The sequence below is a fragment of the Lentzea sp. CA-135723 genome, assembly GCF_050936595.1.
Taxonomy (GTDB): domain Bacteria; phylum Actinomycetota; class Actinomycetes; order Mycobacteriales; family Pseudonocardiaceae; genus Lentzea.
This window is the reverse complement of record NZ_JBNJMK010000001.1, coordinates 5,230,930-5,285,929: the sequence shown is the minus strand read 5'-3', so window position 1 is coordinate 5,285,929 and position 55,000 is coordinate 5,230,930. Positions and strand designations below refer to the sequence as shown.

General features: G+C 70.0%; 56 protein-coding genes and 1 pseudogene (2 of these 57 running past the window's edge). 34 read left to right on the top strand and 23 right to left on the bottom strand.

All coding sequences use genetic code 11. The annotated features are described in order from the left end of the window. The 5 genes in view from ACQEU1_RS24110 to ACQEU1_RS24090 are tightly spaced (at most 39 nt apart) and all read left to right on the top strand, a layout consistent with a single transcriptional unit that may run on beyond the window. Positions 1-1,545 carry the 3' portion of a xanthine dehydrogenase family protein molybdopterin-binding subunit gene (locus tag ACQEU1_RS24110; RefSeq protein ID WP_433205813.1) on the top strand. Its footprint begins 882 nt before the window's first position, so only the last 1,545 of its 2,427 coding nucleotides appear in the window; its start codon lies off the left edge, out of view; the stop codon is at positions 1,543-1,545. Further along, positions 1,542-2,357, top strand: coding sequence for an FAD binding domain-containing protein (locus ACQEU1_RS24105; RefSeq protein WP_433205810.1), 816 nt, complete (start codon positions 1,542-1,544; stop codon positions 2,355-2,357). Before ACQEU1_RS24110 ends, ACQEU1_RS24105 begins: the two co-directional genes overlap by 4 nt. Continuing rightward, positions 2,354-2,950: an SRPBCC family protein gene (locus tag ACQEU1_RS24100; protein WP_433205807.1), complete on the top strand. Its 597-nt coding sequence runs from the start codon at positions 2,354-2,356 to the stop codon at positions 2,948-2,950. The genes ACQEU1_RS24105 and ACQEU1_RS24100 overlap by 4 nt, the downstream gene beginning before the upstream one ends. Before the next feature lie 26 nt (positions 2,951-2,976). Then, positions 2,977-4,068 carry a CapA family protein gene (locus ACQEU1_RS24095; RefSeq protein ID WP_433205804.1) on the top strand — a complete coding sequence of 364 codons (1,092 nt, stop codon included), beginning with the start codon at positions 2,977-2,979 and terminating at the stop codon, positions 4,066-4,068. A gap of 39 nt (positions 4,069-4,107) precedes the next feature. Further along, complete coding sequence (locus ACQEU1_RS24090; protein ID WP_433205801.1) at positions 4,108-4,698, top strand: Uma2 family endonuclease; 591 nt, start codon at positions 4,108-4,110, stop codon at positions 4,696-4,698. Here the strand turns inward: ACQEU1_RS24090 and ACQEU1_RS24085 are convergent. The 4 genes from ACQEU1_RS24085 to ACQEU1_RS24070 form a co-directional block, all read right to left on the bottom strand. Next, a complete protein-coding gene (locus ACQEU1_RS24085; RefSeq protein WP_433205798.1) occupies positions 4,649-5,566 on the bottom strand; it encodes an o-succinylbenzoate synthase in 918 nt (305 codons plus the stop codon). The two genes, ACQEU1_RS24090 and ACQEU1_RS24085, sit on opposite strands and share 50 nt — an antisense overlap. A gap of 9 nt (positions 5,567-5,575) precedes the next feature. Continuing rightward, positions 5,576-6,010 carry a GerMN domain-containing protein gene (locus ACQEU1_RS24080; RefSeq protein ID WP_433205795.1) on the bottom strand — a complete coding sequence of 145 codons (435 nt, stop codon included), beginning with the start codon at positions 6,008-6,010 and terminating at the stop codon, positions 5,576-5,578. A gap of 307 nt (positions 6,011-6,317) precedes the next feature. Beyond that, positions 6,318-7,685 (bottom strand): ATP-binding protein, encoded by a 1,368-nt coding sequence (locus ACQEU1_RS24075; RefSeq protein ID WP_433211710.1) that lies wholly within the window; start codon positions 7,683-7,685, stop codon positions 6,318-6,320. A 26-nt stretch (positions 7,686-7,711) separates the two neighbouring features. Further along, complete coding sequence (locus tag ACQEU1_RS24070) at positions 7,712-8,395, bottom strand: response regulator (RefSeq protein ID WP_433205792.1); 684 nt, start codon at positions 8,393-8,395, stop codon at positions 7,712-7,714. Between the two features lie 129 nt (positions 8,396-8,524). Between ACQEU1_RS24070 and ACQEU1_RS24065 the strand changes: the two genes are divergently transcribed. After that, the gene (locus tag ACQEU1_RS24065; RefSeq protein WP_433205789.1) at positions 8,525-10,036 is read left to right on the top strand and encodes a trypsin-like serine protease; all 1,512 of its coding nucleotides are present in this window, start codon (positions 8,525-8,527) and stop codon (positions 10,034-10,036) included. Here ACQEU1_RS24065 and phnE read toward each other — a convergent pair. From phnE to ACQEU1_RS24045, 4 genes are read right to left on the bottom strand one after another with little or no spacing between them, the layout of a single operon-like run. Beyond that, entirely contained in the window at positions 9,954-10,778 is an 825-nt protein-coding gene (phnE, locus tag ACQEU1_RS24060) for a phosphonate ABC transporter, permease protein PhnE (RefSeq protein ID WP_433205786.1), read from the bottom strand. The two genes, ACQEU1_RS24065 and phnE, sit on opposite strands and share 83 nt — an antisense overlap. Continuing rightward, positions 10,775-11,392 (bottom strand): phosphonate ABC transporter ATP-binding protein, encoded by a 618-nt coding sequence (locus ACQEU1_RS24055; RefSeq protein ID WP_433205783.1) that lies wholly within the window; start codon positions 11,390-11,392, stop codon positions 10,775-10,777. The genes phnE and ACQEU1_RS24055 overlap by 4 nt, the downstream gene beginning before the upstream one ends. Then, a complete protein-coding gene (locus tag ACQEU1_RS24050) occupies positions 11,392-12,282 on the bottom strand; it encodes a phosphate/phosphite/phosphonate ABC transporter substrate-binding protein (protein WP_433205780.1) in 891 nt (296 codons plus the stop codon). The genes ACQEU1_RS24055 and ACQEU1_RS24050 overlap by 1 nt, the downstream gene beginning before the upstream one ends. Next, positions 12,282-14,174 (bottom strand): FAD-dependent oxidoreductase, encoded by a 1,893-nt coding sequence (locus tag ACQEU1_RS24045; protein WP_433205777.1) that lies wholly within the window; start codon positions 14,172-14,174, stop codon positions 12,282-12,284. Before ACQEU1_RS24045 ends, ACQEU1_RS24050 begins: the two co-directional genes overlap by 1 nt. A 116-nt stretch (positions 14,175-14,290) precedes the next feature. On the opposite strand from ACQEU1_RS24045, the gene ACQEU1_RS24040 reads away from it, so the two are divergent. Together ACQEU1_RS24040 and ACQEU1_RS24035 are read left to right on the top strand one after the other, a co-directional pair. Next, positions 14,291-15,037: a GntR family transcriptional regulator gene (locus tag ACQEU1_RS24040; protein ID WP_433205774.1), complete on the top strand. Its 747-nt coding sequence runs from the start codon at positions 14,291-14,293 to the stop codon at positions 15,035-15,037. Beyond that, a complete protein-coding gene (locus ACQEU1_RS24035; RefSeq protein WP_433205771.1) occupies positions 15,034-15,711 on the top strand; it encodes a phosphonatase-like hydrolase in 678 nt (225 codons plus the stop codon). Before ACQEU1_RS24040 ends, ACQEU1_RS24035 begins: the two co-directional genes overlap by 4 nt. On the opposite strand, the gene ACQEU1_RS24030 is transcribed toward ACQEU1_RS24035, so the two are convergent. Further along, positions 15,685-16,110: a hypothetical protein gene (locus ACQEU1_RS24030; RefSeq protein WP_433205768.1), complete on the bottom strand. Its 426-nt coding sequence runs from the start codon at positions 16,108-16,110 to the stop codon at positions 15,685-15,687. The two genes, ACQEU1_RS24035 and ACQEU1_RS24030, sit on opposite strands and share 27 nt — an antisense overlap. Continuing rightward, entirely contained in the window at positions 16,110-17,750 is a 1,641-nt protein-coding gene (locus tag ACQEU1_RS24025; protein WP_433205765.1) for a DNA repair helicase XPB, read from the bottom strand. The genes ACQEU1_RS24030 and ACQEU1_RS24025 overlap by 1 nt, the downstream gene beginning before the upstream one ends. 109 nt (positions 17,751-17,859) lie before the next feature. Between ACQEU1_RS24025 and ACQEU1_RS24020 the strand changes: the two genes are divergently transcribed. From ACQEU1_RS24020 to ACQEU1_RS24005, 4 genes are all read left to right on the top strand, one after another. Further along, entirely contained in the window at positions 17,860-18,441 is a 582-nt protein-coding gene (locus ACQEU1_RS24020; protein ID WP_433205762.1) for a hypothetical protein, read from the top strand. 50 nt (positions 18,442-18,491) lie between these two features. Then, complete coding sequence (locus ACQEU1_RS24015) at positions 18,492-18,974, top strand: LppU/SCO3897 family protein (RefSeq protein WP_433205759.1); 483 nt, start codon at positions 18,492-18,494, stop codon at positions 18,972-18,974. A gap of 52 nt (positions 18,975-19,026) precedes the next feature. After that, a complete protein-coding gene (locus tag ACQEU1_RS24010; RefSeq protein WP_433205756.1) occupies positions 19,027-19,242 on the top strand; it encodes a hypothetical protein in 216 nt (71 codons plus the stop codon). 246 nt (positions 19,243-19,488) lie between these two features. Next, positions 19,489-20,313, top strand: a complete 825-nt coding sequence (locus ACQEU1_RS24005; RefSeq protein ID WP_433205753.1) for an LppU/SCO3897 family protein — start codon at positions 19,489-19,491, stop codon at positions 20,311-20,313. 223 nt (positions 20,314-20,536) lie between these two features. On the opposite strand, the gene ACQEU1_RS24000 is transcribed toward ACQEU1_RS24005, so the two are convergent. After that, positions 20,537-21,514, bottom strand: a complete 978-nt coding sequence (locus tag ACQEU1_RS24000) for an ABC transporter substrate-binding protein (protein WP_433205750.1) — start codon at positions 21,512-21,514, stop codon at positions 20,537-20,539. 484 nt (positions 21,515-21,998) lie between these two features. Between ACQEU1_RS24000 and ACQEU1_RS23995 the strand changes: the two genes are divergently transcribed. The 4 genes from ACQEU1_RS23995 (at position 21,999) to ACQEU1_RS23980 (ending at position 27,164) form a co-directional block, all read left to right on the top strand. Further along, positions 21,999-25,337 carry a nitrate- and nitrite sensing domain-containing protein gene (locus ACQEU1_RS23995; RefSeq protein WP_433205747.1) on the top strand — a complete coding sequence of 1,113 codons (3,339 nt, stop codon included), beginning with the start codon at positions 21,999-22,001 and terminating at the stop codon, positions 25,335-25,337. Next, positions 25,334-25,753, top strand: a complete 420-nt coding sequence (locus tag ACQEU1_RS23990) for a roadblock/LC7 domain-containing protein (protein WP_030470879.1) — start codon at positions 25,334-25,336, stop codon at positions 25,751-25,753. The genes ACQEU1_RS23995 and ACQEU1_RS23990 overlap by 4 nt, the downstream gene beginning before the upstream one ends. A gap of 201 nt (positions 25,754-25,954) precedes the next feature. Further along, the gene (locus tag ACQEU1_RS23985; RefSeq protein ID WP_433205743.1) at positions 25,955-26,578 is read left to right on the top strand and encodes a DUF742 domain-containing protein; all 624 of its coding nucleotides are present in this window, start codon (positions 25,955-25,957) and stop codon (positions 26,576-26,578) included. Beyond that, positions 26,559-27,164 (top strand): GTP-binding protein, encoded by a 606-nt coding sequence (locus ACQEU1_RS23980; RefSeq protein WP_093605474.1) that lies wholly within the window; start codon positions 26,559-26,561, stop codon positions 27,162-27,164. The genes ACQEU1_RS23985 and ACQEU1_RS23980 overlap by 20 nt, the downstream gene beginning before the upstream one ends. A gap of 145 nt (positions 27,165-27,309) precedes the next feature. On the opposite strand, the gene ACQEU1_RS23975 is transcribed toward ACQEU1_RS23980, so the two are convergent. After that, positions 27,310-28,179 (bottom strand): hypothetical protein, encoded by an 870-nt coding sequence (locus tag ACQEU1_RS23975; RefSeq protein WP_433205740.1) that lies wholly within the window; start codon positions 28,177-28,179, stop codon positions 27,310-27,312. A 119-nt stretch (positions 28,180-28,298) separates the two neighbouring features. Further along, positions 28,299-30,545, bottom strand: a complete 2,247-nt coding sequence (locus ACQEU1_RS23970; RefSeq protein ID WP_433205737.1) for a helicase-associated domain-containing protein — start codon at positions 30,543-30,545, stop codon at positions 28,299-28,301. A gap of 85 nt (positions 30,546-30,630) precedes the next feature. Here ACQEU1_RS23970 and ACQEU1_RS23965 point away from each other — a divergent pair, with 85 nt between their 5' ends. The 4 genes and pseudogenes from ACQEU1_RS23965 to ACQEU1_RS23950 all read left to right on the top strand — a co-directional run bounded on the left by ACQEU1_RS23965 (position 30,631) and on the right by ACQEU1_RS23950 (position 33,714). Further along, a complete protein-coding gene (locus ACQEU1_RS23965) occupies positions 30,631-30,816 on the top strand; it encodes a hypothetical protein (protein WP_382442766.1) in 186 nt (61 codons plus the stop codon). A 107-nt stretch (positions 30,817-30,923) separates the two neighbouring features. Next, positions 30,924-32,306 (top strand): NAD-dependent malic enzyme, encoded by a 1,383-nt coding sequence (locus tag ACQEU1_RS23960; RefSeq protein ID WP_433205734.1) that lies wholly within the window; start codon positions 30,924-30,926, stop codon positions 32,304-32,306. A 48-nt stretch (positions 32,307-32,354) separates the two neighbouring features. Further along, complete coding sequence (gene moaC / locus ACQEU1_RS23955; protein WP_433205731.1) at positions 32,355-32,828, top strand: cyclic pyranopterin monophosphate synthase MoaC; 474 nt, start codon at positions 32,355-32,357, stop codon at positions 32,826-32,828. Next, positions 32,813-33,714, top strand: a pseudogene (locus tag ACQEU1_RS23950) (molybdenum cofactor biosynthesis protein MoaE). The gene moaC and the pseudogene ACQEU1_RS23950 overlap by 16 nt, the downstream one beginning before the upstream one ends. Before the next feature lie 184 nt (positions 33,715-33,898). Here the strand turns inward: ACQEU1_RS23950 and ACQEU1_RS23945 are convergent. Further along, the gene (locus tag ACQEU1_RS23945; RefSeq protein ID WP_433205728.1) at positions 33,899-34,540 is read right to left on the bottom strand and encodes a transglycosylase family protein; all 642 of its coding nucleotides are present in this window, start codon (positions 34,538-34,540) and stop codon (positions 33,899-33,901) included. Between the two features lie 461 nt (positions 34,541-35,001). On the opposite strand from ACQEU1_RS23945, the gene ACQEU1_RS23940 reads away from it, so the two are divergent. Genes ACQEU1_RS23940 through ACQEU1_RS23930 form a run of 3 tightly spaced genes read left to right on the top strand, consistent with a single transcriptional unit; the run spans position 35,002 to position 40,323 of the window. Continuing rightward, positions 35,002-35,412 (top strand): hypothetical protein, encoded by a 411-nt coding sequence (locus ACQEU1_RS23940; protein ID WP_433205725.1) that lies wholly within the window; start codon positions 35,002-35,004, stop codon positions 35,410-35,412. Positions 35,413-35,440: 28 nt separating this feature from the next. Beyond that, entirely contained in the window at positions 35,441-37,864 is a 2,424-nt protein-coding gene (locus ACQEU1_RS23935; protein ID WP_433205722.1) for an ATP-binding protein, read from the top strand. Positions 37,865-37,914: 50 nt separating this feature from the next. Next, positions 37,915-40,323, top strand: coding sequence for an ATP-binding protein (locus ACQEU1_RS23930; protein WP_433205719.1), 2,409 nt, complete (start codon positions 37,915-37,917; stop codon positions 40,321-40,323). Here the strand turns inward: ACQEU1_RS23930 and ACQEU1_RS23925 are convergent. Both ACQEU1_RS23925 and moaA read right to left on the bottom strand, forming a co-directional pair. Beyond that, positions 40,287-40,577 carry a MoaD/ThiS family protein gene (locus ACQEU1_RS23925; RefSeq protein ID WP_433205716.1) on the bottom strand — a complete coding sequence of 97 codons (291 nt, stop codon included), beginning with the start codon at positions 40,575-40,577 and terminating at the stop codon, positions 40,287-40,289. The genes ACQEU1_RS23930 and ACQEU1_RS23925 overlap by 37 nt on opposite strands. Next, positions 40,574-41,632: a GTP 3',8-cyclase MoaA gene (gene moaA / locus ACQEU1_RS23920; protein WP_433205713.1), complete on the bottom strand. Its 1,059-nt coding sequence runs from the start codon at positions 41,630-41,632 to the stop codon at positions 40,574-40,576. Before moaA ends, ACQEU1_RS23925 begins: the two co-directional genes overlap by 4 nt. Positions 41,633-41,747: 115 nt before the next feature. Here moaA and ACQEU1_RS23915 point away from each other — a divergent pair, with 115 nt between their 5' ends. Then, positions 41,748-42,194, top strand: coding sequence for a MarR family winged helix-turn-helix transcriptional regulator (locus ACQEU1_RS23915; RefSeq protein WP_433205710.1), 447 nt, complete (start codon positions 41,748-41,750; stop codon positions 42,192-42,194). Positions 42,195-42,197: 3 nt separating this feature from the next. After that, a complete protein-coding gene (locus ACQEU1_RS23910) occupies positions 42,198-42,986 on the top strand; it encodes an HAD-IIA family hydrolase (protein ID WP_433205707.1) in 789 nt (262 codons plus the stop codon). Here the strand turns inward: ACQEU1_RS23910 and ACQEU1_RS23905 are convergent. Beyond that, entirely contained in the window at positions 42,983-43,585 is a 603-nt protein-coding gene (locus tag ACQEU1_RS23905) for a hypothetical protein (protein ID WP_433205704.1), read from the bottom strand. The genes ACQEU1_RS23910 and ACQEU1_RS23905 overlap by 4 nt on opposite strands. 118 nt (positions 43,586-43,703) lie before the next feature. Between ACQEU1_RS23905 and ACQEU1_RS23900 the strand changes: the two genes are divergently transcribed. The 5 genes from ACQEU1_RS23900 (at position 43,704) to ACQEU1_RS23880 (ending at position 48,370) form a co-directional block, all read left to right on the top strand. Next, positions 43,704-44,822: a helix-turn-helix domain-containing protein gene (locus ACQEU1_RS23900; protein WP_433205701.1), complete on the top strand. Its 1,119-nt coding sequence runs from the start codon at positions 43,704-43,706 to the stop codon at positions 44,820-44,822. An 11-nt stretch (positions 44,823-44,833) separates the two neighbouring features. Then, entirely contained in the window at positions 44,834-45,397 is a 564-nt protein-coding gene (locus tag ACQEU1_RS23895; protein ID WP_433205698.1) for an HD domain-containing protein, read from the top strand. Between the two features lie 70 nt (positions 45,398-45,467). Continuing rightward, positions 45,468-46,253: a metallophosphoesterase gene (locus ACQEU1_RS23890; protein ID WP_433211707.1), complete on the top strand. Its 786-nt coding sequence runs from the start codon at positions 45,468-45,470 to the stop codon at positions 46,251-46,253. A gap of 14 nt (positions 46,254-46,267) precedes the next feature. After that, positions 46,268-47,863, top strand: coding sequence for an AMP-binding protein (locus ACQEU1_RS23885; protein WP_433205695.1), 1,596 nt, complete (start codon positions 46,268-46,270; stop codon positions 47,861-47,863). 99 nt (positions 47,864-47,962) lie between these two features. Next, complete coding sequence (locus ACQEU1_RS23880) at positions 47,963-48,370, top strand: VOC family protein (RefSeq protein WP_433205692.1); 408 nt, start codon at positions 47,963-47,965, stop codon at positions 48,368-48,370. Here ACQEU1_RS23880 and ACQEU1_RS23875 read toward each other — a convergent pair. After that, positions 48,354-48,728, bottom strand: coding sequence for a YccF domain-containing protein (locus ACQEU1_RS23875; RefSeq protein ID WP_433205689.1), 375 nt, complete (start codon positions 48,726-48,728; stop codon positions 48,354-48,356). The two genes, ACQEU1_RS23880 and ACQEU1_RS23875, sit on opposite strands and share 17 nt — an antisense overlap. A 22-nt stretch (positions 48,729-48,750) precedes the next feature. On the opposite strand from ACQEU1_RS23875, the gene ACQEU1_RS23870 reads away from it, so the two are divergent. Next, complete coding sequence (locus ACQEU1_RS23870) at positions 48,751-49,704, top strand: Gfo/Idh/MocA family protein (protein WP_433205686.1); 954 nt, start codon at positions 48,751-48,753, stop codon at positions 49,702-49,704. Here ACQEU1_RS23870 and ACQEU1_RS23865 read toward each other — a convergent pair. Both ACQEU1_RS23865 and ACQEU1_RS23860 read right to left on the bottom strand, forming a co-directional pair. Beyond that, the gene (locus ACQEU1_RS23865; RefSeq protein ID WP_433205683.1) at positions 49,683-50,888 is read right to left on the bottom strand and encodes an Nramp family divalent metal transporter; all 1,206 of its coding nucleotides are present in this window, start codon (positions 50,886-50,888) and stop codon (positions 49,683-49,685) included. The two genes, ACQEU1_RS23870 and ACQEU1_RS23865, sit on opposite strands and share 22 nt — an antisense overlap. A 50-nt stretch (positions 50,889-50,938) precedes the next feature. Further along, a complete protein-coding gene (locus tag ACQEU1_RS23860; protein WP_433205680.1) occupies positions 50,939-51,481 on the bottom strand; it encodes a TetR/AcrR family transcriptional regulator in 543 nt (180 codons plus the stop codon). Between the two features lie 52 nt (positions 51,482-51,533). Between ACQEU1_RS23860 and ACQEU1_RS23855 the strand changes: the two genes are divergently transcribed. Continuing rightward, positions 51,534-52,151, top strand: coding sequence for an HAD family hydrolase (locus ACQEU1_RS23855; RefSeq protein WP_433205677.1), 618 nt, complete (start codon positions 51,534-51,536; stop codon positions 52,149-52,151). Here the strand turns inward: ACQEU1_RS23855 and ACQEU1_RS23850 are convergent. Further along, positions 52,123-52,326, bottom strand: coding sequence for a hypothetical protein (locus ACQEU1_RS23850; protein WP_433205674.1), 204 nt, complete (start codon positions 52,324-52,326; stop codon positions 52,123-52,125). The two genes, ACQEU1_RS23855 and ACQEU1_RS23850, sit on opposite strands and share 29 nt — an antisense overlap. 125 nt (positions 52,327-52,451) lie before the next feature. Here ACQEU1_RS23850 and ACQEU1_RS23845 point away from each other — a divergent pair, with 125 nt between their 5' ends. Next, positions 52,452-52,841 carry a cold-shock protein gene (locus ACQEU1_RS23845; RefSeq protein ID WP_285642948.1) on the top strand — a complete coding sequence of 130 codons (390 nt, stop codon included), beginning with the start codon at positions 52,452-52,454 and terminating at the stop codon, positions 52,839-52,841. Positions 52,842-52,854: 13 nt separating this feature from the next. Beyond that, a complete protein-coding gene (locus tag ACQEU1_RS23840) occupies positions 52,855-53,439 on the top strand; it encodes an HD domain-containing protein (protein WP_433205671.1) in 585 nt (194 codons plus the stop codon). Here the strand turns inward: ACQEU1_RS23840 and ACQEU1_RS23835 are convergent, their stop codons facing one another. Continuing rightward, positions 53,440-53,874, bottom strand: a complete 435-nt coding sequence (locus ACQEU1_RS23835; RefSeq protein WP_433205668.1) for a DUF2771 family protein — start codon at positions 53,872-53,874, stop codon at positions 53,440-53,442. It abuts the gene before it with no gap. Between the two features lie 31 nt (positions 53,875-53,905). Next, positions 53,906-55,000: the 3' portion of an MFS transporter gene (locus ACQEU1_RS23830; RefSeq protein WP_433205665.1), read on the bottom strand. The gene runs 393 nt beyond the window's last position; the window shows 1,095 of its 1,488 coding nt (coding positions 394-1,488); its start codon lies off the right edge, out of view — the gene reads right to left on this strand; the stop codon is at positions 53,906-53,908.

The following is a 55,000-nucleotide window of genomic DNA, read 5'->3' as shown; positions in this document are numbered from 1 at the left end:
GGCCGCGACCAGATCCAGAAGATCACGCTGGGCGCCCGCCGCGACGGCACGGTAACCGGCCTGAAGGTCGAGCTGCTCGCCGACATGGGCGCCTACCTGCGGCTCGTCACGCCCGGCGTGCCGATCCTGGGCGCGTTCATGTTCAACTCGATCTACAAGTTCGCCGCCTACCGGTTCGTCTGCACGAACGTCTTCACGAACAAGGTGCCGACGGACGCCTACCGCGGCGCCGGACGGCCGGAGGCGACGTTCGCGATCGAACGCATGATGGACGAGCTCGCGGTCGAGCTCGGCATGGAGCCGATGAAGCTCCGCGAGCTGAACTGGATCAAGCACGAGGAGTTCCCGTTCACCACGGTCGCCGGACTGACCTACGACTCCGGCAACTACGAGGCCGCGACGGCTCGTGCGATGGAGCTCTTCGGCTACGACGAACTGCGCGAGGAACAGGAACGCCGGCGTGCGTCCGGTGACGTCGTGCAGCTCGGCATCGGAATCTCGACCTACACCGAGATGTGCGGGCTCGCGCCGTCCCGCGTGCTGGGCGCTTTGCGGTACGGCGCAGGCGGTTGGGAGACCGCGTCCATCCGCATGCTGCCCACCGGCAAGGTCGAGGTGATCACCGGGACCTCGCCGCACGGGCAGGGCCACGAGACGGTCTGGTCGCAGATCGTCGCCGACAAGCTCGGCGTGCCGTTCGAGGACGTCGAGGTGCTGCACGGCGACACGGCGACGTCGCACAAAGGCATGGACAGCTACGGCTCGCGGTCGCTGGCCGTCGGCGGCACGGCGCTGGTGCACGCGGCGGACAAGGTGCTGGCCAAGGCCCGCACGCTGGCCGCGCACATGATGGAGTGCGACGAGTCGGACGTGGAGTTCGCCTCCGGCTCGTTCTCCGTGCGCGGTACCTCCACCGTTCGGTCCCTGGGTGACGTGGTGCTGGCCGCGCACGTCGCGCACGACCTGCCCGAGGGCATGGAACCGGGCATGGACGCGGACGCCACGTTCGACCCGGACAACTTCTCCTACCCGCACGGAACCCATTTGTGCGCAACGGAAGTCGACACCGAGACGGGCATGGTGCGCATCTCCCGGTACGTGGCGGTGGACGACGTCGGCACGGTCATGAACCCGTTGATCGTCGACGGCCAGGTGCACGGTGGACTTGCGCAGGGCATCGCGCAGGCGTTGTACGAGGAGGCCACGCACGACGAGATGGGCACGCTGACGTCGGCGACGTTCGCCGACTACCTCGTGCCGTCGGCGGCCGACCTGCCGGCGTTCCTGACGGACCGCACCACGACGCCCGCGACCTCGAACCCGTTGGGCGCCAAGGGAGTCGGTGAGGCTGGGACGATCGCCTCGACGCCGGCCGTGGTGAACGCCGTGCTGGACGCGTTGCGGCACAAGGGTGTTCGGGACATCGAGATGCCGATGTCGCCGGAACGGGTGTGGACCGCGTTGCAGGGTCGTGCCGACTCCGGCGCGGGCGAGGTCGCCGCGGGCGGGCTCGGTTCCATCGACGCGCAGGGAGACCAGGCATGATCCCGGCGGACTTCAGGTACCTGTTCCCGTCCTCCGTGGACGAGGCCGTGCGGATGCTCGCCGAGGAGGGCGAGGACGCCAAGATCATCGCGGGCGGGCAGTCGCTCGTGCCGGTGCTGCGGATGCGGCTCGCCGCGCCCACGGCGTTGATCGACATCGGCGGCCTGACCGAGCTGACGGGCGTGCGCGACGACGGCGACTCGTTGCTCATCGGTGCGATGACCACGCACTACGAGGTGCAGCGCGATCATCTCGTGCAGGATCACGCGTTGTTGTTGAGGCTGGTCACGGACACCATCGCCGATCCGCAGATCCGGCACCGCGGCACGTTCGGCGGCTCGCTCTGCCACGCGGACCCGGCCGGTGACCTGCTGGCGCCAGTGCTGGCCCTGGACGCCGTGATGATCATCGCCGGTCCTCGTGGACGTCGTGAGGTGCCCGCGGCGGAGTTCTTCGTCGACTACTTCACGACGGCGCTGGCGCCCGACGAGATCCTGATCGACGTGCGCGTGCCGAAGCACACGGGCTGGCGCGCGCACTACGAGAAGCTCAACCGGGTCGCGCAGGCGTGGTCGATCGTCGCGGTGGCGGCGGCCGTCCAGGTGCGGGACGACGTCATCTCCGCAGCTCGGGTGGGCCTCACGAACGTCGGGTCCGGGCCGGTGCGCGCGGTCGAGGTCGAGGCGGCGCTCGTCGGGCAGCCCGCCTCGGCGATCGCCGAGGCGGCCGGGCTGGCGTCGTCCGGCGACGGCTACAAGGACAACCTGGCCCGCGTGCTGACCGGCCGTGCGTTGACGGCGGCGGTCGGATGAAGTTGACGCACTCGTTCACCGCACCGGGGCCCGCCGAGGAGGTGTGGGAGGCGCTGCTCGATCCGGAACGGGTGGCGCCCTGCCTGCCCGGCGCCACGCTGACCTCGGTGGACGGCAAGACGTTCAGCGGGGAGGTGAAGGTGAAGCTCGGCCCGGTGCAGCTGCTGTACCGGGGCAGCGGCGAGTTCGTCGAGGTCGATCCGGTGCTGCGCCGCGCGGTGATGCGGGCCTCCGGCAAGGACACCCGCGGCAACGGCACGGCGTCCGCGCTGGTGACCTTCGTGGTCGGCGACACCGTGGAGGTGGAGACCGACCTGGCGATCACCGGGCGGCCCGCGCAACTGGGCCGCGGCCTGATCGCCGAGGTCAGCGGCAAGCTCGTCGACCAGTTCGCGGAATGCCTGGCGGGCACGCTGAGTTCCGTGGATCCTGACGAGGTGGCGCAACAGCAGCATCTCCGAGTGGTCCCCGACGAGCCGATCGACCTGATCGACACGGCAGGCGTTCCGGTGTTGAAGCGCGTGCTGCCCATCGCGGCCGCTGCGTTGGCCGTCGTGCTGGTCGTGGTCCTGCGACGCCGGCGGCAGCGCTGAAGCGTGCAGTCCGGTGGCCGGCATTCGTGCTGGTCACCGGCTTTTTGCTGTCCGCGTGCACCGGCTCGCCGACCGTCGTCACGTCGGCTCCCGCCGTTCCCGCGCCGACGTCGCAGGGGCCGCCTCCGCCGCGTTCGTTCACGCTGACGGCGGGCGGGGACGTGCTGATCCACCCGGCTCTGACCGACCAGGCGGTCGCGGACGGGGGAGCGGCAGGGCGTGACTTCCTGCCGTTGTTCTCGGGGATCAAGGACACGCTGAAGGCCGATCTGTCGCTCTGCCACCTCGAGGTGCCCCTGGGGGCGAAGGAGGGCCCGTTCTTCGGGTACCCGTCGTTCCTGGCGCCGCCCGAGGTGGCGAAGGGCCTGGTCGAGGTCGGGTACGACTCCTGTTCGACGGCCTCGAACCACACGCTGGACCGAGGTGTCTCGGCGATCACCTCGACGCTGGACGCGATGGACGCCGTCGGGCTGAAGCACACCGGGTCGTACCGCACGCAGGAGGAGTCCGCGGCGCCGTTGATCCTGGACGCGGGCGGGGTTCGCGTCGCCCAGCTGTCGTTCACGTACGGCTTCAACGGGATTCCGCTGCCGCAGCCGTGGCGGGCGAACCAGATCGACGCCACGAAGATCCTCGCTGACGCGCGGGCCGCTCGTGCCGCCGGTGCCGAGGTCGTGGTGCTGTCCGTGCAGTGGGGCAACGAGTACCAGCACGAAGCGACGGCCGAGCAGAAGGCCCTGGCCCGTCAGCTGCTGGCCGATCCCGCGCTGGACCTGATCATCGGGACGCACGTGCACGTCGTGCAGCCGTTCGAGAAGATCGGCGGCAAGTGGGTCGCCTACGGGCTGGGCAACGAGGTCGCCCGGCACGCCGAACCCCGCGGCGTGACCGAGGAGGGCGTGGTCGCCCGGTTCAAGTTCGAACAGGGTCCTACCGGGTGGTCCGTGGTCGACGCGTCCTACACGCCGACGCTGGTCGAGCTGGGGCCGCCGATCCGGCTGGTCGACCTGACCCGCGTGCCCGCCTCGGAGCGGCGGACGCAGGCGATCACCCGGACCGAGGGCATCGTGTTCAGCCTGGGAGCGGGCGAGCAGGGCCTCACGCGCGGCAAGCCGTAGATCGCTCGAAGGAGTGACTCCGGCCATTGGAGTTCCTCCATGTGCGACGGTCGAGGGGTGCTCACCGTCTCTCAATACGCCGCTCTGGGAGCTGCCGAGTCCGGGTACCGCGAACTCGTGGAAGGCCGCCTGGTCCAGTCGCCGACCGCGTCGCCCGACCACAACTACGCCTGCGGCAACCTGATCTCGCAGTTATCTGCGCAGTTACCCGCGCACCTGCAGGTCAGCTACGCCCTGGACGTGGACCTGGAACTGGCTCCCGCCGACGCGCCCGGCTTCGTCCGCCGCCCTGACCTGGTCGTGTTTCACCGCGGCGCAGTCGCAGACCTGGTCCCGGCGTCCGAGGTGGTGCTGGCCGTCGAGGTGCTGTCCGCGCACTCGCACTACACCGACCGCCGCTGCAAACGGCTCGACTACGCCGAGGCGGGCATCCCGTTCTACTGGCTGGTCGACCTGACCGCCCCGGTCTCGCTGACCGCGCTGCGCCTGACCCCGGACCGTTCGTACGAGGAGGCGCTCCCGGTCGTCGAGGTGTTCGAAGCGCGCGATCCGTTCCCGTTGCGCCTGGTGCTCGACCAACTCATCGACCGAGCACCCGTTCGTACCGAGCTTCCCACTCGGCGCTCTTGATCTCGAACTCCGCGATCCGATCGGGCTTCGGCGCTCGGGTCCGGACCGTCAGGAAGCCGTCCTCCGGGAGCAGCGGGTCGCTGGTGACGTCCCCGTCCAGCAGCTGCAACGTGGCCAGCCCGCACGCGTAGTCGAGCTCCGGCAACGCGGCGGCCAGCGCGACCCCGGCCGCCATCCCGACCGACGTCTCCAACGCCGACGACACCACGCACGGCAACCCGCAGGCCTCCGCGACCTCCAGGGCCTTCCGCACCCCGCCGAGCGGCGCCACCTTGATCACCGCGATGTCCGCCGCACCCGACACCGCGACCTTCAACGGATCCTCGGCCTTGCGAATCGACTCGTCCGCGGCGATCAGCACGTTCGTCTTCCTGCGCACCGCCGCCAGCTCGTCCAGCGTCCGGCACGGCTGCTCCACGTACTGCAACCCACCGGCAGCCCTGTCCATGGCCCTGATCGCTGTGACCGCCGTGTCGACGTCCCACATCATGTTGGCGTCGACCCGGACGAACCCGTTGGCCCCCAACGCATCCCGCACCGCTTCCAGCCGTGCGCAGTCCTCTGCCAGCGTCGACTCGGCCACCTTCACCTTGGCCGTCGAACACCCGGACCTCGTCACGATCTCGTGCGCCCGCTCAGGACCGACCACGGGAACCGTGCAGTTGACGGGAACCCGGTCGCGCACCGGCGCCGGCCACCCGTCGTTCGCGGCCTCCACCGCACAAGCCAGCCAGGCCTTCGCCTCGTCGTCGTCGTACTCCTCGAACGGGCAGAACTCGCCCCACCCGGCCGGCCCTTCGAAGAGGAGCCCGGTGCGCTGAGTGATGCCCCGAAACCTCGCCCGCATCGGAATGGAGTAGACGTGCACGCCCCCGATTCAAGCGCACCGCTGGAACTCCAGCGAATGCCCACCCCCGCGCACGTTGACCGTCCCGACCGGCTGCAGCGCCAGCAACGTGCACACGATCTGCTGAACGGCGGCCCCGCTGAGCTGCGACACATCGCTGGAAATGGTGACGTCCAACCCGTTGCTGACCCGATCGACCGAGGCAGGCGCAGCGTCGAACGGCACCTCGGACGAGAGCCCACGGGCCTGCTCGGCGTTGTCGGGCCCCTGAGCCAGCAACGCCACGACGTCGCGCCCGCTCAAGCTGCCCTGGTCGCGCGCGACCGGCACCACCCGACCACCGGCGGAGACCCAGAAGAGCGAGGGCGAGGTGTTCTCGACCGGCCCGTGAGGTGCTTCGAGGCCGGGGATCGGGTCGGTGGGCCTGATGCCGCACGCGGTGAGCACCGCCAGCACCAACGCCACGACCCCAACGGCCCGCGCGACCCCGACGGCCTGCCCGGCTCTAACGGTCCGCGCGACCCCAACGGTCCGCGCGAGCCCAACGGCCCGCCCGACTCCAACACTTCGCCTGACCCCGGCGACTCGACTGGACCTGGTTGCCTGCCCGGACGCGGCCCCATGGCTCGGCCTGGCTGCCCGCTCAAGCCTGGCTGCCTGCTTGTAGCCGGTGGCCCGCCCGAGCCTGGCCGCCAGCAAGTACCTCACCGTGCGCCCGAGCCTCATCGCGCCCTGTTTCCATTCTCCCAGCCACCACCGACAGTTCTCGGCCTCACGCGTCACCGCCCAGCGGCATCCGCAGCGTGAACAGCGCCCCGCCCCCAGGCCGGTTCGCCGCCGTCAGAGTCCCCCCGTGCAGCCGCGCGTTCTCCCACGCGATCGCCAGCCCCAGCCCCGACCCCTCCGACCGCCCCCTGGCCGAGTCCGCCTTGTAGAACCGCGCGAACACGTGCGGCAGCACCGACTCCGGCAGCCCCGGCCCCGAGTCGGCCACGAGGATCTCCAGCGACGACCCCGCCACCGACCCCGCCACCGACAGCGTCAGCGACACCGGTGGCGCGCCGTGGCGCAGGGCGTTGCCGACCAGGTTCGCCACGATCACGTCCAGCCGGCGCGGGTCGAGGCGCGCCCGCACGCCGTCCGGCAGTGAAGCGCTCACCTCGGTGAACCCGCGCATCCGCAGGCACGTCCGCACCACCTCGGCCACGTCGACGTCGTCCAGCGCCAGCGCCGCCGTGCCCGAGTCGAAGCGGGTGACCTCGATCAGGTCGTTGACCAGGCGCGTCAGGTTCAGGGTCTCGCGGTTCACGAGTCGCGCGGCCTGGCCGGCCACGCCCGGCAGCGAGGCGGTCTCGGCGTCCAGGACGTCGGTCACGGCCGTCATCGCGGCCAGCGGGGTGCGCAGTTCGTGCGACACGTCCGCCACGAACCGGCGCGCGTCCGCCTCCATCCGCGTCAGCTCGCCGACGTGGTGTTCCAGAGAAGACGCCGTGCTGTTGAACGTCGACGCGACGGACGCCAGCTCGTCGCGGCCGCGCACCGGCACCCGTGCCGTCAGGTCGCCCTGGCCGAGCTGCCACGCCGCCAGCTGCAGCTCGCGCACCGGCCGCAGCACGCCTCGTGCGGCCAGAAAAGCCAGCCCCAAAGCCAAAATCAGCACGGCCGAGCCGATGAGCCACGCGTTGCGCGCCAGCTCGTTCACGACCTCGATCTCCGACGTGAACGGCCGCAGCACGTACACCTCGACGCCCGACGACCGCGACGAACCGTCCGCCGTGATCCGCAGCTGCATGCCCACCACGAGCCACACGGCACCGGCGTAGGACACGCGTTGCCAGCCGACGCGCCCGGACGACACGAGCGAACGCAGCTCGCCGGTGATCACCGACGGGTCCATGCCGCCGGCGGAGATGCCGTCGCCGTAAGCGATCGCGGAACCCTCGCGTCCCGACACGCGGCCCGCGATGCGTTCCAGGGCGGCGTGGTCGAAAACCCGTGCCGGCAACGGGTAGAGCTGCTCGACGCGGTTCGTGGTCTCGATGACGGCGTTGTCCTGCGCGCGTTGCACGATGGCGTCGCGGGCGCGCACGTACCCGGCGCCGGCGACGGCCGCGGCGGTCACGATGGTCAGCAGGCCCATCGCCAGCAGCAGCCGCAGGCGGAGCGTCACAGCGGTCCGAAGCGGTAGCCGAAGCCCCGCACGGTCTGGACGTACGCGGGAGCCGCCGGGTCGTCCTCGATCTTCGACCGCAGCCGCTGCACGCACGCGTCCACCAGCCGCGAGTCGCCGAGGTAGCCCTGGTCCCACACCGAGGTCAGCAGCTGCTGCCGGGACAGCACGCGGCCGGGCGACGCCGAGAGCTCCAGCAGCAGGCGCAGTTCCGTCGGGGCCAGCGAGACCGGCTTGCCGAACCGCGTCACCACCAGGCCGTCGCGGTCGATCGTGAGGTCGCCGTGCCGTTCGGCGACGACCTCGGCGACCGGGGCGGCGGACGACCGGCGCAGCACCGCTCGGATGCGTGCCTCCAGCACACGGGCCTGCGCGGGTTTGACCACGTAGTCGTCGGCGCCCGCCTCCAGGCCCGCGACCACGTCGATGTCGTCGTTGCGCGCCGTCAGCATGATGATCGGCAGGTCACCGGTGGCGCGGATGCGGCGGCACACCTCGAAGCCGTCCACGCCCGGCAGCATCAGGTCCAGCACCACGACGTCGGGCGTGACGCTCGTGAGCAGGTCGAGGCCCTCCTCGCCGGTGGGCACCGCGTCCACGGTGTGGCCCTGGTAGGTCAGGGCGAGCGACAGTCCCTCGCGGACCGCCTCGTCGTCCTCGATCAGCAGTACGCGCGGCATGCCCTCCAGCTTTCCCGACGGGTCTCATGGGGACGTCCTTGCGACGTCATCGTTGCGTAACGACCTCCCGTGCGCAGTTGTTGCACGGCCATCACGCCGTGCGGACACGCGTCCGACAGCCTCGGCGACATGCGAAAAGCCCTACTGGCGACGACCTTCGCGGCACTCGCGACGATCACCGCCGTCACCCCTGCGCAGGCCATCAGAGGGGGCGTCGAAGCCCCCGCGGCCTACCCCTTCTCCGGCTCCCTGCAACGCCCCGACTCGCCGCGCGCGGACGGCCACACCTGCGGCGTCACGCTGGTCGCGCCGACGTGGGCGGTCACGGCGGGCCACTGCACCGTGCGCAACCCCAGCCAGGCCCAGGTCGGCAAGCCTCGGGACTGGTCGGTCCGCCTCGGCACGCTCGACGCGGGCAGCGGCGGAGAGGTGATCGCGGTCGAACGGTTCATCACCTACTCGCCGAACCCCGTCCACGACGGCGACATCGGCCTGCTCAAGCTGAAGCGGCCCGCGAAGACCAAGCCCGTGGCGTTGCCGGACACCCGGCCCGCCGAAGGAACGCAGACCCGCATCCTCGGCTGGGGCATGACGTGCGGCCGCCGCGCACCTGAGTGCTACCCGCAGAAGCTGCGTGAAGCCGACACCGTCATCCAGCCCGCGGCCGCCTGCGACGGCATCTACGCCGACCGCGAGCTGTGCGTCGGCGCGCTGGACGGCAGCGTCGCCGCCACCAACATGGACTCCGGCGGCCCCGCGCTGGTCCGCGACGGCGACCGCTGGGTGATGGCGGGCCTGGTCAGCGGCTCGGGCGCCGACGACCGGCCCGTCATGTACACCGACGTGCACCACTTCAAGGGCTGGATCGGCGACGTCGTCAGCGGCCGGCTGAACCCGCCGGACACCCCGGTGCCGAACCTCGAAGGCGCCGCGTCGCTCGCCGGCGTCTGCTCGGGTTCCGTCGTCAGGACGTCCCGGACCAGGGAGAACGACCCGGCACTGCTGCTCACCAACGGCCACTGCGTCCCGGAACGCCCGGCGCCCGGCCAGACCGTCACGAACGTCCCGATCACGCTCCCCGTGACCGTCGGCGACCAGCAGGGCTACCAGCAGGTCGCGACGGAGACGAAACGCGTCGTCTCGGCGACGATGACCGGCACCGACGTGGCGCTGTTCGAGCTGAAGCTGACGTACGCGCAGCTCAGGGCCAAGGGCGTGAAGATCTTCAAGCTCGCCGACAGGTCGGCGCGACCCGGTGAGCGCGTCGACATCGTCTCGTCGGGCAACGGCAACCGCTTCAAGTGCACGATCGAGGCCGTTGTCCCGCATCTGCGCGAAGAGGGCTACACGCAGGACAACGCCTATCGCTACAACCCCGAGTGCACGCCGGTGCACGGCGGTTCGGGCTCACCGATCGTGTTGCAGGACGGCGTCACTGTCGTCGGAGTGCACAGCACGGGCAACGACAGCGGTGAGCAGTGCACGGCCAACAACCCCTGCGAGGTCGCAGCGGACGGCTCGGTGACCGTGCACCAAGGCGCCCGCTACGGCCAGCAGGTCAGGCACCTAGCCGCTTGCGCACCAGCGCGGACGCCTGATCGACCACGATCACCAGCAGCAGCACCACGAGGATGTGCGTGACCATCTCGTCGAACCGGAACAGCTTGATCGACTGGTTGATGAGGAACCCGATGCCGCCCGCGCCGACCAGGCCGAGGACGAGCGACGAGCGCACGTTCACGTCCAGCCGGTAGAGCAGAAGTCCCGCCAGGGACGGCATCACGGTCGGGAGCACCGCGTGCAGCGCGATCTGAGGGCCGGACGCGCCGGTCACCTTCAGCGCGTCGCGCGGCCCGCGGTCGCTCTCGTCCATCGCCTCGGCCCAGAGCTTGCCCATGACGCCGGTGTTGTGGAACACCAATGCCAGCACACCCGCGAACGGCCCGAGCCCCACCGCCGTGACGAAGATCAGCGCGAACACCACGTCCGGCACCGACCGCAGGAACGACAGCACGGCCCGTGCCGCCTGCTGCGCCCACGCCGCTGAAGTCGTTGCCCTGGAAGCGAGAAGTGCCAGCGCGAGCGCGAACGGGATGGAGAACGTGGTGCCCAGCAGTCCGATGTAGAGCGTGATCACGGCTGCTTCCAACGACTTGCCGAGCACCGAGAAGTCCGGCGGCAACGACTCCGCGAGGAAGTCGGCCATGCCCTCCCAGCCCGCGATCAACGCGGCGGGCGAGAACTCCGTTGCCTGCCAGGCGAGCACGTGCACGGCGAGGAGCACGGCCACGACCACCCACGTGACGGGGGAGGGCCAGCGCCGTTTCGGCACCGCGAGCGTCGAGGCCGTGGAGCCCGCGCCGTCTTCCTTCGTGCCGATCATGCCGCCACCCCCGCGCGCATCTCCACGATCCGGTGCGCGTAGGTGTGCGCGAGTTCCGGCTGGTGCAGCACCGCCACCACCGCCATTCCCTCGTTCGCCAACGCTTGGAGCAGCTCCATGACCTGCACGGCCGCCTGCGGGTCGAGCGCCGACACCGGTTCGTCCGCGAGGATCACGTTGGCGCGCTGGCACAACGCCCGCGCGATCGCCACCCGTTGCTGCTGCCCACCGGAGAGCCGCGCGGTCCGGTCCAGCGCGCGGTCCGCGAGCCCGACCCGTTCCAGGCAGGCCATCGCCTCTTGCCTGACGTCGTGCGGGAAGACCAGCGAGTGCCGCAGCTTCAGCCTGCCGAGCGCGCCCGAACAGACGTTGTCCAGGGCGTTGCGCCGCCCGACGAGATGGATCTTCTGGAACACCATCGCGGCCGTTCCGCCGACCTCGATCTCGCCGCCGTCCGGCGACTCCAGCCCGACCACGCAGCGCAGCGCCGTGGACTTGCCGGAGCCGTTCGGACCGAGCAGCGCCACGAACTCGCCGGCCTCGACGGTGAGGTCGAAGCCGTCCAGCACGGTGCGGCCACCGAACGACTTGCGCAGGCCGCGGATGGCGAGCATCAGACGTCCTCTTCCTTGAGCCCCAGCGTGGTCGCGAGGTCGAAGAGCACCTTGTACGTGTCGTTGTTCACCTCGACCAGCGGCCCGGGCGGCGTGACGTCGAGGAACGCGCCGACCTTCTCGACGTCCTGAGGCCCGAGCTCCAGCAACGACTTGCGCACCTTGTCCTTGAACGCCGGGTCGAGATCCCCGCGGACGGTGATCGGGTCGTTCGGAATGGGCTCCGACTTCCAGACCTGCCGGAACTTCGCCTCGTCGAACGTCCCGGCGGCCTTGGCCGTGGCGAGCGTCTGACTGTTGATCTCGGCGGCGTCCACCTTGCCGTTGACCAGCGACAACATCGCCTCGGGGTGCCCGCCGGCGTAGTCGAGCTTGACGTCGTTCACGGTGTGCTTCTTGAGGCCGTAGCGGGGCAGCGCGTCGCCGGAAGCGCTGCCGACACTGCTGAGCGCCAACGACTTGCCGGCCAGGTCCTCGATCTTCTGCACGGGCGAGTCCTTGGCGACCCAGATCCCGGCCGTGTAGCTGGTGAGCTTCCCGGACCCGTCCGCGAAGCTGACCATGGGCTCTGCCTTGGCCTTCTGCGACGCGAACACGTACCCGAGCGGCCCGAACTGGGCGATCTCCAACTTGCCGTTGCGCATCGCCAGCACCTCGGCCGCGTAGTCGTCCACGACCTGCAGCTCGACCTCGCAGCCGAGCTTCGAGGACAACGCCTTCGCCAGCACCTCGTAGGCGGGCTTGAGCTTCTCGGGGTCCTCGTACGGCTCGACGCCGAAGCGCACCTTGCCGTCGTTGGGACAAGCGCCAGAGGCGGAGTTCGTCGTTGTGCCGCAAGCGGTCGCTGTCAGTACCAGCGTCGCGGCGAGGACGACGTTGAGGACTCTCATCACATCTCCTGGAGGAGGTCGTCGAGCACGGCCGGAGCGAGGCCGAGCGCGGTGGTCATGCCGATGCCGGAGGTGACCGAGACGACCCTGGTTGCCGGAGTGGGCGTCGCGGTCAGGAAGGGTTCGGGGGCCGACGCGTAGATCCCGCGCCAGCGTTCGAGAACGTGCAGTCGTGGCACGCCGAGCAGCCGGGCCGTCTCGGCGAGGACCAGGTCGTCCAGGTCCTCCGGGCGGTACGGGTCGACCGTGCGGCTGTAGTGGTGGGTGTCGCCGATGGTCAGCGAGCCGTCGGGGAGCTGGGTGAACATGAGGTTCAGGCCCGCCTCGACCAGCTCGGGGTGGTCGTTGGTGAGGCGCGCTTTGACGTGCTCCGTGCTGGGGCACTGGGCGAACGCGTCGTAGCGCAGCATTGAGAAGCCCGTCAGGACGGCCGGGTCGATCATGCCGTCGTGGGCGACGCGGAGCATGCGGAGCTGGCAGCGCTGGACCTCGTGCTTCTCGGCCAGGTCCGGGAAGAACCTGTCGACGTCGTGGCCGACGGCGACGACGGTGGCCCGGCAGGTGATCTCGCCCCTGGCGGTCCGGACCCGGCCGGGTTCGACGGTGAGGACGTTGGTCGACCAGTGGAACTGGACGCCCCGGGACGCCAGGTGGGCGGCGATCGCGTGGACGGCCTCGCGCGGGTTGACGCGGATGTCGAGGGGGAGGAGGGCGGCGGCGCGGATCGAGGGATTGTTCAACAATCCAACGTTGGGGATGTTGGATCGTGGGATTGCCGGATTGTTCAACGATCCGGTGGCGGCGGTGGTGGCTGGAGCGCCGCCGCCAGCGCCGCCAGCGGGGGTGGTGCCGCTGGGCTTGGTGCCAGAGGGGGTGGTGCCAGCGGGATTGGTGCCAGCGGGGGTGATGTCGCTTGGGGTGGTGCCGCTGGGGGTGGTGCCGTTGGGCTTGGCGTCAGCGGGGGTGGTGCTGGCAGGGGTGGTGTCAGAGGGGGTGATGGCAGCAGGGGTGCCAGCGAGGTTGGTGCCGCTGCGGTTGATGTCCGTGGGGTTGGTGCTGCTGGAGGTGGTGTCAGTGGGGGTGGTGCCGGCGGGGTTGCCGCCGGTGAGGTCACTGCCGGTGAGGTCGCCGACTGCCAAGTCACGGCCGACGTCGACACCGCTGGCGACTCCGCCGACGCCGATTCCGCCGACGCCAAGGCCGGCGACGCTGCCAGGCCCGACGATTACCTCGCGGCCAACGCCGTTGTCGACTCCGGCGATGCCGTTGGCATCGCCGACTCCGCCGCCACTGCCGGCATCGCCGAGACCGTCGTTGCTGCTGTCGACTCGGCCGCTGCAGCCGACTCCGCTGCCGAAATCGCCGAGGCCGTCTTCGCCGCCGTTGCTGGTGCCGGCCCCGCCATTACCGGCCCCGTCGCCACCGACCCCGCCGCTACCAACCCTGCCGCTGTCAGCCCGGCCGCCACCGACCCCGCCAACGCCGCCCGCGCTGCTTCCAGCACCAACGCCCGCCGCATTGTTGAACGATCGAAACGTCGAATCGTTGAACAATCCCCTCGAAGGATCGTTCAACAACTCTACATCGCGGACCGAGGCGAACTCCCGCAGCACCTCCACCTCGTCCTCGTGACGAGCCAGGACGACCGTCCCCGCCTCCCGAACCCAGAACCCGGCCTCCGACGCGAGCTTCAACCACGACTCCCGGGCGGCCATCGCGTACGAGAACGCCACCCCGGACTGGGCGGTGAAGCACCCGTGCCCGAAGTTGCGCACGGAAGCCCCGACGCAGTGCGAGTCCCGCTCGACCACGGCCACGGAGAGCCCTCGCTCCACCGCGTGCCAGGCGTGCGCGAGCCCGACGATCCCCGCGCCGACGACCACCAGGTCCACACTTGTCATGACAAGAACGATGGGCCGCGACCCGACGAGAAAGCAACGGTCGCGCCGAGGTGTATGAACCTGTTCACCGGCAGTTCAGACTTGTTATGACATGTATCGTTGGTGACATGGAGATGCCCCTGCACGAGCGGATCGCCGCCGACCTGCGCCGACGGATCGCCTCCGGTGAGCTGGAGGTCGGGGCCGCGGTGCCGTCCGAGTCGCAGCTGTGCGCGCAGTGGAACGCCTCGCGCGCCCCGGTTCGGCAGGCGCTCACCACGCTCAGAGCCGAGGGCATGATCGGCGGCGGTCGCGGCAAGCCCGCTGTCGTGCGCCGGCACACGTTGTCGCAGCCGTTCGAGACGTTCCTGTCGTTCTCCAGCTGGGCCGCGGGGCTCGGGCACGTGCCGGGGCAGAAGACGCTGGAGATCGCGCGCAGGCCGGCGGACCAGGACATCGCCGACGCCCTGCAGCTCGACGAGGGCACGCCGGTCGTGCAGCTGCTGAGGCAACGGCTGATCGACGGCAGGCCGACGATGCTGGAGCGCACCACGTTCGTGGAGCCGGTGGGGCGGCTGCTGTTCGACTTCGACTGCGACAGCGGCTCGCTCTACGCCCACCTCGCGGAGCAGGGCGTCGACATGACCGTTGCGCGGCACCAGATCGACGCGGTGGCGGCGAACGAAACAGACGCCGAGCTGCTCGAAATCCCGATCAACTCACCACTTCTGCGGGAACGCCGGCGGGCGTCCGGTGTGGACGGACGGCCCGTCGAGTACTCCGACGACCGGTACCGGCCGGACATGGTCAGCTTTTCGATCGAGAACTCCCAGCAGGCGCACCCGGCGCTGCTGCGGGACTGGAGGGCGTCGTGAACACCACCGCGAGCACGTCAGAGGTCGACCTGGTGGTGCTGGACATCGCCGGCACGACGGTCGAGGAGCACGGCCTGGTCTACAAGGCGTTGGCGGACACCGTGAAGGCCGCCGGCGGTAGCGCTGCCGACGTCGGTGACTGGATGGGCGCCGACAAGTACGAGGCGATCTCCAGCATGCTCGGCAGGGCGGACGTCGACGCCGAGTTCCAGGACTTCCACGCGAGACTGGCCGCGTACTACGCCGAGACGCCGCCTACGCCCATCGAAGGTGTCGAGGAAGCGTTGGCGCAGCTGAGGAACAGCGGCGTGAAGGTGGCGCTCACCACGGGCTTCGACCGCCCGATCGTGGACGGCCTGCTCGACGTCCTCAAGTGGCGGCACGACGTCCTCGACGCGGTGGTGACGGTCGACGACGTGCAGGCGGGCAGGCCGGCGCCTTACATGATCCACAAGGCGATGGAGCTGACCGGCGCGAAGGACGTCCGGCGCGTGCTGACGGCCGGTGACACCGTGCGCGACCTGGAGGCCGGCATGAACGCGGGCGCGCGGTTCGTGGTCGGCGTGCTCAGCGGCAGCCAGACCGAGCAGGAGCTGAGCCGGCAACAGCACACGCACCTGCTGACCAGCGTCGCCGAGATCCCGCGGCTAGTCCAGGGCGGCGGTGTGGCGTAGCTGCTCCGGCGACGGGGACGTGACGAGCACGCGCAGGGCGTCGGCGAACTGGTCGAAGCGGCGGTCGAACTCGGCCAGCTCCCGCGACGGCTCCGCGACCAGTGCCGCACGCCCGGCGCGCGGTGCGGCGGTCGCCAGGGCGTCGCGCACGGACTGAGACCGGCGCAGCGCCACGAGCAACGTCCACAGCCGCCGCTCGACCAGTGCCACCTGCGCCGGGTCGCCGGTGACCGACAGGAAGTCCGACCGCACGGCAGAGGCCCGGCGGCGCTGGACGGGGCAGGTGAAGTCCGCGGACCGGACCACCTGGGACGCGGGGGCGGCAGAGGCGAGCGACTCCTCCGACCGGAAACGGCGCGACGGCACCGTTCCGGCCGGGTCCCACATCCACCAGGTCATCAGCCGACCAGGTCGTCCGCGTCGACGATCTTGTACGCGTAGCCCTGCTCGGCCAGGAACCGCTGCCGGTGCGCCGCGTAGTCGGTGTCCAGCGTGTCCCGCGCGACCACCGAGTAGAAGTGCGCCTGCCGCCCGTCGCCCTTGGGACGCAGGATGCGGCCGAGGCGCTGGGCCTCCTCCTGGCGCGAGCCGAACGTGCCGGACACCTGGATCGCGACGGACGCCTCCGGCAGGTCGATGGAGAAGTTCGCGACCTTCGAGACCACCAACGTCCGCAGCTCACCGCGCCGGAACTGGTCGAACAGCTCCTCGCGCTCCTTGTTGCGAGTAGACCCCTTGATCACCGGTGCCCCCAGTTCCTCGCCCAGCTCGTCGAGCTGGTCCAGGTAAGCACCGATCACGAGAGTCGGCTCGTCGGGATGCTGTTCGAGCACCCGGCGGACCACCGGGATCTTGGTCCTGGCCGTCGAGCAGAGCTTGTAGCGCTCCTCGGGCTCGGCCGTCGCGTACTGCAGGCGCTCGTTGTCCGTCAGCGTCACGCGGACCTCGGTGCACTCGGCGGGCGCGATCCAGCCCTGCGCCTCGATGTCGCGCCACGGCACGTCGTACCGCTTCGGCCCGATCAACGAGAAGACGTCGCCTTCCTGCCCGTCCTCGCGCACGAGCGTCGCCGTCAGGCCCAGCCGCCTGCGGCTCTGCAGATCCGCGGTCATCCGGAAGACGGGCGCCGGCAGCAGGTGGACCTCGTCGTAGACGATCAGGCCCCAGTCGCGCGAGTCGAACAGCTCCAGGTGCTTGTACTCGCCCTTCGACTTGCGGGTGATCACCTGGTAGGTCGCGATCGTGACCGGCCGGATCTCCTTGCGCTCACCCGAGTACTCGCCGATCTCGTCCTCGGTGAGCGACGTGCGCGCGATCAGCTCGCGCTTCCACTGGCGCCCGGCCACGGTGTTCGTGACGAGGATCAGCGTGGTCGCCTGGGCCTCCGCCATCGCCGCCGCGCCGACCAGCGTCTTGCCCGCGCCGCACGGCAGCACGACGACGCCGGAGCCGCCCGCCCAGAACGCCTGGGCGGCGAGCCGCTGGTAGTCGCGCAGCTTCCAGCCGTTCTCCTCCAGCTCGATCGGGTGCGCCTCGCCGTCGACGTACCCGGCGTGGTCCTCGGCCGGCCAGCCGACCTTGAGCAGCAGCTGCTTGAGCCGCCCGCGCTCGCTCGGGTGCACGATGACGGTGTCGTCGTCGATGCGGGCGCCGAACATCGGCGCGACCTTCTTGTTGCGCAGGACCTCTTCGAGGACCGCGCGGTCGGTGGAGTGCAGCACCAGCCCGTGGGCGGGGTTGTTGGTGAGCACCAGCCTGCCGAACCGGCTCATCGTGTCGACCACGTCCACCAGCAGCGGCTGCGGCACCGGGTAGCGGCTGAACCGCACCAGGGCGTCCACCACCTGCTCGGCGTCGTGGCCTGCCGCGCGCGCGTTCCACAGCGCCAGCGGCGTCACGCGGTACGTGTGCACGTGCTCGGGAGCACGCTCCAGCTCGGCGAACGGCGCGATGGACGTGCGCGCTTCGTCGGCGAGCGGGTGGTCGACCTCGAGCAGCAGCGTCTTGTCCGACTGGACGATCAAAGGGCCATCGGTCACGCCCACAAGTCTCCCTGACGACGCCAAATGCGTTCGACCTGCGTCAATTGAGCACGACATGTGTGAGGCGACACACGAAGCCAACACGTCGTGTCGTACGTTCTCGCCCATGAGCACCGAGTCGACTGATCCCGTCGAGCCGCCGGCCGTGGTGACCCCCGCGGAGGAGCCCGAGACCGACGAGTCGCCCAAGAAGAACAGCTGGCTGAAGTTCGCGATCGTCGGCGTGCTGGCGATCGTGCTGGTCGGCGGTGGCGTGTGGGCCCTGACCTCGCTCAACACCACCGGCGTCGGCGACTGCGTGAGCGCCTCGCCGAAGGACGTGGACAAGCCGGACGGTGACTGGAACATCTCCTCGGAGGGCTGCGACAGCACCTCGGCCACGCACCGCGTCGCCTCGGTGCTGAACAACGCCGAGGACCCCTGCCCGGCCGAGGGCATCTACGAGCCCGTCAAGGACGGCAGCAAGACGATGTGCCTGATGCCGAACCTCGCCGAGGGCAACTGCTACACCTCCGGTGACGACGGCGCCTTTAAGAAGGAGGCGTGCACGACCGAGTCGCCGGTCAAGATCGTGAAGAAGGTCGACGGCCTGCCCGAGGAGGGCACGGTGTGTCCCGAGGGCTCGAGCGAGCTGCGGTTCAGCGAGCCGGCCTCGGTCTACTGCATGGGCGTCCACGAAGGCTCCTGATCGGGTGAACTCGGTTGAGTTCGACCCCGTATGACGCCGATACCCAGGCCATGAAGAAGGTCGGCCTGGGTATCGCTGTCGTGTTCGCGCTCGTCCTGCTCGGCGGGTTCGTGGTGAGCCAGCTCGGCGACGTGGCCAAGGCGGCGCGCGCGGGCGACTGCGCGAAGATCTCCGGCGCGCTCGACAACCCGACCTACGAGGCCCTCGACTGCGGCTCGGAGCAGGCGAACGTCAAGATCGCCAAGGTCCTGCAGTGGAACGAGAAGACCTGCCCCTCCGGCGGCATGGACTACTCGACGTACACCGGCGACGCCACGCTGTGCCTGATGCCCAACTTCGTCGAGGGCGCCTGCTACGGCCAGAGCCCCGAGACCGGCATCGCCAAGGTCGACTGCGCCACCAAGGACTCGGTGAAGGTCGCCAAGGTCGTCAGCGGCAAGGCGGACGGCGCCGCCTGCGGTGACCAGCGCGCGGCCGTCTTCCCGGAGCCCGCCGTCACCTTCTGCCTGGAGCGCGGCGACCAGCGGCAGTGATCTTGGTTCATTCCGCACCACCGCGCCCTGACGACGTGCGACGCTGCCCGGCGTGATGATCGAAGAGCCGTCCGCGCCCAGGAAGAGCCTGGCCAGGCGAGTGCTGACCTACGCCCTCGTCGTGCTCGTGGCGGCGGTCGCGATCTACGGCGTCTCCGAGCTCCTCGCTCCCGTCCAGACGCCCAAGTCCGGCGACTGCGCGGACGCCACCGACAGGCCCGGCCTCACCGCCGCGAGCTGTGACGCGAAGGCGCCTGCCACCCGGTGACGTCCCCTGGCCGACGCGCGGGAGCCACCTCGCCGTACCGCACGCGAGCCCTCCAGGTGATCCAAGCCGCCGTAACGTTTCCGTAAAGCGCGAGCGGTCCGCCGCCGCTCGTGGCACGCTCTGCTCCGGCCGTGTCGGGGGACATGGGCCGTCTGGGGTAATCCCGACTTCGACCTGACGAGACCGCAGTCGCATCCCCGGCTCCGGTCTCGCGGTCTTTCGCGCGACCCGTCCGAGAGGAATCCAGTGACCGACCCCCAGTACCCCCAGCAGCAGCCGGGGCCTTACGGCCCGCCTCCCGGAGGTCAGCCGCAACAGCCCTACGGCCAGCCGGGCCAGCCGAACCAGTACGGAACGCCGCCGCAGGGCTACCCCGCGCAGCCGGGCCAGCCAGGTCAGCCCGGTGACCCGTACGCCCAGCAGCCCTACGCGGGCCAGCCGGGTCAGCCCGGCCCTTACGGTCCGCCGCCGGCCGGGATGCCCGGCCAGCCCATGCCCTACGGCGCGCCCATGCCGCCGAAGAAGGGCAAGGCCGGCAAGATCATCGGCGCGATCGTCAGCTTCGTCGTGCTCGCCGGCATCATCATCGTGGTCAAGGTGGCGGTCGGCGGTGGCCTGAGCGCCCTCACCGAGCCGTCGGCCAAGCCCGGCGACTGCGCGAGCGTCACCGGCACGACCTTCAGCCCGAAGTACAAGAAGGTCGACTGCTCCGCGCCGGAGGCGAACTACTTCATCGCCAAGGCCATGAACTCCACGTCGGAGGCGTGCCCGAGCGAGGACTACGCCGAGTACACCGAGTCCGGCCGCCGCAGCTCGTCGCTCAAGCTCTGCCTCGTCGAGAAGCTCGAAGAGGGCAAGTGCTACGAGGAAGAGCTCGTGAAGATGAACATGGAGGGCATGAAGCCCGTCGACTGCTCGAAGGGCGGCAACGAATTCGCCGTCCAGAAGATCTTCAAGATCGAGAAGGTCGTGCGCGAGGGGAACGCCCAGTGCGCCACCGGTGAGCCCATTTCGTACGCCGAACCGGCGCCGGGCATCACTTACTGCATCACGGCGCTCGGCGGACAGTGACCGAAAGCGAATAGGCGGGCCGGTATTCCGGCCCGCCTATTCGCATGCCCGAAGGCAACCAAGTGGTGCGGCCCGGAACATCGACGGGGTAATTCACGCTCAGCGGGGACACCTCACGGCACCGCCCCCGCGCCCCCGTACAACCAGTACGAGGGCGCGGGGGCGGTACCGCGATGCGCCCGTCCGACCGCGAATTCGCCCGGCGACGTTCCGGGCCGCACCACTAGTTCGTCGTGCCAGGCGGGAGCAGCTGCTGCACGTCGAGGCGCCCGGACAGCACGTCCTCGGTGTCCATCATGTCGGCGACGCGCTGGAGCCGGATCGGGTTCAGCGACAGCGGGAACGTGCCCACGGACACGAGGGCCGCGGTCGGCGCGTCCACGTCGGCGTAGCTGGTCAGCGAGTCCTGCACGGCCAGCTTGTTGGCCTGCGCGCGCTGCTGCGCCTCGCGCAGCACCTCCCGGAACAGCTTCATCGTCTTCGGGTTCTCCTCGGCGAACTTCTTCGACGAGGCGTACCCGGACATCGGGAAGTCGAGTGTCGGGCCGCGCGCGGTGTCGGTGACGATCTTCGCGCCGATCTTGCGCTGCGCCTTCGTGATGAAGGGCTCGATCATGAACGCCGCGTCGACGGTGCCGCTGGTCAGCGCGGCTTCCATGTCCGCGAACGGCATGGACCTGAACTGGATCTTCTGCTTCTCGACCGCGGCGGTGTCCAGCACGGCACGCGTGGTGAGCGCGCCGATGTCGGTGTCGCTGTTCACGGCGATGCGCGGCGCGTCCTTCTTGCCGGGGTCGTCGTAGTCCGACCCGGCGGCCGCGACCAGCGCCATCGAGTTCGGGCCGGCCTGGTAGGCCTCGCCCTGCAGCTGGAGCTCGGTGCCCTCGGCGACCGCGCGGAAGATGCTGACGTGCGTCGCCCACGTGAGGTCGAGGGTCGTGCCCAGCTGCTTGATGGCCTCTGCCTCGCTGGGCTGCGTGACCAGGTTGACCTGCAGTCCGGCCTTCTCGAACAGCTTCTCGGTCAGCGCGATCCGCAGCGGGGCCACGTCGACGACCGGCAGCACGCCGATGCGCAGGACGTTGCGCTCGATGTCCGCGTTCGCGCCGTTCGACGAACCTCCGAACAGGCCGCAGCTCGCGGTCAGAACACACGTGGTGAGCACTGCGACAAGCCGCAGAGCTGTGGCTCGGGTAGCCATGGCACCTCTCGCCGGTAGGGCTTGGGTAGCTTCGAATTGATCAGTGAGTGTCGCCACAGACCAGGGCGTCCGCAGCCCGAACTGCGAGTTCGGACGGACATGGGGTGTGCCGACAACCGGGGATGTTAACCACCTGAACGTATGAAACGACACCCCATCTCGATACGGTGAGTGCTTCTGGAGACTTCCCCAACACAGGGGGTGCCCATTACCCTTCCGGCTCGGGTGGCACAGGTTGTAGTAGACCGACGTGTCTTCAGACGGGGTAGGGCGCCTCACCGGGCGAACGACCTCTGTGCTGCAATTCGGCCCGTTTGACGAGTCCATGCTCGGTCCTGGGGAGAGACCGGGACACTGCTGCTGGAAGAGGAAGCCCAGAGTGGCCCGACGTGAGAGAGGTCCCAGCCAGTTTGGCGTGGGTGACACCACACGCTCCGAAAGGCCCGAATCGGGTGACGGACTGGCTGCGCTGGGTGACGGACCGATGACCGCGACACCGGAGCCGGTGAAGCACGACGTCGGTACCGGAGCCGGTGCCGGATCTGCCCGATCCGCGGGATGGCGCCTGCGCAACTGGCGGCTGCGCACGAAGCTGCTCGCCGTTCTGCTCATCCCGACGGTCTGTGCGCTCGCCCTCGGTGGTCTGCGCGTGCGCACCGACCTCCAGGCCGCGACGGAGTTCAACAACCTCGCGAACCAGATCCGCCTCGAGACCGCCGTCGCGGACCTGGTGCAGCAGCTGCAGCGCGAACGCGACCTGTCGGTCAGCTACGTCGCGTCGAACAAGAGGGTCGACAGGGTCGTCCTCGAACGCCAGCTGCGCCGCGTGAACGACACCAGCGAGGCGTTCAGCAAGCGCATCGCCGAACTCAGCTCCGACCTCAGCTCGACTGCCGTCGAGCGCTTCCAGGTCGCCGCTGACCAGCTCAACCGCCTGAACAGCCTCCGCAACTCGGTGCGGGACACGCAGTACCCCGCCGAAGCGGTCCAGCGGACCTACTCGGAGTCCATCGAGACGCTCATCGGCCTCGGTGAGCAGACGATTGCCGAGATCAGCGACCCGGAACTGGTGCGACTGCACCTGACCACGAACGCCATCGCGCGCATCAAGGAGCAGGAGTCGCTCAAGCGGGCGATCCTCCTGGACGTCTTCCAGCGCAAGGCGTTCACGCCGTCCCAGCTGCGCTCCCTGCAGGCGGCGGACGCCGAGCTCGGCGCGGCCCGCAACGACTTCCGCAAGTCCGCGACGCCCGAGCAGGCCAAGATCTACGACGACACCGTCACCGGCCTGATCGTCGACAACGCGAACGACATGCAGGAATCGGCGATCAACGCGCAGGCCAGCCAGAAGGCCTTCACGCAGGTCACGCCCGAGAAGTGGGACATCGCCGCCACGCTGACGGTCAACCTGACGCGCGACGTCGAGAACCTGCTCGTCGAGCAGCTCCAGACCAAGACCGACAAGCTGGCCGCGGACACCCGCACCAGGGCGTACGTCGAGTCCGGCCTCGTCCTCGCGATCCTCGCGCTCGCGTTGGTCATGGCGCTGTTCGTCGCCCGCTCGATCCTCAACCCGCTGCGCACGCTGCGCCGCACCGCCCTCGACGTCGCCGACCACGGTCTTCCCGACGCGGTCGAGCGGATCCTCGCGGACCCGAACCCGGAGGACGCGGCCAAGACCGCCGTCGAACCGGTGCCGGTGCACACGCGGGAAGAGGTCGGCCAAGTGGCGCGCGCGTTCGACGCGGTGCACGGTGAAGCGGTGCGACTGGCCGCCCAGCAGGCCCTCCTGCGTGACAACGTCAACGCGATGTTCGTCAACCTGTCCCGTCGCTCTCAGGCCCTGGTCGAGCGCCAGCTGAACCTGATCGACCGGCTGGAGCAGGACGAGCAGGACCCGGACCAGCTGGCCTCGCTGTTCGAGCTGGACCACCTCGCGACCCGCATGCGCCGCAACTCGGAGAACCTCCTGGTCCTCTCGGGTACCGACCTCTCGCGTCGCCTGACCCGGCCCGTCCCGGCCGCCGAGGTCCTCGGCGCCGCGGTCTCCGAGGTCGAGCAGTACGCCCGCGTGCAGGTCGGCCAGACCCCGGACCTCACCGTCCAGGGTCGCGCGGTCAACGACCTCGTGCACCTCATCGCCGAGCTGCTGGACAACGCCACGGCGTTCTCCGACCCGGTCACCAAGGTCACCGTTCGCACGGCCAAGACCCGCAAGGGCGAGCTGGCGATCGAGATCCAGGACCGCGGCGTGGGCATGGGCGACCAGGAGATCATCGACGCCAACGAGCGCCTGGCGGACCCGCCGGACGTCGACGTCGCCGTCTCCCGCCGGATGGGCCTGTACGTGGTCGCGCGGCTCGCCAAGCGCCACGACATCAAGGTCCGCCTGCGCGGCAACGAGGACATCGAAGGCGGCACGACGGCACTGGTGATCGTGCCGGAGACGCTCACCGCGATCCCCGGCCAGGCACCGGTCTCGACCCCGCCGTCCGGTTCCGGAGGGCTCGCCTCCGCGTTCGGCATGTCGCCGACCGCGTCGTCGCCCTCGATGCAGCCCGTGCCGCTGGCTCCCGCCGAGCACACGACGGAGATCGGCACCACCGCGACGAGGGCCAGCGGCATCGCCGGCGCGTTCGGCGGGTCGACGGGCATGCAGCCGCGGATCGACGAGTCGAGCCCGAGCAACCCCGGCATCCCGGTCAGCTTCGTCCCGAGCGGCATCACCGACACCGGTGCGGGCGCGACGGCGATCCCGGTCTACCAGGACCCGCCGCCCGTCGAGGACGTGACGCCCTCGGAACGGTGGCGGCGCGACCAGCTGGCCGCGGTGGAGCCCGAGGGGGCGTTCGGAGAGCCCACGCTCTTCACGGCCTACGAGGACCGCAACGAAGAGGCCGGCGAGATCTCCTTCGAGCCCGGCTACGAGACCACGCAGTTCGTGCCGATCCCGCCGATCGACGACGACCGCGCCTCGACCAACGGCGTGTCGCACGTCAACGGCGACGAGGGCCGTCTCGACATCGGGATGGGCCACCGCAACGGCTCGGCCGGCAAGAAGGTCGAGCACGACCTGGACGCCCCGACCGAACGCCTCCCGATCTACGAGGCCGTCCTGTCGCAGTGGTTCCAGGCCGTGGGCAGTGAGACGTCCGCGTCGGCCGCTCAGCCGGTCCGCGCGGCCGCGGAGGACGACGCGCCCGCCACCACCAACGGACACGTCGAGTCGAGGCTTGGCGGGACCGACAAGGGTGCGGTCGAGTACATCGACGAGCCGCCGACCGTCCCGCCGCTCTCGGACGGGCCGGAACCGGAGCTCCCGACCCGTTCCCGCAAGCCTGTACCGGCGGTGGCACCCACCACCACGTCGGCCGCTGGTCTTCCGGTGCGCACGCCGCGCTCGAAGGTCCAGCCGGCTGTCGAAGAAGTACCCGCACCCGCCGAGCAGGAGCGAGTTGTGGAACCGGAGCCCGTTGTGGAGGAGACTCCAGCGGCGGCATCCACTTCCGAGTCGGCCTGGCAATCGCCAGCCGATGAGGGATGGCACGCGGCTCAGGCGTTGTTGAACAAGACGCCGGAGACGAAGACCACGGCAGGATTGCCGAAACGGACACCGAAGGCTCAGCTCGTGCCAGGATCTGCAGCACCCAAGCCGCAGTCCCTGACATCGACAGCGCAGCGCCCGCCGCTGCCGCCCCGCACCGCCGACGCGGTGCGCGGACGGATGTCGAGCCTGCAGAGTGGTGTCAAGCGAGGCCGGCACGCATTGATCGAGGCATACGCTGGTGACCAGTCGAGCCGGCAGAACGAGGAGCAGGAGTGACGACCGCAGCGCAGCCAGGCAGCTTTGGTTGGCTTATCACCGACTTCGTGCGGAGGGTGCCCGGTGTGGCACATTCCGTTGTGGTGTCCGCGGACGGGCTGTTGCTCGCCGGTTCCCAGGGCTTGCCCAGGGACCGCGCAGAACAGCTTTCCGCGGTCGCGTCCGGACTGGTCAGCCTCACCCAGGGTGCTGCCCGCTGCTTCGAAGCAGGCGGGGTCAACCAGACGGTCGTCGAGATGGAGCGGGGTTACCTGTTCCTCATGTCGATCAGTGACGGCTCTTGTCTTGCCGTTCTGGCGGCACCCAACTGCGACATCGGCCTCGTGGCCTACGAGATGACGCTGTTGGTGGAGAGAGTCGGTCAACAACTCACCCCTGAGCTGCGCGCGCAGCTTCAGGGCGTGGTCCGTCGCTAGACCTCATCTGAAGTTCAGGGGTGAGAACAAATGGCTGGTAGATCTGGCGCTAGAGGCCGTGGCTTCGGTAGGAACTTCAACTACCAGGAGTGGGCTTCTGGTGGGTTCCAGTTCGAAGAGCCTGATGCGATACCCCAAGAACCAGAGGAAGCCGAGGACACCCCCCACGATGAGCGGGTTACAGGGCAAGGGCTAGGCGATATGTCTCAGCGTGAGGTGGATGACTCGTCGTCGTATCCGTACGACGACGTGCCGAACAGGTTCGACATAGACGGGTACGGCACCGGGCTGTTCGGTGGACCCGGTGCGGACCTCTTCGGCCAGCACGAGATGCCGGACGCGGTGCCGGAGCAGCTGCCGTACACCACCGGTTCGCACCCGGTGTACAGCACCGGCGCGCAACCGGCCTACAACACCGGCGGGCAACCGTCGTACAGCACCGGTGCGCAGCCTTCGGTACGTCCGGAGGAGAATGCTGCTGCGGACTCGGGTTCACTGGTGCGGCCTTACACACGCACCGGTGGACGCACACGACCTGACTACGACCTTGCTATCGAGGCGCTGATCTCCACCAGCGAAAAGGGCCTCGAACGGGATGCCGCAGTTCTTCCCGAGCACAGGTCGATCTGCGGGCTGTGTGTCGACACGCGGTCGGTGGCCGAGGTCGCGGCACTCCTACGCTTGCCACTTGGCGTCGTGCGGGTGTTGATCGGCGACATGGCAAGCATGGGTTTGGTTTTGATTCACCAGGGCGGTCTGGTCGTGGGGGACCGGCCTTCCATGGAATTCCTGGAGAGGGTGCTCAGTGGGCTTCGCAAGCTCTAGTCCCCAGGGCGCCGAGGGCGCACGGAAGCCGACGACGTCTGCCAAGATCGTGGTGGCGGGTGGCTTCGGTGTGGGCAAAACGACGTTCGTCGGCTCGGTGTCCGAGATCGTCCCGTTGACCACCGAGGCGGTGATGACCGAGGCCAGCGCGGGGGTGGACGACCTCTCCGCCACGCCCAACAAGGTCACCACGACCGTCGCGATGGACTTCGGCCGCGTGTCGCTCGACAGCGACCTGATCCTGTACCTCTTCGGTACACCGGGTCAGCACCGGTTCTGGTTCATGTGGGACGACCTGGTCCGTGGTGCCATCGGCGCCATCGTCCTGGTCGACACCCGCCGCCTGGCCGACGCGTTCGCCTCGATCGACTTCTTCGACGACCGGCAGCTGCCGTACGTCGTCGGCGTCAACTGCTTCGACGGCCTCCTGCACCACAGGCTGGAGGACGTGCGCGAAGCGCTGACGATCGACGAGTCGGTGCCGATCGTGACGTGCGACGCGCGCAACCGGCAGTCGACGAAGCAGACGCTCATCACGCTGGTGGAGCACGCGATGCGCCAGTGGATGTCCGTCCGCGCGGGCTGAGCTCCTTCCGCCGGAGTTCCAGCACCGCACGACAACTGAACGAGGCGAGCGCCACCTTCGGGTGCGGCGCTCGCCTCGTCGTTGCGGTCTGATCTAGTTCGGATGTGGTGGGTCCAAGCGGTCGTCCTTTCGCCGTGAGGTCCTGCTACCCGATGGTCAGCCCGACCCCGACGACCGCACCGACGGACACGTCCCCGTCACCGAGGTCCACGCCGGCGCCCACGCCGACACCGGCACCGACGCCGATGTTCAGCAGGCCGCCCAGCAGACCGTGGTGGTGGTGGCCGTGGTACCCGTCGTGGACTCCGACCCCGATGTTCGCGTCGACGTCCGCGTCGACCGCGAGAGCGGCGTCGACGTCGACGTCCGCCACCGCGTCCGCGGTGACCGCTGCTGCCGTGGCGAGGGGAGCCTCGGCGGGAGCGGCGGGCACCGGTTCGACGGTCGGCGAGACCGGTGCGGCAGCGGGTGCGCGGTCCTCGTCCGCTTCGCTCACGTCGGCAGCGACATCTGCGTCAGCTACCACCGCGGCGTTCACGGCCGGTTCCACGTCCACGTTCGCGTCCACATCGGCATCGACGACGAGGCTCGTGTCGACCGCGGCGTCCAGGTCCGCGTCGGCCACCAGGCTCGTGTCCACCCCGGCGTCCACGTCCCCGTCGACGACGAGGCCGGTGTCCACCACGGCGCCCACGTCCGCGCCGACGTCGAGATCGGGCACGTCCACACCGGCGCTCACACCCGCGCCGACCTGCGCCGCGAGGCCCAGTGCGACCTGGATGCCACCGTTGCCCATGACGCTGATGCCGGGGCCGGTGTCGAGCGAGAGGTGGGCGCCGGCCGCGACGTCGAGCATGTCGACGTTGCCGCTCACCCCCACCGTCGCGTTGACGTGGTTGTCCTGCAACAGGACGAGGATCGGGTCGGCGCTGGCGGTGCCTGTTCCGAACGGCAGCGCGAACGCCAGGGTCGTGACGGTGGCGGCGGCTCTCAAAGCCCACCGGGAGCTGACCATGTGCGCGTGACCTCCTTGGTCGGTGGACGTGTCTCGGGTACGTCCACGTCAACCGACGCTAGGTCGCGCTTCGGCCACGCAAGGGTGGTCGGGAGAACCGACCGGGGGATGACCGACCGTCAGTCCTCGTCCACCAATGCGGCGGACGTGACGCGATGAAGAGGGAACCTGAGTACCTCTCCGTAGCTGTGGTCGTATCCCTCCAGCACGCCACCCCCGACGACGTGCGGCTCGATCACGCGCTGTGCCGCCGTGCCGTGCGAGTCGACGAACCCGACGAGCACCCGCCGGCGGGCGCGCGCGGCCTGCTGGAGCAACGACAGGGTCGCCGACGGGCCGGCGCCGAGGTTGCCGGGAACGGCCACGCGTTCACCCCGTGGTGTCGCGGCGGCGCGATCTCCCGCCCGGACCAGCCGGACGAGTTCACCCAACCGCTCGTCGGCGGGCACGGCCGGTGACGCCGGTTTTCTGGCCGTCCGCTGCCTCGGCGTGGTCCGGCGGCCACCCGGCCGCAGGTCCAGCACCTGGCCGTCCGGACCCTCCGCGGCCGGGGCGAACCCGGCGGAGCGCAGTCCGTCCAGCACATCTGCCAGCGGCAACGGGCTGACGACCACGGTCGGGGCGATCCGGCGCAGCTCGAGGCGGGCCGCCTCGGGGTGGGCGAGGACCTCGGTGATCAGCACCGGGTCGTCGCAGCGCAGGAACGAGCCCGCGGCGCCGCCGCGGAGCCTGCCGTGGCGGCGGGCGGCGTCGTCGATCAGGTACGTCAGCGACTGCGGGACGGGCGTGCGCGAGCGGTGGGCGAAGAGGTCGCGCAGGTCGTCGGCGGTGCGCCCGGCGTCGAGGGCACGGCGGACGGTGGCCTCGCTGATCCGGTAGACCGTGGCGCTGCCCGCCGACTCGACGTTCGCGACGAGCGCCATCTCGTCGGCGAGGTCGGGTTCGAGGCGGCCGGGGGCGACCACGGTGAGGTCGGCCTGCACCAGCACGTGGTCGAGCGGTTCCGGCAGGGCGTCGCCGAGGGTCTTGGCGGCGTGGCCGGGGCCCTCGTCGAGCAGCACGCGGCCGGCGGCGGTGATCGCGCCCAGGGCCAGCACGCCGGCGGCGGTGCCCTCCTCGACGGTCCAGCGCACCAGCTCGTCGCGCTGCCTGCCGCCCCTTCTCGGCGCGCGCCAGCCGAGCAGCGCGGCCAGGTCGGCGGGGTTCGCGATCGCGGTGCCCCTGGGGAACGCGGCCAGCGTCTCGAGGACCCAGCGGCGGTCGCGCGGGGCCTGGGCGCGCCGGATCTCGTCCGCGAGCGGGTTGAAGAACTTGTCCTTCTCGTCGCGGCGGCCGATCAGCGCGGGCAGCCGGGGCAGCTCCAGCCAGGCGTTCGCGAGCGTGGCCCAGCGGACCTCGGCGGTCGCGGCGAGCCACACGTCGGCCTTGGTCGTCGGCACCCACTCGGGTTCGGTCGCCTCGGTGTTCGCGGCCAGGTCGGCGCCGACGACGAGCTCGATCAGCAGCGCTGCCCTGCGTTCGTCGACGTCGAGGTCCTTGGCGACCTTGCGCAGCTCACGGACGCCCAGACCGCCGGTCCGCAGCACGGGGGCGGGTTCGGCGGACCAGCTCGCGATGAGGTTCTCGACGTGCCGGACGAGCTCGAGCGCCTCGCCGCCGCCGGTCGCGTCGATGCTGCTCTGGTCGAGAGTGCTGGTCTTGGGCTTCGGCTCGGTGACCTGGATGGGGCCGAGCGGGCGTTCGCCCCGGAGCGTGAGAGCGATCTCGCGGGGCAGTTCGACGGTGCCGGGATCGCGGCGCAGCAGCAGGCCGCGCGCGAGGAGCCGTTGCACCGGGGTCTCGGCCTTCTCCAGCGGCACGACCCTGGAGGCGTCCTTGGTGTCGCCGATGGGCGGTCCGGCGGCGAGCTTCTGCAGCACCCGCTGCTCACCCTCGGAGATGCCTTCGAGGTCGTAGCTCTGCCCGGTCCTGCGGCCGAGGCCACCGGGGTAGGCGCCGAAGGCCTCGCGCGTCAGCGGCGGGACGGACAGCGCGTCGTCGTCGCCCCACACCAGGGCGAGGGACTTGAGCCGCGCGACCGCCTGCTTGAGCGGCTTCGGTTTGACGTCGGGGCCGAGCAGCTGTGTGGGCAACGCCACGGGCTCGGCGTCGGCGCCCTCGACCACGAGGGCCTCGAGGACGGCCAGCGTGAACGTGTCGAGGTCCTCGCAGGCGCGCGCGATCGACGCCCTGGTGCCGATCCGCGTCGCGAGCACGGACATATCGGCAGGTGGGGGCGTTGCCAGGTCAGGACGCGCGCGCAGCAGTGCGACGAGAGCAGCGTCGTCCTGGGCGCGCAGCCAGTCGGCGAGTGTGATGCCGGACATTCTCACCACGGTATATGGGCCGCTTCGGATCCCGGCGTGCTCTGTCACACTTGTCGCGTCATCTGACACCACCGAGGAGGAGAACGTGGCGAAAGGACGCCCTGGACGGGTCGACCCGCACTGGCCTGAAGGCGCGGACGGCAGCCATCCCGTCACCGAACTGACCAGTGACCTGCAGGGTGCGCTCTCCCCGTTCGGCACGGTGACGTTCCCGCTGCCGGTGGAGGACCTCCCGTACCGGCACCCGGTGACCGAGATCAACAAGTCCTGAGTGGATTGTCAGGCCGGTCTTAAGACTGGCCGAGTCGCGTGCGTACCGCAAAGGGCCCGGGGATAGGCTCACTTCCCGCTTGAGCTGTACTTCGTGGGAGGACGACGATGCCGGTCCCCGGCCCTGGTTACTCGATCACCGTTCGTCTGGAGGCGCCGCCGTCAGCGAGCGCCGCGGGTGACCTCACCTCGGCCGTCGGCCGCGCGGGCGGTGTGATCACCGCGTTCGACGTCGTGGAGTCGCACAACGACCGCGTCGTCATCGACCTCACGTGCAACGCCCTGTCGGCGAACCACGCCAAGGACATCACCGACACGCTGGAGACGTTGCCCGGCATCGTCGTCCGCAAGGTGTCGGACCGCACGTTCCTCGTGCACCTCGGCGGCAAGATCGAGATCGCGTCCAAGGTGCCGCTGCGCAACCGCGACGACCTCTCCCGCGCGTACACGCCCGGCGTCGCCCGTGTGTGCGAGGCCATCGCCAAGAACCCGGACGACGCGCGCCGCCTGACCATCAAGCGCAACACCGTCGCCGTCGTGACCGACGGGTCGGCCGTGCTGGGTCTCGGCAACCTCGGCCCCGCCGCCGCCCTGCCCGTGATGGAGGGCAAGGCCGCGCTGTTCAAGAAGTTCGCCGGCGTCGACGCCTGGCCGGTCTGCCTGGACACCCAGGACACCGAGGAGATCATCCGCGCGGTCGAGCTCATCGCTCCCGTGTACGGCGGCATCAACCTCGAGGACATCTCCGCGCCGCGCTGCTTCGAGATCGAGGCCCGCCTGCGCGAGAAGCTCGACATCCCCGTCTTCCACGACGACCAGCACGGCACCGCGATCGTCGTCGTCGCCGCCCTGCGGAACGCGCTTCGGGTCGTGGGCAAGGACATCAAGGACTGCCGCATCACCGTCTGCGGTGTGGGTGCCGCGGGTTCCGCGATCATCCGCCTGCTGCAGGCCCAGTCGCCCGGCGACATCATCGCCGTGGACGTCGACGGCATCGTGCACCGCGACCGCCCTGGCCTCGACGCGAACCTGAAGTCGATCGCGTCGTCCACCAACAAGGACAACCAGGCCGGCCGCCTGCACGACGCGCTGGTCGGCTCCGACGTGTTCATCGGCGTCTCGGCCCCGAACCTGTTCGGCGCGGAGCAGGTCGCGACCATGGCGAAGGACGCCATCGTGTTCGCGCTGGCCAACCCGGACCCGGAGATCGACCCGATGGAGGCCCAGCAGCACGCCGCCGTCGTCGCGACCGGCCGTTCGGACTTCCCGAACCAGATCAACAACGTGCTGGCGTTCCCCGGCGTGTTCCGCGGCCTGCTGGACGCGCACGCCCGCACCATCACCGACGCGATGCTGCTGGCCGCGGCCGCCGCCATCGCCGACGTGGTGGACGGCGACAGGCTGAACGCGTCGTTCATCGTGCCGTCCGTCTTCGACAACACGGTGGCCCCGGCCGTCGCCGAGGCAGTGCGCAAGGCCGCGACTTCTTAGAGGCTTTGCGCACCGGTCGGTTCTCGTGTGCGGGCATACGATCCCTGTATGACCAAGCAGTTCACCCACCTGGACTCTGCTGGCGCGGCCCGGATGGTCGACGTCTCCGGCAAGGAGCAGACCACCCGGACCGCCGTCGCCAGCGGGGTCCTGCACACGACCGCAGAAGTGGTTGAGTTGCTGGGCGCCGACGGCCTGCCGAAGGGCGACGCCCTCGCCACCGCCCGCATCGCCGGCATCATGGCGGCGAAGCGCACCTGGGAGCTCGTGCCGCTGTGCCACCCGATCGCGCTGTCGTCGGTCGTCGTGGACCTGGCACTGGCCGACTCGGCCGTGCTGATCACCGCCACCGTCCGCACCACCGACCGCACCGGCGTGGAGATGGAAGCCCTGACCGCCGTCTCGGTGGCGGGCCTGACCCTGCACGACATGGTGAAGTCGGTCGACCCGGCGGCGTCGCTGGACGCCGTGCGGGTGGAACGCAAGGAGGGCGGCAAGTCCGGCCTGTGGGAGCGCGCGTGAAAGCCTTCGTCGTCACGGCCTCCAACCGCGCCGCGGCCGGCGTCTACCCGGACCGCAGCGGCCCGCTGATCGTGTCCTGGCTCGAAGGCCGCGGCTTCGCGGTCTCGTCGTCGGTGGTGCCGGACGGCGAACCGGTGCGGCTGGCGCTCGTCGACGCGGTCGAGGCCGGGGCCGAGCTGGTCGTCACCACCGGCGGCACCGGGATCAACCCGACCGACCGGACGCCCGAGGCGACCCGTGCCGTGGTGGATTTCGAGGTGCCGGGGCTCGCGGACGTGATCCGGATGTCCGGGTGGCCCGCCGTTCCCGGGTCCGTGCTGTCGCGCGGGGTGGCCGGGGTGGCAGGGCGGACGTTGATCGTGAACCTGCCCGGGTCCACGGGCGGGGTCCGGGACGGGCTGGAGGTGCTGGGCTCGGTGCTGGAGCACGCCCTGGACCAACTGCGTGGAGGGGATCACAAGTGAGCGTGGTGCTGCGGGCTGTCGTGTGCGAGGAGCCCCTGTCGGTGGAGGAGCACGCCGCGCTGGTCGGGTCCGACCGGGCCGGGGCCGTGGTCACCTTCTCCGGCGTGGTGCGGGATCACGACGGGGGGCGGTCGGTGGTGGAGCTGGAGTACCACTCGCACCCGTCGGCCGGGGAGGTGGTGGCCGAGGTGGTGGCTGCTCTTGCGGAGAAGTACTCCGGGGTGCACGGGATCGCCGTGTCGCACCGGGTCGGGCCGTTGAAGATCGGGGACGTGGCGCTGGCCTGCGCGGTTTCGGCCGAGCACCGGGGGGAGGCGTTCTCGTTGTGCGCCGACCTGGTGGACGAGGTCAAGGCTCGGTTGCCGGTGTGGAAGCGGCAGGTGTTCCCGGACGGGACCGACGAGTGGGTCAACTGCCCCTGAGGAGTCCGGCCCACCTTGCGAAGGTGCTCGCGCCGGGCTCTCCTGGCTTGCGGCCCCACCTGCGCAGGCAGGGACCTCACCGTCGGGGGGATAACGGTGAGGTCCCTGGTTCTGCGTCAGCCCGCATCACGCGAGCCGGCGATCGTGCGACCGATCAAGATCGGGGAGAGCTGAGCCGCGTGGCTCAGATCAGGATCTTGTCGCCCGGGAAGATCAGGTCCGGGTTCGTGAGGAAGTCCTTGTTCTTCTCCACGATGGCCTGGTAGCCGCCGGTGACCTTGTTGGCGTCCGCGATCTTCGACAGGGTGTCGCCCGCCTTGATCTCGTAGTTGCCGTTCGGGTTCGACTTCGAGCCCGCGACCGGCACGGCCGGCGCCTGCTGCACCGGGGCCTGCTGGCGCTGCTGCGGCTGCGCCTTGCGCTGCTGCTGCGGGGCCGGGTTGGCCTTGGGGGCCGCGCCCGTGTAGTTGCCGATCCGCTTGCTGCAGGACGGCCAGGCGTTGCTCACGCCCTGGCCGGCGGCCACGCGCTCGGCCACCGCGATCTGCTGCTCGCGGGAGGCGTTGGCCGGGTTGCCCTGGCCGCCGTAGGCGTTCCAGGTCTGCTGGGTGAACTGCAGGCCGCCGTAGTAGCCGTTGCCCGTGTTGGCGCCCCAGTTACCACTCGCCTCGCACTGCGCGAGGGCGTCCCAGTTGACGGGGGCCGCGTTGGCGGTGCCAACGGCCAGGCCCAGAGGGGCGCCGGCGATGATGCCGACAGCCGCGACCTTGGCGATAGTGCGAGCGACGGAACCCTGCTTGCCCTCGTTGCCACGGTTGAAAGCCATGTGCCTCTCGGTCCACCGCGCCTCCGGACAGGAACTCGGGTTCGGGGCCCGGTGCGTTCCTGCGTCCCAGTCCGGCGGTTTCTCTCGCTCGGGGTAGGTGCCGGAGAACCCTCGGACTGGGTTCGGTGCTCGGTCCTCCGGATCGTGCTTGCGGCTGGTTCGGGCCAGCCGAGGAGCGACCGTACGTAACCGCCGGGGCGCTCACCAAATGTTTCGAGCTGTGACGCGCGTCACAGTAACGACTCGGAGTGTTGTGGAGAGCCTATAAAAGCGCAGGTCAGCGGTGTCGTTATCGGTTCGTTTCCATCCTGAGATCGACCGAGATCTATCACGGAAAGTGAGGCGTGGCTCACGCGTGTTGGGCCGATCGAGAGCCCCGTTCACGGTCGAGCGAGGGGCGTGAGAGGTGCGCGCGGGCAAGCGGGACCGGTCCCCTCGGGAAGACCTCAGACTCCATCTTCATGACCCAGCCGGCCCCTCGCCCGAAGCGCCCCAAGGTCCTCGTCGCCGCCATGGTGCTGCTGCCGCTCGCGGCCGCGTTCTTCGGCATGACCGCCGCGAACCTCGGCGGCCGCAACGGCATGAACAACAACGGGCTGCCGTCGGTGATCCTCCTGATCAGCGTGCTGACGATCTGGTTCAACTGGGCTCGCGTCACCACGGTCGTCCTGCTGGCCTTCCAGACCGTCCAGTGGTTGCCCGGCGCCGTCAGGTACATCGGCGACCCGGACGTCTCCCAGGCCGCGACCTACGCCGTGATCGGCTCGGTGCTGTTCGGCGTGGGGGCCGTGCTGGTCTTCCAGATCTCGTCGAACGAGTACTACCGGCAGGTCAGGCGCTGGAAGAAGGAGCGCAAGCACCAGCAAGCCTGAGGGCGCGCGGGTCCATACGATCGGTGTCGTGACGAGGATCGACGCCCTGCGCGCCGCGCTGGCCGCCCGGCCTGGGCTGCCCGTGCCGTTCGACGACCTCGTCGACGCCGTCTGGGGCGCCGGCCCGCCCGCGAACCCGAGAGCCTCGCTGCGCAAGCTCGTCCACCGGCTGCGGGCCACCGACCAGGTCGTCACCGAGCCGTACGGCTACCGGCTCGTGCCGCGCCCGCGCGGGCCCCGTCAGCTGCCCGCGGACCTGCCGGACTTCGTCGGCCGCGCCGCCGAGGTCGACGCCGCCCTGGCCGGCACCGGGCGGGTGCTCGCGATCACCGGTCCGCCCGGCGTCGGCAAGACCTCGCTCGCGGTGCACGTCGCGCACCAGATGGGCGACGGGTTCGCGGACGGTCAGCTGTACGTGAACCTGCGCGCGTTCTCCGAGGGCGACCCGGTCACGGTGGGGCAGGCCCTGGCGCGGTTCCTGCGCGCCCTCGGCGCCGACCAGGTGCCGGCCGGCCTCGACGCGCAGGTCGCGCTGTACCGGCAGCTGACCGAGGACCGGGCGGTGCTCGTCGTGCTCGACAACGCGGGCCGCGACCAGATCGGACCGCTGGTGCCGAACGGCAGCGGGTCACGGCTGATCGTCACGAGTCGCACCGACCTGCCGGAGCACGACCAGATCCGCGTCGGCGTGCTCGCGGACGGCGAGGCGCAGGCGTTGCTCGGCAGCATGGGGGTCGCCGGCGACGAGGACGAACGCGCCGAGCTGGTGAGGTTGTGCGCGGGACTGCCGCTCGCCCTGCGCATCGCCGCCGCGCACCTGGCCGACCAGGACATCGCCGGCTACCTCGCCGACCTGCGGGGCGACGGCAGGCTCGACGCGTTGGAGATCGAGGGCGACCAGGCCGTCCGCACCACGTTCGAACTGTCGTACCTCGCGCTGCCGGAACCGGCGCGGCTGTTGTTCCGGCTGCTGGGGCAGGTGCCGGGCGCCGACTTCTCGGTCGAGGGCGCCACCGCCATCCTGGGCGGGGACGCGACCGGACCGCTCGCCCGGCTGGTCGCGGCGAACCTCGTCGAACGGTCCGGCGACCGCTACGCCCTGCACGACCTGCTCGGGGCGTACGCACGACGCCTCGGCGCGCCCGCCACGGCGCGGCTGCAGCAGTACTACCTGCTCAACGCCGACGCGGCGGGCCGCATGATGAACCCGGAGCTGCACCGGCTGGCGTTGCCGGAGCTGCCGGCGGACCTGCCCGTGCACGACGTGAGCGACATGCCGCGCGCACTCGCCTGGCTGAACGCCGAACACGCGAACGTCGTCGCCGCGGCGGTCGCGGCGGGGGACCAGCCGATCGCCTGGCAGTTGGCCGACGCGATGCGCGCGTACTTCCTGCACCACGCCGCGAACGTCGTCGACTGGTACGTCGCCGCCGACGCCGGGCTGAAGGCGGCGCTGCACCTCGGTGACGTCGCCGCCGAGGCGAACATGCGCGGCGCGCTCGGGCTCGCGCACTGGCGGTCGGGCAGGTTCGTCGACGCCCTGCCCGAGTACGAACGCGCCGTCGCACTGGCCCGCCAGGCGGACGACCAGGTGTCGCTGACGGCGTACGTCGGCAACCTGGGCATCATCCACTGGGAGCTGGGCGACCTCGCCGAGGCGGCGGACGCCATGCACCAGTCGCTCGCCATCGCCCGCACGCCGAACACGTTGTTCAACCTGAGCTGCGTGCTCAACGACCTCGGCCCGCTGCGGCTCGCGGTGTCGTACTGCGAGGAGGCGCTGCGGGCGTCCGCGGAGCGGAACCTGACCGCGGGCATCGCCTTCTGCCTGCACGGCCTCGTGATCGCCCACCTCTTCGTCGGCGATCTCGGCGAGGTCGAGAGGTACCTGGACGAGGTGGAACCCCTCACGACACCGGAGCTCGGCCCGACGTTCCAGTCGCGCGTGCTGGACGCCCGCGCGTTCCTGCTGCTCGAACAGGGAAGGCTCGCCGAGGCCGAAACCGTTGCTAGACAGGCGGTCGAGGTCGCCACCCGCACCGCGAAGGACATGGCGGAGTGGGACGCCCGCTGCACCCTGGGCGAGGCGCTGCGCCGCCTCGGACGACCGGAGGAAGCCGCGGCCCAGCACGAGCACGCGCTCACGGGGAGCCGGACCGCGGCGTTCGCGCGAGGCGAGGTGCAGGCGCTCACCGGGCTGGCGGCCGACCACCGCGCGCTGGGGAACCTGGCGGAGGCGTCGGCGTGCGCGACCGAGGCGGCCAAGACGGCGGAACGCGGCCAGCTGCGCGTCCGGCAGGTGCAGGTCGAGGCGGAACTCGCGGAGATCCACCTGGCCGCGGGTGATGCTGCGGAGGCGGAACGGCACCGGCTGCTGGCGCTGGACCTCGCGCGGGAGACCGGACGCGTCGCGTGGGCGCAGAGGCTGGCCCGGCAGCGCGCGGAGGGCTGACGCCGCCTCGGTCGGGCACGGGCCGACGCCGGTTGCGCGATCATGGGCGGATGGCGAAGGAGACCCGGCTCGAGGCGTTGCACCGCGCGTTGACCGAGCGGGCCGGCCAGCCCGTCCTGTTCGGCGACCTGGTTCTCGCGGTCTGGGGCGCCGCGCCGCCCACGAGTCCGTTGCCCGCACTGCGCACCCTCGTGCGCAGGCTCCGGCAGTCGGTCTCCGACGAGATCGTCACCGACGCCTCCGGCTACCGGCTCGTCGTGCGCAAGCCGGGCCCCTCCCAGCTCCCCGCCGACCTCCCGGACTTCGTAGGCCGCGAGGCCGAGCTCGCCGCACTGTCCACGTCGGACGAACGGGTGCTCGCGATCACCGGCCCGCCCGGCGTCGGCAAGACGGCGCTCGCGGTCCGCCTGGCGCACCGGATCCGCGACCGCTTCCCCGACGGCCAGCTGCACGTCGACCTGCGCGGGTTCGCGACGGGACCGGCCGTCACCGTCGGCCAGGCGCTGGGCCGGTTCCTGCGCGCGCTCGGCGTGCCGCCCGCGGAGGTCCCCCTCGACGTCGACGAGCAGACGGCGCTCTACCGGTCGAGGCTGCGGGGCCGGAAGGTGCTGGTGCTGCTGGACAACGCCACCGAACTGACCCGGCTCGTCCCGGACGTCGAGGGCTGCGCGGCCATCGTGACCAGCCGCAACGAGCTGCTCGGCCAGACGCGGCTCGACGTGCTGGCCGACGACGAGGCAGGCGCGCTGCTCGACCGCATGAAGATCGACGGCGACCCGGAGGACCGCGCCGAACTGGTCAGGCTCTGCGCGAACCTGCCGCTCGCGTTGCGCATCGCGGGCGCGCACCTCGCCGACCGCGACCTGCCCGACTACCTCGCGGACCTGCGCGGCGAAGGCAGGCTGGACGCGCTGGAGATCGAGGGCGACGCGGCGGTGCGCGCCGCGTTCGCGTTGTCCTGCAAGGAGTTGCCGGACGACGTCCGCCGGCTGTTCGGGTTGCTGAGCGTGCACCCCGGTGCCGACTTCGACCTGGAGGACGCCACCGCGCTCGGCGATCTGTCCACTGAGGACGCTGAGCGCCGGCTCGGCGTGCTGGTGCGTGCCGGGCTCGTGCAGCGGCCGGGCGCGCAGTTCGCCCTGCACGACCTCATCCGGCTCTTCGCGGCGGAAGGCGTGGGGCAGGAGGGACCTGCGGCGTTGCGGCGGCTGCTGGCGTTCTACCTGGCGACCGCGAACAACGCCGCCGACGTCCTCAGCCCCGCCGGCTCCAGGGTGGAGCCGCTGCCGCTCGACGTGTCCGGCCGCGGCTTCACGACCCCGGACGACGCGAGGGCGTGGGCCGACGCGAAGCGCGCGACACTCGTCGCGGCGGTGCAGATCGCGCCGCATCCGTTCGCGCACCGGATCACGGACGCCCTGCGCGGCTACCTCGTCTACGCCGCGCACTGGCCGGAGCTGGCCGCGGCGCTGACGTCAGGACTCGCGTCGGCCCGCGCGGCGGCGGACGCGGACGGTGAACTGGCCATGCACAACGGTCTCGGCCACCTCCAATGGTTGCAGGGCAGGTACCCGCAGGCGCTGGAGTCGTACGGCACGGCGCTGGACCTGGCCGGCACGGATGTCCAGCGGGCCATGCTGCACAACAACATCGGGCTGGTGAAGCGCGAGCTCGGCGACTTCGACGAGGCGCTGGAGCACCTGGAGCAGGCGAGACGGATGTCGAGCGATCATCCGCACGTGCTGGCGAACGCGCTGACCACCCTCGGCACGATCCACGGAGCCCGTGGCGAACTGCGCAAGGCCGTGTTCTACCTCAAGGAAGCCCTGGCGAGGCATGAGGAGCTCGGATCCGCGGTCAGGGCGGCCCTCAGCCACGAGAACATCGGCGTCGCCCTCACCGAGCTGGGGGAGTACGACGAGGCCCGCGTGCACCTGGAGAAAGCCCTGGCCGGTGTCGAGGCGGCCGGTGTGGGGCCGGGCCGGCGGGCGAACCTGCTGGTCAACCTGGCCACCGCGGCAGCGCTGACGGGTGAGGAGGAACGGGCGCGTGCGCTCGCGGCGGAGAGCCTGGAGGTCGCGCTGCGCAACGGCGAGACCAGGGTCGAGGTCGAGGCGCTGATCAGGCTGCGGGAGTTCGAGAACGCGGTGGAGCTGGCCGAACGGATCAACTACCCGGTCGGCAGGCACCGGGCCCAGCTGGAGCTCGCCCGGCACGACCGCGCGCTCGCCGAGCAGGTGCTGGTCGACGTCCGGGCACGCGGTGACCTGCTGCTGGAGGCCGAGGCGGTGCTCACGCTCGCGGTGGCGAGCGGTGATCGTGCCCTGGCCCAGGAGGCGCTCGACCTGGCGAAGGCGCGCGAACAGGGCGGGGTGGTGCGGCGGGCCGAAGCGGTTCTCGCCGACCTGGCCGGTCCTGCCGCTCAGCCGCCCGCGAACGGCGGCAGCACGTCCAGCTGAGACCCGGCGGGCACGCGCACGGACGTGTCGCGCACCGCCACGCCGTCCAGCAGGAAGCTGGAGGCGGCGAGGACCTTGCCGAGCTTGTCGCCGTGGCGTTCCCGGATGGCGCTCACGACGAGCGCCACGGTGGGTTCGGCGGCGGTGAGCAGCAGGTCCTCGTCGGCCACCCCGGCAGCGGCGCGCGCACCCGCGAAGTAGCGGATGTTCACGGCGGTGCCCGCCTGCGTGCCGGCTGGGGTGCTCACTGTCATCCTCCGATGGAGCTCATGGGGCGGTCGGGCTGTTCGAAGCCCGCCTCGTTGATGCCGTGACCGGCCTTCTTGGCCCACATCGTCGCGCGCCAGGCGTCGGCGATCGCGGCGTCGGGAGAGCCGTCGCGCAGCAACGCGCGCAGGTCGGTCTCGCCGTGGCTGAACAGGCAGTTGCGGATCTGGCCGTCCGAGGTGAGCCGGGTGCGGTCGCAGGCGGCGCAGAACGGCCTGGTCACCGACGCGATCACGCCGACGACCGAGGGACCGCCGTCGACCAGCCAGCGTTCGGCGGGCGCACCGCCGCGCGGGGTCTCCGACGGGGTCAGCGTGAACGCGGTCGAGAGCATCGCGAGGATGTCGTCGGCCGTGACCATGTCGGTGCGCGTCCAGCCGTGCTGCGCGTCCAGTGGCATCTGCTCGATGAACCGCAGCTGGTAGCCGTTCTCGACGCAGAACCGCAGCAGCTGGACGGCCTCGTCGTCGTTCATGCCGCGCATCAGCACGGAGTTGACCTTCACCGGCTCCAGCCCCGCCTCACGGGCGGCGTCGAGGCCGTCGAGCACGTCCGTGATGCGGTCGCGCCTGGTCAGCGTGGCGAACCGGTCGGGGTCGAGGGTGTCGAGCGAGACGTTGATCCGGTTCAGCCCGGCGTCCTTGAGCGACTGCGCCCTGAGCTTGAGCCCGATCCCGTTCGACGTCATCGACATGCGCGGCCGGGGCTCCAGCTCGGCCGTCGCGGCGATGACGTGCTCCAGCCCGCGCCGCAGCAACGGCTCGCCGCCGGTGAACCTGATGTCCGTGACGCCCAGGTCGACCACGGCGATGCGCATGAGCCTGATCAGCTCGGCGTCGGTGAGGAGCTCGTCCTTCTTGAGCCAGTCGAGGCCCTCGGCCGGCATGCAGTAGGTGCACCGCAGGTTGCAGCGGTCGGTGAGGGAGACCCGCAGGTCCTTCGCCACCCGTCCGAAGCTGTCGAGCAGCAGCGGCGTGTCCGGGCGTGCGGACGCGTCAGGCGTGCCGCGCACGACCGGTAGACCCAACTCCACTGCTGTCACCTTGTTCAGCTTAATGAACAACCCCTTGTAGGTGACTCCACAAACGAGGTTTCTCACGTTCCGCCCGTTTGGAGCACTCTGACAAGTAATTGTCTTAGTCGCTAAGATGTTCGACATGGAACCTGAGGCCCTGGAGAGGTTCACCTTGTACATGAGGGAGCAGAGCGCGCTCACCGTCATGTTCCACGCGCGGGTGGCCGAGAAGATGGGCCTGTCCGCGACCGACGAGAAGTGCCTCGATCTCGCCATGCGGGCGGACGGCCCCGTCACGGCAGGCCGGATCGCCGAACTCTCCGGCCTCTCCACCGGAGCCGTCACGGGCGTCATCGACCGCCTCGAACGTGCCGGATACGTCCGCCGTGTCCGAGACCCCCACGACCGCCGCAAGGTGCTCGTCGAGGTCACGCCAGGGGACCTGGCGAAGTTCGACTCGATCTTCGAGGTGGCCCGCCAGAGCATGATCGAGGTCCTGGACCAGTTCTCCGCCCCCGAGCTCGAAGTGATCGAGCGTTATCTGCAGCTCCAGATCGAGACGTTTCGCAGGCGCGTCATCGATACTTAGGCCATGTGGCACTACTTGATGGACATGGACGGCGTCCTCGTGCACGAGGAGCACCTGATCCCCGGAGCGGACGAGTTCGTCGCGGAACTGCGGGCCTCCGAGACCCCGTTCCTCGTGCTCACGAACAACTCCATCTACACGCCACGGGACCTGCGCGCACGCCTGCAGCGCACGGGCCTCGACATCCCGGAGAAGTCCATCTGGACCTCCGCCCTCGCCACCGCCAAGTTCCTCGACTCGCAACGCCCCAACGGCAGCGCGTTCGTCATCGGCGAGGCCGGCCTCACCACCGCGCTGCACGAGATCGGCTACGTCCTGACCGACCGCGACCCGGACTACGTCGTGCTCGGCGAGACCCGCACCTACAGCTTCACCGCCATCACCAAGGCCATCCGCCTGGTGGAGGAGGGCGCGAAGTTCATCGCCACCAACCCGGACGCCACCGGTCCCTCGCGTGAGGGCTCTCTGCCCGCGACCGGGGCCGTCGCCGCGCTGATCGAGCGCGCCACCGGCCGTGAGCCGTACTACGTCGGCAAGCCGAACCCGTTGATGATGCGGTCCGCGCTGCGGGCGTTGGGGTCGCACTCCGAGCAGGCGCTGATGATCGGTGACCGGATGGACACCGACGTGCGGTCCGGGCTGGAGGCGGGGCTGTCGACGATCCTCGTGCTGTCCGGGGTGTTCAGCGCCGAGACCGCCGAGATGTACCCGTACCGGCCGACGCGCGTGCTGAAGTCAATCGCGGAGCTGGTCGGTCACTCCGCCGACCCGTTCGGCGACTGGTCCGCCTAGGGCCTTCGGGGTGAGGAGGTGGGCGCGCAGAGCAGCGCGTCCGCGTGGGTTCTGGCGTCCGGGTTCAGGCGGAAGACGAACTCCGGGCGTCCGTGCCGGCTCTCGTCGGTGAGATCTCTGAGCAGGTAGCCCGCCTCGAACAGCTCGATCAACGGGGTGCGGATGCTCGTGCGTTCGCTCCAGACCCTGTTCAGCAGCTCCTTGAGGGTGAAGGCCTGCCCTGGGCTCTCGTACATGGCCCTCAGGACCTGCTGGTACGCCCTTCGAGGCGGCAGCGGAGTCAGTGGGCGCGTTTCTTGGTCCCGCTGGCTCAGGAACGCCCGGACCACGTGGTGCGCTCCGGGTGAGAGCTTCCAGCGCACCACGTCGCCGGTTTCGTACTGGCCCGCGTGCTGGGCCGCGCCGATGCGAACGAGCGTGGTCAACGCGCCTCGGACGGACGCGTCTGTCCGATGTGGACCGCCTCGGGCGGCTTCCGAGGTGGTCAGCCATCCCGGGTGGCCTTCGAGGAGTCTGGCCAGGACGTGGCGTTTCAGCGCGAGTCCCTGCGGCGCCAGCGCGTCGAGGCGGACGCGAAGGGGATCGTCCTGTTCGGTCACCGCTCCAACTTTCCGTAGTCGTTACGACACGTGACGCTACGATCGTTTGGGGTAGTGCAGAACTGACCAGCAGTGCGAGTGCGGGTTCCGTGCTGGCACCGCTGATGCGGGAGGGCTGATGACGCGGACGTCGGCAACGCGGACCGGTGGTCGGGGTTCGCACTCGACAGGTGTCGTCTCGGGTTTCGTCCTCAAGCTCGCGCGGCAGTCGGCGGGGCTGACCCAGGAACATCTCGCACACGCCCTTCCCGTCGACGTGACGACCGTGCAGGGGTGGGAGTCGGGACGGCGACCGCTCGCCGCGATGAACGCGGGTGACTTCCTCCGCCTGGCTTCCCGGTTGACCTGGCTGGGTGCGCCCTCGTCGACGCGTCGCCACCTCACCGAGGCGATGGAAGCTGATCAGGTGTTGTCGGCCGGAGTCAGTGCAGGCGACAAGATCACCGCCGCCGGCCGTCATCCTCTGTCCGCCGGTGTTCATCGGAGGACGATCACGAACCTGATCACCTGGCCGATCACGGGTGCTCTGCCGCACCAGTTGCGGGAGTTCACGCCGAAGGTGCCTCGCCGAGGGCCGGTCGCCGCCGGCCCGGTCCTCCCCGCCGAGCAGCGCGTGCGGTTCTTCGACCACCTGATCGCGATCGCTGAGCGCAGCACGCGTTCCGAGGAAGCCTTGCTGCGACGGCAAGCGGTCTACCTGCTCGGGTTCGACCAGCGGCCGGAAGTCGTGAACTGGTTGCGTGACGAGTGGCGGCGAGCTGGAGGCCGGAGGGTTCGGGGCGAAAGCATCACGGGTCTGCTCGAAGCGAGGTCCGCGTCGGTCGCCCTCGCATCCGCGGGAGAACCTGCTCAGCTGCACGACTTCGTGGAGCAGACTGCCGACTCGCGTGCCGAGGTCGCGAACCTGAACTACTGGGCGTACTGGATCGGCGACCTCAGCGACGAGCAGACGAACGACGCCTTCATGCTGAGCGACGACACCCAGTCGTGGACCGGTCGTCGGCTGCTGGACCACCTGCTGGATCGGCTTGATCCGGAGTCACCGCACCTGCCGTTGAACCTCCACACGTTGCACGCTCTCGTCGCCTCGCGTCCGGCGCTGCTCAAGGCGCGGCCGGATGCCCGCAAACCGTTCGGCGAGGTGCTGGACCGGCTTGCGTCGAGTGGCAACCTGACCGGCGCGGGACGTGATCAGGTCGCCGGACTTCGGTACGCGTTGCGCATCGCCGACCACTGAGAGGGACAGACGTGTCAGACCAGGCAGCAGCCGCACTCGCCGCCTTCGGTTACGAGCTGGGCATCCTCAAGCGCATCCGCCGCGCCGGCTGGTGGCACGCGGGCGTGCGCGACCCGGAGTCCGTCGCCGAGCACACCATGCGGGTCGCGCAGCTGGCCGCCCTCCTCGCCGCCGAGGAGGGCGCGGACCCGGCGCGTGCGTCGTTCCTCGCGTTGTGGCACGACACCCAGGAGACGCGGACCGGTGATCTGCCGCACACGATCAGCGGGTACCTGGGCAAGCCCGATCCTCGTCAGATCACCGCCGACCAGACCGCGCGCCTGCCCGACGCCTCGCGCGACGTGGTGCGGGCGGCCGTCAACGAGTACGAGGGCCAGGAGTCCGCGGAGGCCCGGTGTGCGAAGGACGCGGACAAGCTGGAGATGCTCCTGCAGGCCGTCGAGTACCGGGACACGGGCGTCAACAGAGTCGACGGATGGATCGATTCGGCGCTCAAAGGCGTCCGGACCGAGACCGCGCGCAAGATCGCCGAAGCAGCACTGACGGTGTCTCCGCTCGCCTGGCGGGACCGCTGATTCGGGCGGCCCACTGACGCGCGAGGGTTCATCACCTATCGTCGCGGAGGTGGACACGGATCGACGCCCGATGCACGTCGTGGGTGACGTGCACGGGCACCTCTCGGAACTGATCAGAGCCCTGCACGTCGCCGAGCTGTGCGACGAGGAGGGGCACTGGATCGGGGGCGAGGCCGAGCTGTGGTTCCTCGGCGACTTCGTGGACCGCGGGCCCGACGGCGTCGGTGTGATCGATCTGGTCATGCGGCTCGGCGACGAGGCGGCCGAGGTCGGGGGCACGGTCAGCTCGTTGATCGGCAACCACGAGGTGCTGTTGCTCGGCATGTACCGGTTCGGGGACGAGCAGGTGCCGGACAGCCTCGGGCCGCGGTCGTTCGCGCGCAGCTGGCTGCTCAACGGCGGGCTGCGCAGCGACCAGGACCGGCTGACCGACGTTCACGTCGAGTGGTTGACGAGCAGGCCTGTGCTGAAGCTGCGCGACGACCACCTGCTGATGCACTCCGACACCGTGGCCTACCTCGAATGGGGGGCCTCGATCGAAGAGGTCAACGAGTCCGTCCGGCAGGTGCTGAAGGGCGACGACCTCGTCGACTGGTGGGAGTGCTGGCGCAAGATGACGACCCGGTACGCGTTCCGGGGGCCGCAGGGGCCCGAGATCGCGGATGAGCTGCTCGCGACGCTTGGTGGCAGCCGCATCGTGCACGGGCACAGCGTCATCGCGGACCAGCTCGGGGTGACGCCGGACCAGATCGACGGGCCCCTCGTCTACGCGGACGACAAGGTGCTGGCGATCGACGCCGGGCTCTACAGCGGTGGTCCGTGCCTCGTCGTGCCCTTGCCATACGCCGAAGCCTGACTACCGTCTGAGGGATGACCGCCAGCTACTCCTCGGGCACGTCCGCCGCCCCGCTGCTGGGCGACACGATCCACGCGAACCTCGCGGCCACGGTCGCGCGCTTCGGTGATCGTGAGGCACTTGTCGACAAGGCCACTGATCGACGGTGGACGTACGCGGAACTGAGCGGCGAGGTCGACAAGGCCGCGGCCGGGCTGCACTCGCTCGGGGTGCGCAAGGGCGACCGGGTCGGGATCTGGGCGCCGAACTGCGCCGAGTGGGTCTTCGTGCAGTACGCGACGGCCCGGATCGGCGCGATCCTGGTCAACGTCAACCCGGCGTACCGCGTGCACGAGCTGGAGTACGTGCTGAACCAGGCCGGCATCCACACGCTGGTGTCCGCGCGGTCGTTCAAGACGTCGGACTACGCGGGCATGATCGACGAGGTCCGGCCGCGCTGCCCGGAGCTGAAGCACGTCGTCTTCACCGACGACCCCGGCTGGACCGGTGACGAGCTGCCGGACGTCGAGCTGGACCGGGACGACCCGATCAACATCCAGTACACGTCCGGCACCACGGGCTTCCCCAAGGGCGCGACGCTCTCACACCACAACATCCTCAACAACGGGTACTTCGTCGGCGAGCTGGTCGACTACACCGAGGACGACCGCATCTGCGTGGTGCCGCCGTTCTACCACTGCTTCGGCATGGTGATGGGCAACCTCGCGGCCACCAGCCACGGCGCGTGCGTGGTGATCCCGGCGCCCGCGTTCGACCCGGCGAAAACCCTTGCGGCGGTTCAGGAAGAGCGCTGCACGTCGCTGTACGGCGTGCCGACGATGTTCATCGCGATGCTCGACCTGGTCGACGGCTACGACCTGAGCAGCCTGCGCACCGGCATCATGGCGGGCTCGCCGTGCCCGGTCGAGGTGATGAAGCAGGTCGTCGACCGGATGGGCATGCGGGAGGTCTCGATCTGCTACGGCATGACCGAAACCTCGCCCGTGTCAACGCAAACGCGCGTGGACGACTCCCTCGACCGTCGCGTCGGGACGGTCGGCAGGGTCGGCCCGCACCTGGAAGTCAAGATCGTCGACCCGGAGAGCGGTCTCACGGTGCCGCGCGGCGTGCCGGGGGAGCTGTGCACGCGCGGCTACTCGGTGATGCTCGGCTACTGGAACGAGCCGGAGAAGACCGCGGAGGCCGTCGACAGCGCCGGCTGGATGCACACCGGCGACCTCGCGGTGATGGACGACGACGACTACGTCAACATCACCGGCCGCATCAAGGACATGGTCATCCGCGGCGGCGAGAACATCTACCCGCGGGAGATCGAGGAGTTCCTCTACACGCACCCGGACGTGCTCGACGCGCAGGTGATCGGCGTGCCGGACGCCCGGTACGGCGAGGAGCTGATGGCGTGGGTGCGGCTGCGCGAGGGCACGACGGAGCTCACCGCCGAGGCCGTGCGCGAGTTCTGCACGGGCAAGCTCGCGCACTACAAGATCCCGCGGTACGTGCACGTCGTGGACGAGTTCCCGATGACGGTCACCGGCAAGATCCGCAAGGTCGAGATGCGGGCGAGGTCGGTGGAACTGCTCGGCCTCGACGACAGCGCGCGGCACGCCTGAGCGTGACCGCCGGGCTACTCGCCGATGAGGCGTAAAGACCCTGGTCGAACGGGGTGTGGCAGGCGCAGCATCAGTGGTCCTCAGGAGAAGGAGGCGAGCATGCTCACCGCCACCAGGACCACGACGATGCTGCCCGTGGAGGACCCGGACCGCGCCGCCCGCTTCTACGCCGACCGGCTCGGCCTGAAGCCCGTCACCACGCAGCCGGACGGCACGCGGATCTTCGCGCTCGGCCAGGGCGACGCGCTCGGCCTGATGCCCGCCGAGAAGGGCGCGCAGACCGGTCACACGGTGCTCAGCTTCGAGGTGCCGGACCTCGAGGGCGAGATCCGCGAGCTCGAAGGCAGGGGCGTCCGCTTCGAGGACTACGACCTGCCGGACTTCAAGACCACGAACCACATCGCGGTCATGGGCGCCGAGCGCGCCGCGTGGTTCCTCGACACCGAGGGCAACATCCTCTGCCTGCACGAGCTCGCGGAAGGCCAGGAGGTCACGGCAGCTCGATGATCTCCTTGCCCAGCGGGACGAGCGAGACCTTCACGAGCTTGAAGTTCGCGATGCCGAGCGGGATGCCGATGATCGTGATGCAGAGGGCGATGCCGGTGACGATGTGGCCGATGGCGAGCCAGAAGCCGGCCACGACGATCCAGATGATGTTGCCCAGCAGCGATCCGGCTCCCGCGCCCGGCTTGTCGACGACCTCGCGCCCGAACGGCCAGAGCGCGTAGTTCGCGATCCGGAACGACGCGATGCCCCACGGGATCGTGATGATCAGGATGCAGCAGATGATGCCGGCGACCGCGTACCCGACGGCCATCCAGAAGCCGGCGAGCACCAGCCAGATCACGTTCAGGATGAGGCGCATACCTCCAATCTAAGCTGATCGCATGACGTGGGGTGTGATCGCAACGGGCGGAATCGCGCATGCCGTGACCGCTGACATGCTCAAGGCGGGTGTCTCGGTCGGCGCCGTGTCGTCGCGGGACATCGCGAAAGCCCGGCAGTTCGCGGAGAAGTTCGGGATTCCGCGCGCGTACGGCAGCTACCAGGAGCTGCTCGCGGACCCCGAGATCAAGATCGTCTACGTCGCCACGCCGCACGGCCAGCACCACGAGGTCGTGCTCGCCGCGCTCGACGCCGGCAAGAACGTGCTGTGCGAGAAGGCCCTCGCGCTGACGGTCGCGCAGGTCGAGGAGATGATCGAACGGGCACGGTCTAAGCAGCTGTTCCTCATGGAGGCCATGTGGACGCGCTTCAACCCGTTGGTCCGCAGGATCGTGGCGGCGGTCCGGAACGGCGAGATCGGTGAGGTGCGGCAGATCCGCGCCGACTTCGGGTTCAGCCACGCGTACGACGCGAACGACCGCCTGTGGGCCAAGGAGGCGGGCGGCGGCTCGATCCTCGACCTCGGCGTCTACCCGATCTCGCTCGCGCACCTGCTCCTGGGCGTCCCCACGGAGATCCACGCGCACGGCAGCCTCGCGCCAGGAGGAGTGGACGCCGACGCGGGCATCCTGCTGGGCTACGAGAACGGCGCGCACGCCTTGCTCGGCTGTTCCCTCACCGCGAGCACGGGCGCCGTCGCCACGATCGTCGGCACCAAGGGCCGCGTCGACCTCCCCGAGTCGTTCTTCAACCCCACCAGGGCGCTCATCAACGGCGTCGAGCACGTGATCGAGGACGGCGGCTACACGCACCAGATCCGGGCGGTCGACGACGGGGTCGCCCAGGGGTCGGTCGAGCACGCCGACATGACGTGGAACGACTCATTGGAGATCATCCGCATCATGGAGACCGCGCTGGGGCAGCTCGGCGTCTCCTACGCGGACGTCACCAGGTAGATCAGCACCACGTTCAACGAGACGACCGCGCCCGTCACGATCCACGCGGCGATCGTGACGGGCCGCCGGTTCGCGTAGTCCGCCATCACGGACCGGCGCGCGGTCAGCCACACCAGCGGCACCAGCGCGAACGGGATGCCGAACGACAGCACGACCTGGGAGAGCACGAGCGCGAACGTCGGGTCGACCCCGACCGCCAGGACCGCCAACGCCGGCACCAGCGTGACCAGACGCCTTGTCGGCAAAGGGATCCGCACGCGCAGCAGGCCGTCCATCACCACCGCGCCCGCGTAGCAGCCGACCGCCGTCGAGGCGAACCCGGACGCCAGCAGACCGAGCGCGAACAGCACCGCGACCCCGCTGCCCAGCGTCACGCCGACGGCCGCGTGCGCTCCTTCGAGCGTGTCGACGTTCTCCTTGCCCTGCAACGAGGACGCGGCGAGCAGCAGCATCGCCAGGTTGACCGCGCCCGCCAGCACCATCGCGACCACGACGTCGACCTTGGTGGCCCTGAGCACCGACGGGTCCCGGCCGTGCCGGTCGCGCGCGAGGGCCGAGTGCAGGTAGACGGCGTGCGGCATCACCGTCGCGCCGAGCATGCCCGCCGCGAGCAGCACGCTGTCCGCCCCGTCGAACCGCGGCACCAGCCCGGCGGCGGCCCCGGAGACCGACGGCGAGGACACGAAAAGCCCCGCCACGAACCCGGCCGCGATCACCACGAGCATGGTCGTGATCACCCGCTCGAACGGCCGCTGCCCGCGCTTGTCCTGCACCAGCAGCAAAAGCGTCGACACGACACCGGTGATCACGCCGCCGAGCAGCAACGGCAGGTCGAACAGCAGGTGCAGCGCGATCGCCCCGCCGAGCACCTCGGCGAGGTCGGTGGCCATCGCGACGACCTCGGCCTGCCCCCAGTAGGCGAGCCGCAGAGGCCGCGGCAGGTGGTCGCGCACCGCCTCCGGCAACGACTTCCCGGTCACCAGGCCGAGCTTGGCCGACAGGTACTGCACGAGACCCGCCATGACGTTCGCGACGACGAGCACCCACACCAGCAGGTACCCGTACGTCGCGCCCGCCGCGGTGTTGGTGGCCACGTTGCCGGGGTCGACGTACGCGATCGCGGCGACGAACGCCGGACCGAGCAACGCCGCCCCCGCGCGCAACCGCGCCGGCACAGCGACCACCAGGACACCTCCCCGTTGTTGCAATACTATTGCAACAACGGGGCTTCAGGTCATGTGTCCATCGTCGCTCTGGCGACCCTGACCACGGCGTCCATCGCGCTGTCGAGGTCGCCGCTCGGCATCAGCAGGTGGCTGAGCGCGAGCCGGACCGTCGTCTCCGCCGTGAACCGCACGTGCCTGCCGGGGAAGTGCCTGCTCAGGTGCTGCTCGACGACCTCGGTGGCGTGGAAGAGGATCGGATGGCCGCGGATCGTGATGAACGGCAACAGGTCCTCGGCGTTCTGGCCGGTCAGCACGGCCGAGACGAGCCTGTCCTTCTCGGTCTGCTCGAAGGTGAAGCGGAACGCCGACCGCATCGCCTCCCACGGGTCGGGGTCGTCCTGGAGCCGGGACATGATCCCGTTCAGGTACTCCTCCGTCTTGTGCACGGCGACGGCCTGGACCAGGCCTTCCTTGTTGCCGTACTCGTTGTAGACGGTCTGCCTGCTGACCCCGGCGCGGCTGGCGACCTCGATCATGCGCAGCCCGTGGAAGCCCCTGGCCGCCAGGAGGTCCGCGGCCGCGTCCAGCAAGAGCTCGGTGATGTTGCTCACCACCTCACCTTTACACATCTGAGGCTTATGTAAAGACGTAGAGTCAGGTTCCGTGCCGTTCACCGTGGGCTTCGACCTGGACATGACCCTCATCGACCCGCGACCGGGCATGGCCGCCGTGATGAACGAGGTGGGTGCGCGCAGCGGCTACGACCTCGACGGCGAGCACTTCGCGTCGAACCTCGGCCCGCCGCTGGACATGACCTACCGCGAGATGGGCGTGCCGGAGGAAGAGATCCCGGACCTGGTGGCGTTGTTCCGCTCGCTGTACCCGGAGGTCGTGATCCCGGCGACCGTCGCGCTGCCGGGCGCCTTCGAGGCGTTGCGGAGCGTTCGGGAGCTGGGCGGCTCGACCATGATCGTGACCGGCAAGTACCGCAAGAACGCGGCCCTGCACCTGGAAGCGCTCGGCTGGGAGGTCGACCACCTCTACGGCGAGCTGTGGTCGACGGGCAAGGCGGAGTCCCTGAAGCTGCACGGCGCGGCCGTCTACGTGGGTGACCACGTCGGTGACATGAACGGTGCGCTGGCCGCGGGCGCCCTGGGCGTCGGTGTCGTCACGGGGCCGTGCTCGCGCGCGGAACTGCTGGAGGCCGGCGCGACCGCGGTGTTCGAGGACCTGCGCGAGTTCCCGGAGTGGCTCAGGACCTCTTCTGGCGTGACTTCCTGATCACCGCGATGATCCCGAGCCCCAGCCCGGCGGCGGGCAGGTAGGTCGCCGCGACGTTCAGCCACACCGGCAGGTCGCCGTAGCCGGCGGCGAAGAGCACGAAGACCGCGACGATCGCCAGTACGCCCACGGCGAACAGGCCGATGGCCAGCGGCATCAACTTCGGAGCGGTCATGGAAGGGACTGTAGTCGCGCTAACGGAGGTGCCTTCGTCCTGGTCTTCTGGCTACTCTGGTGGGACGCGTCTCGGGTACGCCTGGGGCGCGTTCGTTGTGCAGAGGTAAGGGAATGGTGAGCGCGGTGCCGACCGGCAAGGTCAAGTGGTACGACACGGAGAAGGGCTTCGGATTCGTCACCCAGGACGGTGGCGAGGACGTCTACGTCCGCAAAGCGGCGTTGCCCCCCGGTGTCACCGGGCTGAAGGCCGGCCAGCGCATCGAGTTTGGCATGGCGGAAGGGCGCCGCGGCCCGCAGGCGCTGTCCGTGCGGTTGATCGACCCCGCCCCGTCCGTGGCCGAGGCCCGGCGGCGGCCCGCGGAGGAGCTGCACGGGCTGATCGAGGACATGATCAAGCTGCTGGAGAACAAGGTGCAGCCTGATCTGCGGCGCGGGCGGTACCCGTCCGACAAGAAGAGCATGAAGCTGGTGGCCGAGGTCGTCCGGGCGGTGGCGCGGGACCTCGATCCGTAAAAGGATCAGCGGCATGTCTGACGCTGACAGGATCGTCGAGTTCGTCTACGAGGTCGGCCAGCTCAAGCGCCTGCCTCGGGCGGGCTGGCTCTTCGCCGGGGTCCAGCACCCGGAAACGGTGGCCGCCCACTCCTTCCGGGTGGGCGTGCTGGCCTACGCCATCGCCGTGCAGGAGGGCGCGAACCCCGACCGGGCGGCGACCCTCGGCCTCTTCCACGACGTGCCGGAGACGCGCGTCGGCGACATCCCGTACGTCGGCAAGCTCTACGTGGACGTCAAGGTGCCGCCGGAGCAGGTGGCTCGCGACCAGGTCCGGCACCTGCCTCCGCAACTCGCCGAGCACATCCGGCAGTTGATCGCCGAGCACGAGGCGGCCAAGGACCTCGACCACACGCCAGAAGCGCGATGCTCAAGAGACGCCGACAAGCTCGAACTCCTCTTGCAGGCCAGGGAGTACCAGGCCACCGGGGTCGGGAAGATGGAGCTCTTCATGCAGACCATGCGGGCGTCGGTGGTCACCGACACCGGCAAGGCGTTGATGGAGGCCGCTCACCGCATCGCGCCCACCGAGTGGTGGGAGGCGTTCGGCAGGCGCTGATCAACGCGTGACGTCGACCACCCACGAGCCGCGCATGAGCGGCTGGCCGGTTTCCAGGACCGCGGCGGCCGCCTCGTGGACCTCGATGCGGAGCAGCTGGTCCGAGTCGTTCGGGACGGCCAGGGTGTAGGTGTAGTCGTCGCCCCTGCCGAGGAACGGGGAGGAGCAGCCCTCCTGGACGCGGGCGGCGTTCTCGTACACGCACACGACCTCCCAGATGCCCGACGCGAGCCGGCCGTCGACGGAGATCTGGACGACCTTGCCGGCGGGCACCTTCAACGAGGCGGGGGCGTTCTTCTCGACGCAGTTGGAGCCGTCGAAGGCGCAGTAGATCGTCGGCTCGATGCGGATGGTCTTGCCGTTCGCGTAGAACGTGACCTCCGGGTCGTGCTGCTGCAAGGAGCAGCCGGACAGCACGAGAACGCTGGCAGCCATCAAAGAAGCAAGTCGACGCACGTCAGGCAGCCTACGGGGTCACCGGCGCCGGCCTGCGGAGGACCAGCTTGTGCAGGGACGTGCCGTTGCGGTACATCCAGGTCTGGGTGAGCCCCACCGCCAGCAGCACGGACAGCACCAGGAAACCGACCCAGAACGTCGCGGGCAGCAGCACGCCCAGCGCGCCGCCGAAGACCCAGGCGAGCTGCAGGATCGTCTCGGAACGCCCGAACGCCGACGCGCGCGACTCCTCCGGCAGGTCGTCCTGGATCACCGCGTCGAGGCTGATCTTCGCCAGCGACGAGGCGGTGGCGCCCAGCAGACCGACGACGGCCGCCGTGACCAGGCCCGGGAGGGCGGCGGCGACGATCGTGGCGGCGAGGGCGGTGGCGACGCAGGCCAGCACCACCTCGTCGGGCTTGCCGAAGTGCTGCCGCGCGCCGATCGCGTTGCCCAGGAAGCTGCCGATGCCGGCGGCACCGGCGATCACGCCGAGCAGGAGCAGCTGGCGGACGGCGTCGCCCTCGGTCTGCTCGCGCACCACGAACGCCGCGAACAGCGTCAGGAACCCTGTCAGCATGCGGATGGAGCCGTTGCCCCACAACGAGACCGCGACGTGCCGCGAGATCCGTTGCCTGGCGGGCTTCGAGGTCAGCGTCGCCGGCACCTCGCCCTCGGTCACCTCGACCCACGACGGGATCTTCATGCACAGCCAGGCGTTCACCCCGCACAGCACGGCGGTGAACCACAACGCGCCCGGCGAGCCGAACAGGTTCGCGAACCCGGCCGCCAGCGCGCCGAACACCGCGCCCGCCGCGAGCCCGAACACGGTCATGCGCGCGTTGGTCTTGGACAGCGTGATCTCCGGTGGCAGCACGCGCGGGGTGATCGCGGACTTCAGCACGGTGAACGACTTCGACAGCACCATGCTGCCCAGCGCGGCCGGGTACAGCAGCCAGTTGTCGAAGTTCAGCGCCATCACCACGGACAGCCCGATCCGCAGCACGCACGACGCGGCGAGCGCCAGCCGCCGGCCGCGCTGGATCTTGTCCAGCAACGGCCCGATCACCGGCGCGATCAACGCGAACGGCGCCACGGTGATCAGCAGGTAGAGAGCGACCTTGGT

What these genes read in the sequence shown, in the direction of transcription:
- ACQEU1_RS24105 (WP_433205810.1), top strand. Translation starts at nt 1,542, where the DNA reads ATGATCCCGGCGGACTTCAGGTACCTGTTCCCGTCCTCCGTGGACGAG.
- ACQEU1_RS23945 (WP_433205728.1), bottom strand. Translation starts at nt 34,540, where the DNA reads ATGGCTTTCAACCGTGGCAACGAGGGCAAGCAGGGTTCCGTCGCTCGC.
- ACQEU1_RS23890 (WP_433211707.1), top strand. Translation starts at nt 45,468, where the DNA reads ATGCACGTCGTGGGTGACGTGCACGGGCACCTCTCGGAACTGATCAGA.
- ACQEU1_RS24040 (WP_433205774.1), top strand. Translation starts at nt 14,291, where the DNA reads ATGGAGATGCCCCTGCACGAGCGGATCGCCGCCGACCTGCGCCGACGG.
- ACQEU1_RS23840 (WP_433205671.1), top strand. Translation starts at nt 52,855, where the DNA reads ATGTCTGACGCTGACAGGATCGTCGAGTTCGTCTACGAGGTCGGCCAG.
- ACQEU1_RS24065 (WP_433205789.1), top strand. Translation starts at nt 8,525, where the DNA reads ATGCGAAAAGCCCTACTGGCGACGACCTTCGCGGCACTCGCGACGATC.
- ACQEU1_RS23915 (WP_433205710.1), top strand. Translation starts at nt 41,748, where the DNA reads ATGGAACCTGAGGCCCTGGAGAGGTTCACCTTGTACATGAGGGAGCAG.
- ACQEU1_RS23975 (WP_433205740.1), bottom strand. Translation starts at nt 28,179, where the DNA reads ATGGTCAGCTCCCGGTGGGCTTTGAGAGCCGCCGCCACCGTCACGACC.
- ACQEU1_RS23850 (WP_433205674.1), bottom strand. Translation starts at nt 52,326, where the DNA reads ATGACCGCTCCGAAGTTGATGCCGCTGGCCATCGGCCTGTTCGCCGTG.
- ACQEU1_RS23995 (WP_433205747.1), top strand. Translation starts at nt 21,999, where the DNA reads ATGACCGCGACACCGGAGCCGGTGAAGCACGACGTCGGTACCGGAGCC.
- ACQEU1_RS23835 (WP_433205668.1), bottom strand. Translation starts at nt 53,874, where the DNA reads ATGGCTGCCAGCGTTCTCGTGCTGTCCGGCTGCTCCTTGCAGCAGCAC.
- ACQEU1_RS23885 (WP_433205695.1), top strand. Translation starts at nt 46,268, where the DNA reads ATGACCGCCAGCTACTCCTCGGGCACGTCCGCCGCCCCGCTGCTGGGC.
- ACQEU1_RS23960 (WP_433205734.1), top strand. Translation starts at nt 30,924, where the DNA reads ATGCCGGTCCCCGGCCCTGGTTACTCGATCACCGTTCGTCTGGAGGCG.
- ACQEU1_RS24055 (WP_433205783.1), bottom strand. Translation starts at nt 11,392, where the DNA reads ATGCTCGCCATCCGCGGCCTGCGCAAGTCGTTCGGTGGCCGCACCGTG.
- ACQEU1_RS24020 (WP_433205762.1), top strand. Translation starts at nt 17,860, where the DNA reads ATGAGCACCGAGTCGACTGATCCCGTCGAGCCGCCGGCCGTGGTGACC.
- ACQEU1_RS23880 (WP_433205692.1), top strand. Translation starts at nt 47,963, where the DNA reads ATGCTCACCGCCACCAGGACCACGACGATGCTGCCCGTGGAGGACCCG.
- ACQEU1_RS23875 (WP_433205689.1), bottom strand. Translation starts at nt 48,728, where the DNA reads ATGCGCCTCATCCTGAACGTGATCTGGCTGGTGCTCGCCGGCTTCTGG.
- ACQEU1_RS23985 (WP_433205743.1), top strand. Translation starts at nt 25,955, where the DNA reads ATGTCTCAGCGTGAGGTGGATGACTCGTCGTCGTATCCGTACGACGAC.
- ACQEU1_RS24090 (WP_433205801.1), top strand. Translation starts at nt 4,108, where the DNA reads ATGTGCGACGGTCGAGGGGTGCTCACCGTCTCTCAATACGCCGCTCTG.
- ACQEU1_RS24070 (WP_433205792.1), bottom strand. Translation starts at nt 8,395, where the DNA reads ATGCCGCGCGTACTGCTGATCGAGGACGACGAGGCGGTCCGCGAGGGA.
- ACQEU1_RS24015 (WP_433205759.1), top strand. Translation starts at nt 18,492, where the DNA reads ATGAAGAAGGTCGGCCTGGGTATCGCTGTCGTGTTCGCGCTCGTCCTG.
- ACQEU1_RS24100 (WP_433205807.1), top strand. Translation starts at nt 2,354, where the DNA reads ATGAAGTTGACGCACTCGTTCACCGCACCGGGGCCCGCCGAGGAGGTG.
- ACQEU1_RS23930 (WP_433205719.1), top strand. Translation starts at nt 37,915, where the DNA reads ATGGCGAAGGAGACCCGGCTCGAGGCGTTGCACCGCGCGTTGACCGAG.
- ACQEU1_RS24000 (WP_433205750.1), bottom strand. Translation starts at nt 21,514, where the DNA reads ATGGCTACCCGAGCCACAGCTCTGCGGCTTGTCGCAGTGCTCACCACG.
- ACQEU1_RS24075 (WP_433211710.1), bottom strand. Translation starts at nt 7,685, where the DNA reads ATGGGCCTGCTGACCATCGTGACCGCCGCGGCCGTCGCCGGCGCCGGG.
- ACQEU1_RS23970 (WP_433205737.1), bottom strand. Translation starts at nt 30,545, where the DNA reads ATGTCCGGCATCACACTCGCCGACTGGCTGCGCGCCCAGGACGACGCT.
- ACQEU1_RS23910 (WP_433205707.1), top strand. Translation starts at nt 42,198, where the DNA reads ATGTGGCACTACTTGATGGACATGGACGGCGTCCTCGTGCACGAGGAG.
- ACQEU1_RS23870 (WP_433205686.1), top strand. Translation starts at nt 48,751, where the DNA reads ATGACGTGGGGTGTGATCGCAACGGGCGGAATCGCGCATGCCGTGACC.
- ACQEU1_RS24050 (WP_433205780.1), bottom strand. Translation starts at nt 12,282, where the DNA reads ATGAGAGTCCTCAACGTCGTCCTCGCCGCGACGCTGGTACTGACAGCG.
- ACQEU1_RS23925 (WP_433205716.1), bottom strand. Translation starts at nt 40,577, where the DNA reads ATGACAGTGAGCACCCCAGCCGGCACGCAGGCGGGCACCGCCGTGAAC.
- ACQEU1_RS24030 (WP_433205768.1), bottom strand. Translation starts at nt 16,110, where the DNA reads ATGACCTGGTGGATGTGGGACCCGGCCGGAACGGTGCCGTCGCGCCGT.
- ACQEU1_RS23940 (WP_433205725.1), top strand. Translation starts at nt 35,002, where the DNA reads ATGACCCAGCCGGCCCCTCGCCCGAAGCGCCCCAAGGTCCTCGTCGCC.
- phnE (WP_433205786.1), bottom strand. Translation starts at nt 10,778, where the DNA reads ATGATCGGCACGAAGGAAGACGGCGCGGGCTCCACGGCCTCGACGCTC.
- moaC (WP_433205731.1), top strand. Translation starts at nt 32,355, where the DNA reads ATGACCAAGCAGTTCACCCACCTGGACTCTGCTGGCGCGGCCCGGATG.
- ACQEU1_RS23900 (WP_433205701.1), top strand. Translation starts at nt 43,704, where the DNA reads ATGACGCGGACGTCGGCAACGCGGACCGGTGGTCGGGGTTCGCACTCG.